This window comes from Nocardiopsis synnemataformans (assembly GCF_965343085.1).
Classification (GTDB): domain Bacteria; phylum Actinomycetota; class Actinomycetes; order Streptosporangiales; family Streptosporangiaceae; genus Nocardiopsis; species Nocardiopsis alborubida.
Genome location: NZ_CBDRFA010000065.1, coordinates 1 through 50451 on the forward strand (window position 1 = coordinate 1; position 50451 = coordinate 50451).

Below are 50451 nucleotides of genomic sequence, written 5' to 3' on the forward strand. Positions count from 1 at the left end.
GAGAGCGCTCCCCTCCCACGCGGACCTCCCGGAGGGGACGCCCGCCCGGCGGGGGAACGGGCGCCGCGCGCACGACCGCCCCGGCCGGATCCGGCCGGGGCGGTCGTCGGTGACGGGGCGGGCTACAGCTTCGAGGCCGCCGCCTCGTCCACCCAGAACACGGTGCGCTCGGAACCGCGCGCACCGGCCACGGGGGCCTCGTCCACGCTGCCCCCGGCCAGGCCCAGCCGCACGGCCTCGGCCTTGCCCTCGCCCGAGGCCAGCACCCACACCTCGCGGGCCGTCCGGATCGACGGCAGCGTCAGGGTGATCCGCTGCGGCGGGGGCTTGGGCGAGTCGTGCACCGCGGCCACCGACGCCTCGTCCTCGCGCACCCCCGGCAGGCCCGGGAAGAGCGAGGCCACGTGCGCGTCCGGGCCCACGCCCAGCAGGCACACGTCGAACACGGGGACCGGCCCCTGGGCCCGCGCGGCCACCGCCAGCTCCCGGCCGTAGCGGGTGGCGGCGTGCTCGACGTGGTCGCCGTCCATCCCGTCGGAGGCGGGCATCGGGTGCACGTTGTGCGCGGGCACCGGGACCGCGTCGATCAGCGCCGCGCACGCCTGGGTCTCGTTGCGCTCGGGGTCCTTGTCCGGCAGGAAGCGCTCGTCGCCCCACCACAGGTGCACGTGCGACCAGTTGATCCCGGCCTCCCGGGCGTGGTCGCGCACCGCCTCCAGGGTGCGGATGCCGATCCCGCCCCCGGTCAGCACCAGGTGGAAGTCGCGCCTGTCCGCCTCGGCCTGGACGATCATGTTCACCAGCTTCAACGCGACGCTGTCGGCCAGCGCCCCCGCGTCGGAGTGGCGGACGATCTCCGGTTCGCTCATCCTCGTGCTCCGCTTCCGGAGAGCAGTGGCTCCAGGTGCCTGGCCGCGCTCTCGTAGATCTCGTCGGGGTCCAGACGGCGCAGTTCCTCGGCCAGGGCCCCGGAGGCGGCGCGCCGCGCCAGGGCCACCGTCTGGTCGGGCTGCCCGAACCGCGACAGCGTGGCCACCCGGCCGTCCACCCGGGAGATCGCGATGTCCCCCTGGTCGGTGGTCAGGCGGACCTCGGTCAGGCCGGGACCGTGCGAGGTCTCGCGGGCCACCGGCACGTCCAGCCGGTCCGACAGCCACGCCGCCAGCAGTTCGGCGCTCGGGTAGTGCGACTCGGCCGTCACGCTGGCCGAGGTCACCCAGCCGCAGGGCTGGTCCATGGCGCTGGCCAGCAGCGAGCGCCACGGCGTCAACCGTGTCCAGGTCAGGTCGGTGTCGCCCGGGCTGTAGTGGGACACTCGCTCCAGCAGGTCGCCCACCGGGTCCGGGGCGCGCAGCGCGTCGGTGATCCGACGCTGGGCCAGGCGGCCGATGGGGTCCGCGGCCGGGTTGGCCGGGCCCACGCCCGGCCACCACACCACCACCGGCGCCTCGGGCACCAGCAGCGGGGTGACCACCGAGTCCGCGTGCCCGCCCAGCGGCCCGTACAACCGCAGCAGCACCGCCTCGCCGGGTCCCGAGGTGCCCGGGCGGCGGATCTCGGCGTCGATGGCCGGTTCGGCGTCGGGGTCGCGCCGCACCAGCGCCACCACGCGCGAGGGGTGCTCGCGGCCCGCCTCGGTGGCGGCGCGCACCGCGTCGTAGTGGTCGGCCTCGTCGGTGACGATGACCAGGGTCAGGACCATGTTCATGGCACCGCCGCCCACGCTGAGCCGCTCGGCCATGAGCGCCTCGGTGATCTGCGAGGTCGTGGTGCGCGGCAGGTAGAGCGTCATCGGTTCCTCCAGGCGGGGTCGTGGCTGGTCACGGGCGCCGCCACTGGCGGCCGTCCCTGGAGAGCAGCTGCTCTGCCGACTCCGGGCCCCAGGTGCCCGAGCCGTACTGCTCGGGCTGGCCCGCCTTGGCCCAGTACTCCTCGACCGGGTCCAGGATCCGCCAGGACAGCTCGACCTCCTCCTGGCGCGGGAACAGCGGCGGGTCGCCGATGAGCACGTCCAGGATGAGCCGCTCGTAGGCCTCGGGGCTGGCCTCGGTGAAGGACTGCCCGTAGGCGAAGTCCATGCTCACGTCGCGGACCTCCATGCTGGCCCCCGGCACCTTGGAGCCGAAGCGCAGCGTCACGCCCTCGTCGGGCTGGATGCGCAGCACCAGGGCGTTCTGTCCCACCTCACTGACGTCGGTGCGAGGGAACAGCTGCTGCGGCGCGGCCTGGAACACCAGCGCCACCTCCGTCACCCTGCGGCCCAGCCGCTTGCCGGTGCGCAGGTAGAAGGGCACGCCCGCCCAGCGCCGGGTGTCCACCGACAGCTTCAGCGCCGCGTAGGTCTCGGTCACCGAGTCGGAGGGGATGCCCTCCTCCTCCAGGTAGCCGCGCACCGCCGCGCCGCCCTGCCAGCCCGCCGCGTACTGGCCGCGCGCGATGCCCGTGGACAGGTCCTCGGGCAGTGACACCGACGCCAGCACCTTCTCCTTCTCCGCGCGCAGCGCGTCCGCGCTGTAGGAGATGGGCTCCTCCATCGCCACCAGGGCCAGCAGTTGGAGGAGGTGGTTCTGGATGACGTCGCGGGCCGCGCCGATCCCGTCGTAGTAGCCCGCCCGGCCGCCCACACCGATGTCCTCGGCCATGGTGATCTGTACGTGGTCCACGTAGCTGCGGTTCCACAGCGGCTCGAAGAGGGTGTTGGCGAAGCGCAGGGCCAGGATGTTCTGGACCGTCTCCTTGCCCAGGTAGTGGTCGATGCGGAACACCGACGAGGGCGGGAACACGTCGTCCACCACCGCGTTGAGGTCCCGGGCGCTCTCCAGGTCGTGGCCGAAGGGCTTCTCGATCACCACCCGCCGCCACGGCCGGACACCGCCCTCCGAGGCCTGGTCCTCCTCGGGCTCGGCCAGCCCGCACCGCTTGAGCTGCTTGACCACGGTGGGGAACAGCTTGGGCGGCAGCGACAGGTAGAACGCGTAGTTGCCGCCGGTGCCGCGCTCGGTGTCCAGGGTGCGCACGCAGTCGGCCAGGCGGTCGAACGCGTCGTCGTCGTGCAGTTCGCCCTGGACGAACCGGACGCCCTCGCTGAGCTGGCGCCACACGTCCTCGCGGAACGGGGTGCGCGCGTGCTCGCGCACCGCCTGGTAGGCCTCGTCGGCGAAGTCCTGGTCCTCCCAGTCCCGGCGGGCGAACCCCACCAGGCCGAAGCCGGGCGGCAGCAGCCCCCGGTTGGCCAGGTCGTAGATGGCCGGCAGGAGTTTCTTGCGTGCCAGGTCGCCCGTGACGCCGAAGAGCACCAGCACGCTGGGTCCGGCGATGCGGGGCAGTCTGCGGTCCAGGGCATTGCGGAGCGGGTTGGGTACCGCTCCCGGCATCACCGGTTCTTTCAAGTTCCCGTCTTTCCTGTCGAGAGTGGCCGGTGGGACGCTGGGCGCCGTCCCCGCCGGGGGCGGGAGGACGGGCGGGAGGGGCGGCCGTCCCGTCGCCGGGACGGCCGCGCGGTTCAGGACAGCTTGTCGAGCTTGGCCGAGAGCGCGTTCAGCAGGCTCTCCCAGGACTTGACGAACTTGTCCACGCCCTCGTCCTCCAGCACGGCGAACACGTCGGTCAGGTTGATCCCGGCGTTCTCCAGCGCGGCGAAGTCGGCGCGGGCCTGCTCGTAGGTGCCCAGCACGGTGTTGCCGGTGATCTCGCCGTGGTCGGCGGTGGCCTCCAGCGTGGCCTCCGGCATCGTGTTGACGGTGTCGCGCGCCACCAGCTGGGAGACGTAGAGGGTGTCCTCGTAGGAGGGGTCCTTCACACCGGTGGACGCCCACAGCGGCCGCTGCGGCGTGGCGCCGTGCTCCTCCAGGGCCTTCCACTCGGGGGAGGCGAAGACCTCCTCGTGGGCCTCGTAGGCCAGGCGGGCGTTGGCCAGCGCGGCGCGGCCCAGCAGGGACAGCGCCTCGTCGGTGCCGATCTCCTTCAGGCGCTTGTCGACCTCGCTGTCCACGCGGCTGACGAAGAACGAGGCCACCGACTGGATGCGGGACAGGTCGTGGCCGTTGGCGCGGGCCAGCTCCACCCCCTCCAGGTAGGCGTCCATCACCTGGCGGTAGCGCTCCAGGGAGAAGATCAGCGTGACGTTGACGCTGATGCCCTGGCCCAGCGCCTGCGTGATCGCGGGCAGGCCCGCGGCCGTCGCCGGGATCTTGACCATCAGGTTGGGCCGGTCCACCATCCACCACAGCGCCTTGGCCTCGGCGACCGTGCGCTCGGTCTCGTTGGCCAGGCGCGGGTCCACCTCCAGGGAGACGCGGCCGTCCACACGGTCGGTGGAGTCGTAGACCGGGCGCAGGGTGTCCGCGGCCCAGCGGATGTCGTAGGTGGTGATCATGCGGACCGCCTCCTCCACCGACACGCCCCGCACGGCCAGCTCGTGCACCTGCTGGTCGTAGGCGTCGCCCTCGGAGAGGGCCTTGTCGAAGATGGTGGGGTTGGAGGTGATGCCGACCAGGTTGCGGGTCGACATCAGCTCGGCCAGGTTGCCGGAGCGCAGCCGCTCCCGGCTCAGGTCGTCCAGCCAGACGGACACGCCCGCCTGGGACAGGTCGCGGAGTGCGTTGCTCATGGGTTCTTCCGCCTTCCTGGGGGGCGGAGTGCCGCCCCCGGTCACACACGTCAAAGGAGGACGGGCCCCGCCGGGATCCTCCGGCGGGGCCCGCCGGGGTCAGCCGCCGGCCCTGGCGATGGTCTTGCGGGCCGCCTCGACGACCGCCTCGGTCGTGAAGCCGAACTTCTCGTACAGGACCTGGTACGGGGCGGAGGCTCCGTAGTGCTCCAGGCTCACCGACTCGCCGGCGTCGCCGACGTACTGGCGCCAGCCCAGGGCGATCCCGGCCTCCACCGACACGCGGGCGCGCACGGAGGAGGGCAGCACCTGCTCGCGGTACTCCTCGCTCTGGCGCTCGAACCACTCCACGCACGTCATGGACACCACGCGGGTGGGCGTGCCCGCCTCCTGGAGCGCCTTGCGGGCGTCCAGGGCGATCTGCACCTCGCTGCCGGTGGCCATGATGATCACCTCGGGGGCGTCCCCGTCGGCCTCGGCCAGCACGTAGCCGCCCTTGACCGCGCCCTCGGCCGAGGCGTACTCCTCGCGGTCCAGGACGGGCAGGTTCTGGCGGGTCAGCGCCAGCGCGGACGGGCGGTCGCCCCGCTCGATGACCGAGCGCCACACCACGGCGGTCTCGTTGGCGTCGGCGGGACGGATCACGTCCAGGCCGTAGATGGCGCGCAGCGCCCACAGGTGCTCGACCGGCTGGTGGGTGGGGCCGTCCTCACCCAGGCCGATGGAGTCGTGCGTCCACACGTAGGTGACCGGCAGCTGCATGATCGCGGCCAGCCGGACCGCGGGGCGCATGTAGTCGCTGAAGACGAGGAACGTGCCGCCGTAGGGCCGGGTGGGACCGTGCACGGCCATGCCGTTGAGGATCGCGCCCATGCCGTGCTCGCGCACGCCGAAGTGCAGTACGCGCCCGTAGGGGTTGCCAGGGAACATGCTGCTGGCGCGGTCGAAGGGCAGGAAGGACGGCTCGCCCTTGGGCGTGGTGTTGTTGGACCCGGCCAGGTCGGCCGAGCCGCCCCACAGCTCGGGCAGCAGCGGAGCGAGGGCCGAGAGCACCTCGCCGCTGGCCTTGCGGGTGGCCACGCCCTTCTCACTGGGCTCGAAGGAGGGGACCGCCTTCTCCCAGCCCTCGGGCAGCCTCTTCTCGACCAGGCGGTCGAACAGCTCCGCGTTCTCCCCGGCGCTCTCGTGCCAGGCCCTGAACTCGACCTCCCAGGCGGCGCGGGCCTCGCGGCCCCGGTCCACGGCGCGGCGGGTGTGCTCGATGACCGCGTCCTCGACGCCGAAGGGCTCGTCGGGCAGTCCGAGGATCGCCTTGGTGGCGGAGATCTCGTCCTGGCCGATGGCCGCGCCGTGGATGGCGCCGGTGTTCTGCTTGTTGGGCGCGGGCCAGCCGATGACGGTGCGCAGGCGGATGAAGGTCGGGCGCTCGGTCTCGGCCTTGCCGCGCACGATCGCCTGGAACAGGGCCTCGACGTCCTCGACGTACTCGCCGGTGGCGCTCCAGTCGACCTCCTCCACGTGCCAGCCGTAGGCGCGGTAGCGCTCGGCCACGTCCTCGGAGTGCGCGATGCGGGTGTCGTCCTCGATGGAGATCCGGTTGTCGTCCCAGATCATGATGAGGTTGCCCAGCTGCTGGGTCCCGGCCAGGGCGCTGGCCTCGTGGCTCACGCCCTCCTGGACGTCGCCGTCGGAGCAGAACGCGTAGATGTGGTGGTCGAAGGGGCTGGCGCCCGGACCGGCCTCGGGGTTGAACAGGCCGCGCTCGCGGCGGGCGGCCATGGCCATGCCGACCGCGTTGCCCACGCCCTGGCCCAGCGGACCGGTGGTGGTCTCCACCCCCGGCGTGTGGCTGAACTCGGGGTGGCCGGGCGTGCGGCTGCCCCACTGGCGCAGGCCCTTGAGGTCGTCCAGCTCCAGCCCGTATCCGGCGAGGTAGAGCTGGATGTACAAGGTGAGGCTGGAGTGGCCGATCGACAGCACGAAGCGGTCACGGCCCGTCCACTCGGGGTCCGAGGGGTCGTGCCGCATGATCTTCTGGAAGAGCAGGTAGGCGGCGGGCGCCAGGCTCATCGCGGTGCCGGGGTGTCCGTTACCCGACTTCTCGACCGCGTCCATCGCCAGCGCCCGGACCGTGTTGACGGCGCGGAGGTCGAGGTCCGACCACTCCAGGGTTTGCGGGGTGTGGGCGTTCACGGACTTTCGTTCTCCTTCTCGGGCACCCCCCGCGCCCGGCGGCCGGAGCACGGGGTGTGTCGGTTGCGTTCGTTCTCGAACCGCCGCCGGGACCCGGTCGGCCCGCCGCGGGGCGGGGCCGAGTACTGCGGGAACGCGCACCCCCGGCTGTTCAGGGCGCGGACGCGGCGTCCCCGGGCGACGGCCGTCGCGGGCTGGAGACCACGACGGATTCGGCCACGATCGAGCCTATCGTCCGCTACCCAGGATGTCGTTGCCCGACACCTCTCATTACCGGCTGGTAGGGGCCTCGGCGCCGCCTGCCGCGCGAACACGGGTGGCGCGGTCACGGGTGCTGCGCCGCGGTGCGGGGGGTCGCGGGCGGTGCGTGGCGGGCTGGAAGCCCGTCGGGGCGTGTGCGACCCTTCAGTGCACCCGGCGGACCCCCGCCCGCATCCCGGCCCGAGGACCAGCGGTTTTCCTTGTGAGGGGGCTGGTCTCAGGCGCGCGCGAGGAAGTACTACAGTATGTCGTTGACGGGGTTTCCGCCGATCCAGACGCTTTGTCGGTCCGCCGGCCCCCGCGTGGCGAGCAGTGTCGAAACCCCTAGAGTTGTCGAGGTATCCGCGTGTCTGAAACCGAGCCGGTGGCCCCCGGGGGGACGCGAGAGAACCGTCCGGCCGTGAGGACCGGATACTGATGGCCCTCACCAACCGCGCTCCGCGGACGAACCCGGACGGCGACCGGCCCCAGGCCCCCCGCAGGGCCTCGCTGGGCGCCCACGTCCGCGCCTACGTCGCCCTTTCCAAGCCCCGCGTCATCGAGCTGCTGCTCATCACCACCATCCCGGTGATGTTCGTCGCGGCCGGGGGAGTGCCACCGCTGTGGACCGCGGTCGCCACCCTGGTCTTCGGCACCATGTCGGCGGCCAGCGCGAACGCGATGAACTGCTACATCGACCGCGACATCGACCGTGAGATGCGTCGCACCCGCCAGCGCCCCGGCGCGATGGACCTGGTCACCCCGCGCGGAGCCCTCGTCTACGGCCTGGTGCTGGCCGTCGGCTCCACCGTCGGGTTCGCCCTCCTGGTGAACGTGCTCTCGGCCGTGCTGTCGGTCTTCGCGATCCTGTTCTACATCTTCGTGTACACGCTGCTGCTCAAGCGGCGCACCGCGCAGAACGTGGTGTGGGGCGGCATCGCCGGGTGCATGCCGGTGCTCATCGGCTGGGCCGCGGTGACCAACAGCCTGGACTGGGCGCCGTTCGTCCTGTTCCTGGTCGTGTTCTTCTGGACGCCGCCGCACACCTGGACGCTGGCCATGCGCTACAAGGAGGACTACGCGCAGGCCAAGGTGCCGATGCTGCCCGTGGTCGCCACCGACCGCCGGGTGCTGCTGGAGTGCGTGCTCTACAGCTGGGCCACCGCGATCGTGTCGGTGCTGTTCTGGCCGGTGGCGGGCACCACCTGGTTCTACGGCGCGGTCGCCGTCGCCCTGGGCGCGCTGCTGGTGGTCCAGGCGCACCGCCTGCTCAACCGCTCCCGCGCGGGTGTGACCGGCGCGCAGCTCAAGACGATGGGCTTCTTCCACCTGTCCAACGGCTACCTGGCGCTGCTGTTCGTGGCGGTCACCGTCGACCCCCTGATCGCCGGCGTCCTGGGCTGAGCCCGCCCCCGTACGTCCGCCTGTGGGCGGCGCCCCCTCGGGGCGTCGCCCACAGGCGTTTCGGCCGTCACCGGCGGCCGTGCCGTCCCGGCCTGACCGCCTGACCGCCTGACCGCCTGGTGGGCCGGGCCGCCCGGACCTCTGTTCCGCCCGGATGGCCGCTCCGCCGTCAGGGCCTGCGCCAGGCCAGCACCGCCGACCACACCGCGACCCCGGTCAGGGCCAGAGCCAGGGGGACGTGCGCCTGGACCAGCCCGTAGCTGCCCAGCGCCGCCTGAGCGAAACCGAGCGCTAGGGCCAGCAGGCTGACCAGCAGGACCAGTCCCGGCGTACCCGCGGCGCGGCCCGAACGCCGCCAGTACCAGAACGCGGCCACCGCCTGGAGTCCCGCCGCCACGTGCGTTCCGAAGGCGCCGTAGTAGTGCAGCGGAAGCGCGTCCGTGTTGAACGTCACCAGCTGCCCGGCCGTCGAGCCCTCCCACAGCAGGGCGGCCAGGTGCAGGAGTACGGCCGCGCGTAAGGCACGCAGCGGGCCAGCGGTGTCGGGGGTCGTGGTCGCCCGGTCCATGCGCGGCTCACCTTCGGTTCGGGGTCGGGGACGGCTTCGGTTCCCCGATCCTCGCGCATGCCGGACACGGAGCACCACCGGAGGCCCGACGTGGGGCCCTTCCCCGGTCCGCCTACCCCCCACAGTCCTCCCCACGACCCGCTGACTCTCCCCCTCCGCCCCTCCCCGCGGTCGGTCGGGGGCGAAAGCCGTGGTCGGACCGGTTCCCGCTACGATCGGTGCCCATGCCCCGTCTCGACAGCAAGGCCATCCTCCAGGGCCGACGCTCGCGCTACTCGATGACCCTCATCCTGGGCACCACCGTCAGCGTGGTCTGCATGATCGGGATGCTGGTCTACCTGTGGCTGCTCGCCCTGGCCGGGGGAGCGGCCGCCGGGATCGACGGAGGGCTCGGCTTCGCCGTCAGCCTCGTCGCCGCGGTCATCCCCGTGTGCATCCTCGTGCCGCTCATCCTCATGCTCGACCGGATCGAGCCCGAGCCCGGCTGGGTCCTGTTCTTCGCCTTCGCCTGGGGCGCGGGCGTGGCCGTGGTGGCCTCCCTGCTGCTCAACAGCTGGGGCCTGGCCCACGTCACGGTGCCGCTGTTCGGCCGGGACCTGGGCGACTTCCTGGGCACGTCGGCGGTGGCGCCGCTGGTGGAGGAGAGCGCCAAGGGCGTGGTGCTGCTGATCCTGCTCTGGCGGCGCCGCCACGAGCTGGACACCTTCACCGACGGGGTGATCTACGCGGGGATGGTCGCCACCGGCTTCGCCTTCACCGAGAACATCCTGTACTTCCTCAGCGCGTTCTTCGACGGCACCCTGGTGGCCACCTTCGCCATCCGCGGGCTGATCGCCCCGTTCGGGCACCCGGTCTACACCGCGATGATCGGCATCGGCGTGGCCTACGCCGCCATGCGTTCCGGAGCCCTGCGCCTGCTGGCCCCCGTCGCCGGGTGGGCCGCGGCGGTGCTGCTGCACGGCATGTGGAACGGGTCCACCTACTTCGGCTGGTCCGGCCTGGCCGTCGCCTACATGGTGCTCTTCGGCGTGCTCATGGCGATCCTGGCGCTGGCCACCCGCGACCGCCACCGCCAGGTCGGCGCGATCGCCCGCCATCTGCCGCCCTACGTCTCCACCGGACTGGTCACCCAGGCCGACATCGCCATGCTCAGCTCCCTACAGGGGCGCCGCCGGGCCCGCGAGTGGGCGGCGCGCAACGCCGGTCGCAGGGGCCGCGAGGCGATGCGTGAGTACCAGCTCGCCGCCACCGAGCTCGCGCTGCTGCACCGCAGGCTGGACGCCGGACTGCCCGCGCCCGACTGGAAGGTGCACCGGGACTCGTTCCTGGCGCTGATGCACGTGGCCCGGGACACCTTCCTGGGACGGATGCCCCAGCCGGTCGCCCCGGGCTGGGCGGAGAACCCCACCGACTCCGGCTTCCTGCGCCGGGCCGACTTCGCCCACGTCATCGCCCAGACGCGGGCCCAACAGGACTACGTTCCCCGTCACGGTCAGCAGGGCCCTCGCTGAGCTCCTGTCCCGGCGGAACCAGACGCGTGGTGGAGAAGTACAGGCGGCAGATCGCGACCCAGGTCAGGGCCGAGCCGAGGACGTGCAGGACCACCAGGGCCTCGGGCAGTTCCAGGGCGTACTGGGTGTAGCCCAGGGCGCCCTGGAGGATGACGGTGACCAGCAGGAACAGGCTGCTCCTGCGGACCGGCCGCCGGGTGCCGCTCCGGAAGGCGATGACGGTGGCCAGCAGGGCCCCGGCCGTGGTGAGCCAGGCCAGTGCGGAGTGCAGGCGCGTGACCGCCGCCAGGTCGAACCCCCAGCGGGGGGCCGCGGCGTCGCCGCCGTGCGGGCCGGTGCCGGTGACGACGGTCCCGGCGACCAGCAGTACGAAGCCGACCACGACCAGCCCGATGCTCAGGGCGTGCAGCATCGGGCCCACGGACACCTGCGGCTTGCCCTCGGGCTCCTGGCAGCGCACGTACAGGGCGACCGTGATGAAGACCATCACCATGGACAGCAGGAAGTGCGCGGCCACGGAGGCGGGGTGCAGGTCGGTCCACACGGTGATGCCGCCGACCACGCCCTGTCCCAGGACGCCGAACGGCACGATGGCGGCCAGTCGGACCAGGTCGCGGCGGCGCGGGCTCATCCGCATGACCGCGACGAAGGTGATGACGGCGACCGCCAGTACGACGAAGGTGAGCGTCCGGTTGCCGAACTCGATGGCGGCGTTGAGCGCGGCGTGCCCGGTGTCGATGGGCACGAAGCTCTCCGGCGTGCACCTGGGCCACTCCGAGCAGCCCAGGCCCGAGGAGGTGACGCGCACGGTGGCGCCGGTGACGGCGATCCCGGCGTTGACGACGATGTTGCCGAGCGCCCAGGCCCGCAGCGACCGCTGGGTGGGCGTCCAGATCGTGCGCGCGAGCAGCACCAGCGCGAGCACTCCGGCGGCCGCGACCGCGATCTGCCAGCCCCACAGGGGGAATCCGAGAAGGGAGATGTCCTCCGCCGCGGGCGGGGGGACCGAGTTCGCGGCCAGCACCGCGGAGGCCGGGGAAACAGACATACGACAGACTGTAGTACATCGCTCCGGGGACTGGTGCCCACCCCCTGCGCAGTCTCCCACCTGCGCCGACGCCGCCGCTCCGGCACAGGGGGAGGGGGCGCCCACACGTGGACGCCCCCTCCGCGAGAGTGGGACCCGTTCTCCCGATCGGCCCGATCCCGGGGCTCGTCGGTTCGGGAGGGCCCGCCCCCGCCGACCGCTCGACGCGGTCCTAGCCGGCGTGGTTGGAGATGCACTGGGTGAGCAGGTCCAGGTCCAGGTTGATCAGACCGAGAAAGCCCTGCTCCTGCACGCACGCCTGGTAGACGTCCGTGTCGTTCTCACCCGCGGAGGCGGTCCCGAACCCCATGCCGAGCAGGCCGGCGGTGAACAGGGCGGTCATCATCATCTTGGCGGTGGTGCGCATGGCTTTCCCTTCGAGTGCGAGTGGTCGAGCCGTTTGGCTGACCCACCAGGACAGATAACCATTTGTGTCTATTCGGAAACGCTGGGTAGCAAAACTCCTGCCCTCGACCTTCCGAACAGGCCGTCCCAACGGCCCCGCTCCGGACACGACGGCTCCGGCCCTCGCCCGCCTACCGCTCCCCGGGACCCTCGCGCGGCGGTCCGGTGGACGCGCCGTCGGCCTTGCGGCCGCCCTCGCCGTCGCGGGCCGAGGTGCGCGTGGAACCCGCGCTGGCCGCGATCACGCAGGCCACCGCGAACCACTGCCACACGGTCAGCAGCTCACCCAGCACCACCAGGCCCACGAGCGCCGCGGCGGCGGGCTGGAGGCTCATCAGCACCCCGAAGACGCGCGGCGGCATCCGGCGCAGCGCGCTCAGCTCCAGCGTGTAGGGCACCACCGAGGACAGCACGCCGACCACCAGGCCGAACAGCAGCAGGCGCCAGTCCAGCAGGGCCGCGCCCCCCTCGTACACGCCGATCGGCGCCATGACGACCACGCCGACCACGCTGGCGATCGCGAGCCCGGACGCGCCGCTGAACCGCTGGCCCGTCGACGCGCTGAGCAGGATGTAGCCCGCCCACGCGACCGCCGCCAGCACGGCGAACAGGATGCCCAGCGGGTCCATCGAGCCCGACTCCAGCCCCAGCGCGACCACGCCCAGCCCGGCCATGCCCGCCCACAGCAGGTCGATCCGGCGCCGCGATCCCAGGATCGCGATGGTCAGCGGCCCCAGGTACTCGATGGTGACCGCGATCCCCAGCGGGATGCGGGCGAAGGCCTGGTAGATGAGGAAGTTCATCATCGCCAGCGCGACGCCGTAGCCGACCACCACCAGCCAGTCGCCGCGCGAGCGCGCCCTGAGCACCGGTCGCGCCACCAGGACCAGGAGCACCGCCGAGGTCAGCAGCCGCAGCCACACGACCGCGGCCGGGGGCAGGACGTCGAAGAGGTTCTTGGCCACCCCGGCGCCGGTCTGCACCGAGACGATGCCGACCATCACCAGCCAGACCGGTGGTACCGCCTCCACCGCGCGGAGCGGGGAGAACGCTGCCTTGGGGCGGGACGGAGTGCTCATGGGCATTCATCCTACGTTTTCGGGGGTCCTCTCCGTCTCCCCGGCCCGCGCCCGGCCCCGGTTCTCCCGCCTCCGGCTCCGGCCCTCCCGGGCCCGCGCCGCCCCCGGAGCCCGGGCCACGACCGCGGCCAGCAGCAGTCCCCAGGCCGCCGTCGCCACCGCGGGCTGCGCCAGGGTCATGACCAGCCCGTGCACCGTCTGGTCCGCCCGGCCGGTCAGGAGCTGCACCCCGATCCACAGGAACGGCAGCGCCGCCGCGAGCAGGTTCACCAGCAGCGCGGCCCACACCAGCCCGGGCCGCGCGGGCCGCCGCCACACCACCAGCGCGCCGCCCGCGACGAGCAGGAACAACGGCGGACCGAGGTAGCGGACCGCGATGAACCAGGGGACTCCGAACGCTTCCATGCCCGGACCCTATCGAGCCCGCGCCAGTGGTGGGCGAACGTGCACCAAACCGGCAAAGTGGTGTGAAATGGTCCGGGCCGCGGATCGACGCGGCCCCCGCCGCAGCCCGCTGGAGTGTCCTCGATGTCCCGACGCCGTGCCCGTTCCCCCCGCGCCCACGAACGGTACGTCCCCCGCTGGCCGCTCCTGGCCGGAGCCCTGGCACTGCTGTTGGTGGCCCTCGTCGGCGGCTACACCGGGGGCCTGCTCGTGTCCGGCGGCGACCAGCCCGAGGAGCCGGAGATGACCACGGCATCGGGCATCCTGGTCCAGCCGCCCGGCGCTCCCGAGGCCGAGGAGCCCACGGAGGAGCCGTCGGAGGAGGAGGTCGTCCACCCCGCGGGTCTGGACCCCGCGCTCGTCTACGCGCTCCAGAACGTCCACGGCGGCCGCGTCATGGACGTCGCGGGCACCTCCACCGCCAACGGCGCGCCCGTCCACCTGTGGGACCGTCACGACCAGACCAACCAGCAGTGGCGCCTCATCCCCGTGGACGGGGGCTTCTACGAGATCGAGGGCGTGGGCAGCGGCAAGCTCCTGGAGATCCCCGCCGACCCGGCCGCCCAGCCCGGCGCCGCGCTGCTCACCCGCACCGGCTCGCCCAACCAGCACTGGTCGCTCATCGAGGTGGGGCCGGGCGTGGTCCGCCTGGTCAACCGGGCCACCGGCCAGGCCCTGGAGGCGCAGGGCGGCGCCCCCGACAACGGCACCAGGGTCGCCCAGGCGCCCGAGGGCGGCCACGCCCACCAGCAGTGGCGCCTGCTGCCCGTGGGCTGACCCCGGCGTCCTGGCCTGTGTGACGCGTGCCCGGCTCCGGGGGCGTGGTTTCCGGGCAGCGCTGCTACTCCCAGCGGAAGAGGCGGCTGGCCAGGACACCGCAGACCAGCGCCCACACGGCCAGCACGGCGAAGGCGCCCAGGCCCGGCAGGGAGCCGTCGGCCAGGACCGTCCGCAGCCCCGAGCTGAGCGCGGTGATCGGCAGCGCCGACGCCGCCTGCTCCAGCGGGCCGGGGAAGCTGCTGGTCGGGAAGAGCACCCCGCCCAGGCCCAGCAGCAGCACGTACACCAGGTTGGCCCCGGCCAGGGTCGCCTCGGCCCGCAGCGTGCCCGCCATCAGCAGGGCCAGCGAACTGAACGCGGCGGTGGCCATCAGCACCAGCGCCACGGCCGCCAGCACGCCCGCCGGGCTCACCGCGGGCGACCAGCCCAGCACCAGTGCCACCGAGCACAACACCACCGCCTGGATCGCCTGCACGCCCAGCACGGCCAGGGTCTTGGCGGCCAGCAGGCCGAAACGCGACAGCGGGGTCGCCCCCAGCCGCTTGAGCACCCCGTAGCGGCGCTCGAAACCGGTGCCGATGGCCAGGCCCGTGAACGACGTGGACATCACCGCCAGCGCCAGCACGCCGGGCGTGAGCGCGTCCACCCGCGCCCCCTCGCCCACGTCCAGCACCGAGGTGAGGCTGAAGCCCACCAACAGCAGCACGGGGATCACCATGGTGAGCAGGAACTGCTCGCCATGGCGCAGCATGACCCGCAGCTCCATCCCGGCCTGCGCGGCGACCATCCGCCACATCGGCGCGGCCCCGGGCGCGGGGGTGAACAGCGAGGCGTCGTCGCCTCCGGACGCGGGCGCGCCAGCGCCCACCCGTGCGGAGGCGGTGGAGGTGTGCTCGTGCATCAGTCGCGCAGTTCCCTGCCGGTGAGTTCGAGGAAGACGTCTTCGAGGGTACGCCGCCGCACGCGCAGGTCCTCGGCCAGAACTCCGGCCGAGGCGCACCAGGCGGTGACCGTGGCCAGGAACTCCGGTCCGGGCGCGCCCGCGCCGCCGGGGACGACCGCGTACTCGCGGCGGCCTTCGGCGGGGCCCTGGGCCTCCACCCGGCTGCCCTCGGGCAGGGCGGCCTCCAGCAGGGCGGTGTCCACCGGGGCCTCGGTGGAGAAGCAGACCTCGCGGCGCTCCCCGGTCAGCTCGGCGGGGGTGCCCTCGGCGACCACGGCGCCGCGGTCGATGATGACCACGTCGTCGGCCAGCCGCTCGGCCTCCTCCATGTGGTGCGTGGTCAGGATCACCGCCACGCCCGCCTCGCGCAGGGCCGTCACCAGGTCCCAGGTGGCCATGCGCGCCTGCGGGTCCAGGCCCGCGGTCGGCTCGTCCAGGAAGACCAGCTCGGGGCGGCCGACCACGGCGCAGGCCAGGGACAGGCGCTGCTGTTGGCCGCCGGACAGGCGGCGGAAGGGCGTGGTGGCCACCGAGGTCAGGCCCAGCCGCTCCAGCAGCAGGCGGGGCTCGATCGGCCGGGCGTGGAAGGAGGCCATCAGCCGCAGCCACTCGGCGGCGCGGGCGCCGGTGGGCACGCCCCCGGACTGGGGCATCACCCCGACGCGGGGCTTGAGGGCGCCGGAGTCGGCCACGGGGTCCAGCCCCAGCACCCGCACCCGCCCGCCGTCGGCGCGGCGGAAGCCCTCGCAGATCTCGATGGTGCTGGTCTTGCCCGCTCCGTTGGGACCGAGCAGCGCCGTCACCGCGCCCCGGCGCGCGCTGAAGGTGAGGCCGGTGACTGCGGTGGTGGCGCCGTAGCGCTTGACCAGGTCGACGACCTCGACCGCGGCTGTGTCCATGGGCCCTGAGTCTACGTGCGGCCCGGCGGAGGGCTTCACCGCCCCGGCCGGGGCGTCGGCGGCCCGGCGGCGCGCCGAACATTCCTGTCCGTATTCCGGTACGGCGGTCTCGACATGCGGTCGTCGGGAAGGATCGCGGGCCCGTCCTTGTTCGTGTCCGGAGGGTTGCCGATGCGTGAACCCCCTGTTAGGCAAGCCTGTCCTTCGTGATCAAGTCCATGGGGTCGGGTTTGCCTCGGCGGACTTATTTACGCCACACTGATGTTGTCAAAACCAGGAGCAGCGTCAGAGAGAGGGAGGGGAAGACTGTGTCCGAGGCGTCCAGTGTGTCCCGCCCCCTGGCCGGACCGGAGCGCGGGGCCGAGACCGGCACCCGCGCACGGGTCGCGCGGCTGATCCTGGAGAAGGGCCCGGTCACCGCCTCCGCACTGGGAGAGCGGCTCGGGCTCACCCCGGCGGCCATCCGCCGCCATCTCGACAACCTGACCAGCGAGGGCATGGTCGAGGCCCGCGACGCCCGGCCCCACGGCGGGCGACGCCGCCGGGGCCGTCCGGCGCGCGTCTTCGCCATCACCGAGGCCGGACGCGACGCCTTCGTCCACGCCTACGACGACCTCGCCACCAGCGCGCTCCGCTTCCTGGCCGACACGGCCGGTCCCGGAGCCGTCGGCGAGTTCGCCCGCAGTCAGGTCGCCGACCTGGAGCGGCGCTACAAGCCCCTGCTGGACGCTGTTCCCGCGAAACAACGCGTCCGGTTGCTGGCCGAGGCCCTCTCCAACGACGGCTACGCCGCCACCGCGGGCCAGGCGCCCGCACCCGGCGGCGGCGACCAGCTGTGCCAGCACCACTGCCCCGTCGCGCACGTGGCCGCCGAGTTCCCGCAACTCTGTGAGGCCGAGATCGAGGCCTTCGCGCGGCTGCTGGGCACCCCGGTGCGCAGGCTGGCCACCATCGCCCACGGCGACGGTGTGTGCACCACCCACGTCACCCCCCGGGGCGACGTGGCGAGCGGGGAGGACGGCACCCCCGCGTCCAAGGCCATCCGCCAGGCGGCGGGCGGCCCAGTTCACCACAAGGACGTCTGAGTCCAGGAGGAGTCCGCGCATGACGTCTATCGCGCATCCCGAGCTCGAGGGGATCGGAACATACGAGTACGGTTGGGCCGACTCCGACGCGGCCGGGTCCTCGGCCCGCCGCGGTCTGAACGAAGAGGTCGTCCTCGACATCTCCGCCAAGAAGGACGAGCCGGAGTGGATGACCAAGCTCCGTCTCAAGTCCCTTCGGCTCTTCGACAAGAAGCCCATGCCCAACTGGGGCGCGGACCTGTCCAAGATCGACTTCGACAACATCAAGTACTTCGTGCGGTCCACGGAGAAGCAGGCCACATCCTGGGAGGAACTGCCCGAGGACATCAAGAACACCTACGACAGGCTGGGCATCCCCGAGGCGGAGAAGCAGCGCCTGGTCGCCGGTGTCGCCGCGCAGTACGAGTCCGAGGTCGTCTACCACCAGATCCGCGAGGACCTGGAGGAGCAGGGTGTCATCTTCCTGGACACCGACACCGCCCTCAAGGAGCACCCGGAGGTCTTCGAGGAGTACTTCGGCTCCGTGATCCCGGCCGGTGACAACAAGTTCGCCGCGCTCAACACCGCCGTGTGGAGCGGCGGGTCGTTCATCTACGTGCCCAAGAACGTGCACGTGGAGATCCCGCTCCAGGCCTACTTCCGGATCAACACCGAGAACATGGGCCAGTTCGAGCGGACCCTGATCATCGTCGACGAGGGCGCCTACGTCCACTACGTCGAGGGCTGCACCGCGCCGATCTACAAGTCGGACTCGCTGCACTCCGCGGTCGTGGAGATCATCGTCAAGAAGAACGCCCGCTGCCGTTACACGACCATCCAGAACTGGTCGAACAACGTCTTCAACCTGGTCACCAAGCGCGCCGTGGCCGAAGAGGGCGCGACCATGGAGTGGATCGACGGCAACATCGGCTCCCAGGTCACCATGAAGTACCCCGCCGTCTATCTGATGGGCGAGCACGCCAAGGGCGAGACCCTGTCCATCGCCTTCGCGGGCGAGGGCCAGCACCAGGACACCGGGTCCAAGATGGTGCACTGCGCGCCCAACACCTCCTCCACCATCATCTCCAAGTCGGTGGCACGCGGCGGGGGCCGCGCCTCCTACCGGGGACTGGTGCAGGTGCAGGAGGGCGCCGACCACGCCAAGTCCTCGGTCAAGTGCGACGCGCTGCTGATCGACACCATCAGCCGTTCCGACACCTATCCCTACAACGACCTGCGCGAGGACGACGCCGAACTCGCGCACGAGGCGACCGTCTCCAAGGTCAGCGAGGACCAGCTCTTCTACCTGATGAGCCGGGGTATGGACGAGGACGAGGCCATGGCCATGATCGTGCGCGGGTTCGTCGAGCCCATCGCGCGCGAGCTGCCCATGGAGTACGCGCTGGAACTGAACCGGCTGATCGAGCTTCAGATGGAAGGAGCGGTTGGTTAAGTTGACCAGCCCCAGCACCGAACCCAAGGCCCACAGCCACGGCCTCGGGGAGATCCCGTTCTCCAAGTTGGCCACCCACGGGTCCTTCGACGTGAACGACTTCCCCGTCCCGGGCGGCCGCGAGGAGGAGTGGCGCTTCACTCCGATCCGCCGCCTCAAGGGCCTGCACGACGGCAGCGCCGTCGCCGACGGCACCGACAAGCTCGACGTGGACGCCCCCGAGGGCGCCACCGTCGAGACGGTCGGCCGCGGCGACGCGCGGCTCGGCACCGCCGGGTTCCCCGCCGACCGCGTCACCGCCCAGGCCTACACCTCCTTCGAGGAGGCCACGGTCATCACGGTCGCGCAGGGCGCGGCCCTGGAACGGCCGGTCGTCGTCAACCGCCAGGCCCAGGGCGGCACGCGCTACGACCAGTTCGTCCTGGACGTCAAGCCGCTGGCCGAGGCGGTCGTGGTCCTCAACCAGACCGGCACGGGCGTGCGCGCGGGCAGCGTGGACATCCACGTCGGCGAGGGCGCGCGCCTGACGCTGATCAGCGTCCAGGACTGGGACGGCGACGCCGTCGACGTCTCGCAGCACAACGCCCAGGTGGCCAAGGACGCCACGTTCAAGTCGATCGTGATCACCCTGGGCGGCGACCTGGTCCGGCTCTCCCCGAAGGTGGCCTACAAGGGGCGCGGCGCCAACGCCGAGCTCCACGGGCTGTACTTCACCGGCGACGGCCAGCACCACGAGCACCGCTCGCTCATCGACCACAACATGTCCCACACCCGCTCACGGGTGGAGTACAAGGGCGCGCTGAGCGGCAAGGACGCCCACGGTGTGTGGATCGGCGACGTGATCATCGGTGAGGGCACCACCGGCACCGACTCCTACGAGCACAACCGCAACCTCCAGCTCACCGACGACACCCGCGTGGACTCGGTGCCCAACCTGGAGATCTTCACCGGTGAGGTGGAGGGCGCCGGGCACGCCGCCGCCAGCGGCCGCCTGGACGACATCCACCTGTTCTACCTGCGCTCCCGGGGCATCCCGGAGGACGAGGCCCGGCGCCTGGTCATCCGCGGCTACTTCCTGGAGCTCATCAACCGGATCCCGGTCGAGGAGCTGCGTGAGGAGATCATGGCCAAGGTCGAGCGCAAGCTGGCCGCCCATGAGTGAGGCCGGACGCTGGGTGAAGGTCGCCGAGCTCGCCGAGATCCCCGAGGAGGGGGTCCTCGGGATCGAGACCGATGACGAGACGCCCATCGCCCTGGTCCGCAGCGAGGGCGAGGTGTACGCCGTGCGGGACGTGTGCTCGCACGCCGAGGTCCGTCTGTCCGAGGGCGAGGTCGAGGACGGCACCATCGAGTGCTGGCTGCACGGCTCCTGCTTCGACCTGCGTTCGGGGGCGCCGATCAACCCGCCCGCGACCCAGGCGGTCCCCACCTACGACGTGAAGATCGACGGCGACGACGTGCTCGTCTCGCTGGATGAGAAGAATTCCTGAGGCTGAAATGACCAAGTTCGAAATCCGCGGCCTGCGCGCCGACGTCCTCATCGGCGAGGGCGAGCGGCAGGAGATCCTCAAGGGCGTTGACCTGACCGTCAACTCCGGTGAGACCCACGCCATCATGGGCCCCAACGGCTCGGGCAAGTCCACCCTCGCCTACGCGATCGCCGGCCACCCGCGCTACGAGATCACCGAGGGCGATGTCCTCGTCGACGGCGAGAACATCCTGGAGATGAGCGTCGACGAGCGCGCCCGCGCCGGCGTGTTCCTGGCCATGCAGTACCCGGTCGAGGTCCCCGGCGTGTCCATGTCCAACTTCCTGCGCAGCTCCGTCACCGCGGTGCGCGGCGAGGCCCCCAAGCTCCGCCAGTTCTCCAAGGAGCTCCAGGGGGCGATGAAGGACCTGTCCATCGACTCGGCCTTCGCCGCCCGCGGCGTCAACGAGGGTTTCTCCGGCGGTGAGAAGAAGCGCCACGAGATCCTCCAGCTGGAGCTGCTCAAGCCCAAGGTCGCCATCCTGGACGAGACCGACTCCGGCCTGGACGTCGACGCGCTCAAGGTCGTCTCCGAGGGCGTCAACCGCGCCAAGGCCGGCGGGGAGATGGGCGTCATGCTCATCACGCACTACACCCGGATCCTCAACTACGTGAAGCCCGACTTCGTGCACGTGTTCGCGGGCGGCCGCGTCGCCGAGTCCGGCGGCCCGGAGCTGGCCGACGTGCTGGAGGCCGAGGGCTACGAGCGTTTCGTGAAGGCGGGCGCGTAACCCATGACCACAGTCCGCGAGTTCGGTCGGGCCGGGGCGGCCCCGCTCGACGTCGCGGCGATCCGGGAGGACTTCCCGATCCTCTCCCGGACCGTCCGCGACGGGCGGCCGCTGGTGTACCTCGACTCCGGGGCCACCTCGCAGAAGCCCCGTCAGGTGCTCGACGCCGAACGTGAGTTCTACGAACGCCACAACGCGGCGGTGCACCGTGGCGCGCACCAGCTCGCGGAGGAGGCGACCGACGCCTACGAGGCGGCCCGGGAGACCATCGCCCGGTTCATCGGGGCCGACGCCGGTGAGGTGGTGTTCACCAAGAACGCCACCGAGGGCGTCAACCTGGTGGCCTACGCGCTGAGCAACTCCGCGACCGCCGACGAGGAGCTGCGCCGCTTCCAGGTCGGGCCCGGCGACGAGGTCGTGGTGACCGAGATGGAGCACCACGCCAACCTGGTGCCCTGGCAGCAGCTGTGCCAGCGCACCGGGGCGACGCTGCGCTGGTTCCCGGTGACCGACGAGGGGCGCCTGGACCTGTCGGGGATCGCCGACCTGGTCAACGAGCGCACCAAGGTGGTGGCGTTCAGCCACCAGTCCAACGTGCTGGGCACTGTGAACCCGGTCGGGGAGATCGTCGCCCGGGCCCGCGAGGTCGGCGCGCTGACCGTGCTGGACGCCTGCCAGTCGGTCCCGCACATGCCGGTCGACGTGACCGCGCTGGGCGTGGACTTCCTGGTCTTCTCCGGGCACAAGATGCTCGGTCCCAACGGGATCGGCGTGCTCTGGGGGCGCCGGGAGCTGCTGGAGGCCATCCCGCCGTTCATCACCGGCGGCTCCATGATCGGCGTGGTCCACATGGAGTACTCCACCTGGGCCGACCCGCCCCAGCGCTTCGAGGCCGGTGTGCCGATGGCCCCGCAGGCCGTCGGCCTGGCCGCGGCCTGCGACTACCTGTCCCGCGTGGGCATGGAGCGGGTCGCCGAGCACGAACACGCGCTCACCGAGTACGCGCTGGAGCGGATCGGCGCCCTGGAGGGCGTGCGCATCGTCGGCCCCACCGAGGCGGTGGACCGCGGCGGCGCCGTGTCCTTCGCCGTGGACGACATCCACCCGCACGACGTGGGCCAGGTCCTCGACGACCTGGGGGTGGAGGTCCGGGTGGGCCACCACTGCGCCTGGCCGCTGCACCGCAGGCTGGGCGTCGTCGCGACCACGCGCGCGTCCTTCTACCTCTACAACACGTCGGAGGACGTGGACGCGCTCGTGGAGGCCATCAGGGCCGCGCAGAAGTTCTTCGGAACCCGGCCCTAGAGCGAGGAACAGCCTGACCATGCAGTTGGACGTGATGTACCAGGAGATCATCCTGGACCACTACCGCAACCCGCACCACAAGGGCCTGCGCGATCCGCACAACGCGGAGGCGCACCACATCAACCCCACCTGCGGGGACGAGGTGACGCTCCGGGTGGCGCTCACCCCCGCCGAGGGCTCCGACGCGCTCGACGGCGAGGCCGTCGTCAGCGACGTCTCCTACGACGGGATGGGCTGCTCGATCAGCCAGGCCAGCACCTCCGTGCTGACCGACCTGCTCATCGGCCGCACCGTCGCCGAGGGCATGACCACCCTGGACGCCTTCACCGAGCTGATGCAGTCCAAGGGCAAGGGCGAGCCCGACGAGGACGTGCTGGAGGACGCCGTGGCGTTCGTCGGCGTGTCCAAGTACCCCGCGCGGATCAAGTGCGCCCTGCTGGGGTGGATGGCCTGGAAGGACGCCGTGTCGCAGTCCCTGGAGAAGGAAGCCGTCTGATGAGCGAGAACGAGACGACAACGACCGAGGCCGCCGAGACCATCGAGGGCGCTCCCCTCTCCCCGGAGGCGGAGGCGCTGGTCGAGGAGATCAGCGAGGCGCTCAAGGACGTGATCGACCCCGAGCTGGGCGTGAACGTCGTCGACCTGGGCCTGCTGTACGGGGTGAACGCCGAGGAGCAGGTGATCACGCTGGACATGACCCTGACCAGCGCGGCGTGCCCCCTGACCGACGTGATCGAGGACCAGGCCGTCTCGGCCCTGGACGAGTTCGGCCGCGAGGTCAAGATCAACTGGGTCTGGATGCCGCCGTGGGGTCCGGACAAGATCACCGACGACGGGCGCGACCAGTTGCGCATGCTGGGCTTCAACGTCTGACCCGCGCTGCCCGCGCGAAACGGGCCGGTACCCCTCGGGGACCGGCCCGTTCGCGTGGGTGGGGTGCCCGGGGCCGTCAGTAGACGAGGGGAGTGAACTGGGGAGCGGCGAAGCTGCCACCGGCGTGGAAGTCGACGCTGCGGCCGGAGGGGATCCGGTACTGGGTGGTGGTCTTGTACTGGGAGTGGGCCCAGGTCCCCCGGATCGTCACGGAGTAGGAGGTGCGGGAGGCGTTGAGACCGGTGCTGGTGCACTGGCCGGGGCTGACCACGAAGGTGGTGAAGCTGCCGAAGTCGGCGTAGGCCGTGTAGTTGGAGGACACGTTGCACAGGCGGAAGGTGCCCGCGGCCGCGGCCGCGGCGGGGGCGGCGGTGCCCACCGTGAGACCGAGGGAGAGCAGTAGGCCCAGGGCCAGGGTGAGGGCGAGCGACTTGCCTCGTGAGAGCGCGGTGGACATGGAACTCCTCAGTGTGGTCGTGAAGCAGGGGTAGGACCGCACCCGGAAAGGGGGCGCTGCGTAGTCAACCACACGCGGAAGGCCGCTTCTAGGTTTTGTGTGTTTTTTGTCCTGCCTTTGCGTGTGTTCATGGGAGCTTCGTGTGGCTTCGGCGTGTTGTAACGCCCCGTTCGCACGGGAAACATGACATCGATGTCGCGCTCCGTAACGACGCAGGGGTGCACGCGGCGGAGGCGGGGCGGGGGGAGCGTACGCGGAGAGGGCCCCGGTACCTTGAAGCCGCCGCCACCGGTGCTCGGGAGGGAGGGGTTCGACGGCCGGGGGTGAACGGGCCGGCCCCCGGATACCGGGCGGGGCCGGGGCCGTGGTGGTCCCGCCCGCCCGGAGGAGCGTGCCTAGTGCGCGGCGAACATGCCCGCGCGCAGCTCCGCGGCGATGTCGTTGTCGCCGCGCAGGGACAGCAGGTCGACCAGCGACTGGGGGTCGGCGAACGCCTCGTCGTCGCTGTCGGTGATCCGGCGGGAGAGGATCTTCAGGGCGTCCTCGGTGGAGGCCGGCGCGGTGTAGCCGCTCAGGTGCAGCGCCCGTGCCGTGGGGGAGTAGCCGCTCAGGTCGGTGGCGGGCAGCTTGCGTGCGTCCAGGCGGTCGCCTGCCACGGTGATGAAGACGCGGTCGCCGGGCTGGGCGGCCTGGCGGCGCAGCAGGGGGCGCAGGGAGTCGAACGCCGGCTGGTCGCGCCAGACGAGTACCAGCAGGTCCGCGCCCGGGGCGGTCAGGCACAGCAGCCGTCCGGGCTGGAGCCCCAGGTGGGTGGCGTACCCGGTGGGGACGGCCACGGGCGCGCCGTTGAGGTGGTCGGCGGTGATGTCGATGCGGTGCCACCAGCGCCCGTCGGGGGCGCGGAAGCAGCGGGCCGCCATGGCCGGGTCGCTCGCACCGGGCCGCGAGGGAGAAGCGGGCGGCGTGGGCGGCAGGCCGTGGGCCTGTCCGGGCGCCGGGCCCAGCGGCACGACGCGGTGCGGGTCCAGGGCGGCGGTACCGAAGGCCGCGGGAGCCTGCTCGGGCCCGGGTCTGTGCTGGTGGGCGGGGGCGGGCTCGTCCGGGGCCGCGGACGGCTGTGCGTCCATGCGCCGCCGGATGGGCAGCCCGTTCTCGGTGGTGGCCCCCGAGTCCTCCGGGGCGGTGTGGCCAGGGTGGTTGGTCGGCATCTCCACGGGCACCGACGGGTCCGTGAACACGTGCCCGTCCCGCAGGCTCACCCCGGGGGTGCTCAACAGCCAGGCGCGCAGCTCCTGCTGGCGGATGCCGATCCGGCTGAGCCGGATCCCGGCCTCGGTCATGCTGGGGGCGTCGTCCAGCAGCTCGCGGGTCTGCCAGCGCAGCCGGTTGGGGTCGTCGGCGATCAGCCAGCCGTTGTGCATGCGCCGGTCGGTGAACAGGGTGATGATCACCCGCCACAGCGGCGTGTTGAGGGTGGGCACGTCCACCGGGTGGTCGGGGTGGGCGTTGATCAGGCGGTCGATGGTGGTCGCCGCGCCCAGCTGCTCGGACAGCTCGCGCAGGTGCTTGGTGACCGCGGCACCCTCGGGGGCGTTGAGCCAGCGCAGCAGGCGCTCCTCCACCTTGCGCTGGGCGGAGCGGATCTCGGTGACGTCCACCGCGATCTGCTCCGAGAGCACGCGGATGCTGATGGGGTCGGTGGCGAACAGGCGCTCGGCGGCCACCGTGCGCTCCAGCTCCGGCCAGGAGCGGAACATCTCCTCGACCAGGTCCACCAGGGGGTGCTGACCCAGCGCCGGGGCGGGGGGACGCTCCTCGGCGTGGTCGGGACGCATGGCCTTGGGCGGACCGAAGCTGGGGCGGCGCAGGGTGCGCCCGGGGCCCAGCAGGGAGCTGCGGAACTGGGAGCGAAGGTCGCCCGCGCCCTCGCTGTGCGCGCCGTCGCCGCCCACGGCCTCGGTGTGCAGGGCGGAGCCGGGGATCATCGCGGCCGAGCTGACCATGGCCGTGGCCGCCTGCTCCCGGAGCGGGGCGCCGGAGGACTCGGCCCCCTCGCCGCGCTGGGCGCGCAGAGCCCGCAGGGTGCGGATCGCGCGGGTCGCCGGGGTCTGCGGCGGCGCCGCGTGCCCGGAGCCCTCGGCCCCCGTCCCGGAGCCCGTGGCGGCGGTGAGGTACTCCAACGCGCTGTGCACGTGCTCGGGGGCGGAGTCGGGCAGCCAGTGGGCGATGGTGCGCACGGCCTCCATCATCAGGGCGGGGGAGGGAGTGGGGCCTCCGGGAAGCTCACAGCAGGGCTGTAGCGCCCGCCAGGCCACCGTGCTCAGGATGTCCATGGGGTCGCAGTCGGCGAGCGGCCACGCGCCGATCTCCTGCGGACTCGTGGAGATGAGGCGCTCCCAGTCCCCGGCGGTGGCCACGACCGCGCCGCGCACGGGCTCGGAGAGGTCGGAGCAGTCCACCAGCTGGGTGCGCAGACTCGGCAGGAACTCGGCCAGCGGCAGGTGTGACCACTGCTCCAGCGCCAGGCGGGCGATGCCGTGCGCGAGCCAGGGCGGTCCCGCGATGTCCAGGACGCGTGCGACGGGTAGCGAGTGCCACCAGCCGTCGATCAGGCGGTCGTGGTGGAGCAGGGGTGCCACGTCCGGCGACCTCGACCACCGCAGTGCGGGCGCGAGGTCGACGAGGCAGATCGGAGAGACGGCGTTCATCCGCTGGGGACCTCGACCTCCTGGTGTCTGCACGTGAATTGGGGAGGAACCGCACGGGCCTTCGGTTCGATGCACCACAGTACGCGCCCCTCACCCGAGTGGAGGCCGGACGGGAGGCCGGTCCGTGTGCCACGGGCGGGCACGGCGGGCCGGGGGACAGGGGTGCCGTGAGCACTCCTCCGAGATCGTACGGCCCCTGAGGCCACATGGGTACCCCCGGGCGTGCCAGGTCCGCCGCGACCGGTCCGTGACTGCGCTGTGTGATGACCGTGACGAGGGCGTTCCGGCGTTCGTACCTGCGTGGACGTGTGAGTTACCTCATATCGGACCTTGGGTTCTTCCCGGGCCAACCGGTCGTTGGTATTCACGGCGCCTTCACATGGGCGTCCTCCGCGCGCAACGGGCGCGCGCGACCCGTCCGGGAAGGATGGAGCGTGGCGGGGTGTGCCGACACACTCCGTCCCAGGCGCCCTGTCGTCGGCCGCGGGTATGCTGGACGGGCACTGTCCCCCGCCCGGGCGACCTTCCGGCCGGACGGCCGCGCCCGGTGGCCGACAGGGGGCGACGGTGTTCGGACACGGGTGGTGGCCAGACCGCGGCCCGACACCGCGAATGCCGTACCCGCGCACCCTCGGCGCGCGCAGGCGTGGGACGGTCGAGCCGGATGATTGGTTGACGTGACAGACCTTGAGACGAATCCCCCAGCGGCCGTTCGGCCCCACAGACCGGACCCCATCCGGTCCTACGTGGCGATCGGCGACAGCATCACCGAGGGGATGGAAGACGACAGCGGCCCGGACGGAGAGTACCGGGGCTTCGCCGACCGACTGGCGGAGCACCTGGCCACGGTGACCCCCGACTTCCGCTACGCCAACCTGGGCGTGCGCGGACGCCGGATGCGCCACATCTTCGGTGAGCAGCTCGACCAGACGCTGGCCTGGAAACCCGACCTGGTCACCGTCCTGGCCGGGGGCAACGACGTCCTGCGCCCCGGAGGCGACCTCGACCGGCTGGCCGAGCACTTCGAGTGGGGCATCCGCCAGCTGCGCGACGCCGGAATCCGCGTGGTGATCCTGGCCGGCCACGACACCGGGTGGATCCCGGTCCTGCGCTACTACCGCGGCCGCATCGCCGTGTTCAGCATGCACATGCGCGCCGTCGCCGAGCGCACCGGCACCGAGATCGTCGACCTGTGGGCGCTCAACGCCCTGAACGATCCCCGCGCCTGGAGCGAGGACCGCCTGCACCCCAACGGCGCGGGCCACCAGATCGTCGCCGCGCGCGTGGCCGACCTGCTCGGCTTCCCCATGGGGCCGCCCGAGTCCTGGACCGACCCGTGGACCACCCCGCCCCGGCAGCTGCCCCGCATCCTGCGCCGCAGGGAGAACCGCCGCTGGGCCCGCCAGCACCTGGGGCCGTGGCTGCGCCGCCGCGCCATGGGCCGCTCCTCCGGGGACGGCCGCCTGCCCAAGCGCCCCGAGCTGGACTACCTGCACGACGAGGACACCCGGTCCCGGATCGCCAGGAGCATCGAGGAGGGCAAGGCCCGGGAGGGCGCCTACAACGGCTTCGACCCCACCGAGAGCGAGCCCACCCGCAGTCCCTCGGGCGCCAAGGGCCCCGACCCGGTGGACTGACCCGCCCGCCCGCCGCCGTGCGGCGGTTCCCGCACCGGACCCGGTGCGGGAACCGCATGCGTCGTGGCGCTCAGCTGCGCGACAGGGACTGGATGAGGTCGCTGATGTGCACCACGCCCAGGCACTGGCCGTAGGAGTTGGTGGCGATCAGGTCGTCGTAGATCCGCTCGGTGTCCTGGCCCGCCACCCGCAGCGCCGCCAGCGCCGACATCCACGCCGGGACCGTGCGTGGGGGCTCGGCCAGCCGCAGCGCCGGACGCTTGGCGTGCAGGGCGTGCCCGTAGCGGCCCGTCACCGACAACAGGAAGCGCGTGCGGTCGACGACCCCGACCGGGCGGTCCCGGTGGTCGATGAGGATGACGCTGTTCAGCGCCGGGTCCCCGGTGAAGGACTCCAGCACCTGCTCCGCGGTCGCGTCGGAGTCCAGCCCCACGGGCGGCACCATGAACTCGGTGACCCGGGGCCCGGAGTCCTCCTCCCCGTCCTGTCCGGTGCTCGGCTCGGGCACCGGGGTCACCCGCTCGCCGGGCCGCCACGCGCGGTCGGCGAAGAACGGCCCCGTGCCCACGCGTATCCCGCAGCGGCGCAGCCGCACCACGTCCTCGGCGGTGCCCACGCCCGAGGCCAGCGCGTACACGCCGCTGCCCCGGCCGATCCGCGCCAGGCCCTCCACCACGGTGGCGTGCCGCTGGTCCCCGGCCACGCCGGACACGATCGCCGGGTCGATCCGCATCAGGAACGGCGCGGCCTCCACCACCAGGTCCGGGCGCACCATCGCCGTCCCGAACCCGCACCGGAAACCCGCCGCGCGCAGCCGGGAGACCCCCGCCACCACGGTCCTGCGCGCCAGCTCGGCCATGTCCGGACTGAGCATGAAGGTGATGTCGCGCGGCCGACGGCCCGCACGGCGCAACAGGCTCTCCACCAGGGGGGCGAACCCCTCCCCGGCCAGGATCCGCGCGGGCAGCGGCAGGACCATCGGCAGCAGGCTCTCGGACACGGCGGTCTCCCGGACCAGGGCCAGAAGCCACTCGGCCACGGCCGACTCCTCCTGGGGGGACACCTCCGCGTAGGAGCCCCGCGCGGTGGGCGGCGGGGAGGCGGTGACCTCCACGGCCACCACGGTCCCCGAGTCCAGGTCGACGACGGGCTGGTAGCCGGGGGCGCCCGGAGCACGGCGGGCCACCGCACCCGGCCCGTCCGGATGCGCCGTGGGAGTGTGTTGGGGATGCAGCGCAGTCACAGTCCTCATGGTGACCCCGAATCGGTCCCACCTGAAGACTTGTCCTCGGCTGTTCCCCTCACCTTCACCGGGGTGTAGGGAGGGCGGCTCGGCGGCGTTCACATCTGGAGGCAACCGCGTACCGACGGTGAGGGGCGCTTTCCCGGACGTGCGCGGACCCGTCCCGGGGCCGTCCAGGCTGTCCCGGGACGGGATCCGCACGCGGCGTCGCCCGGTACGCACACGACACCGCCCGCCGGGACAGGCCCGGCGGGCGGTGCGGGGTTCGCCGACGCGGAGGCCGCGTCCGGCGAGGGGTCAGGCGCGGCGGAAGACCACCGCGATGTTGTGGCCGCCGAACCCGAAGGACTCGTTGATGGCCGCCACGTCGCCCGCGGGCATGTCCCGGGGCTTGTCACGGACGATGTCCACGGCCACGCCCGGGTCGAGCTCCTCGATGTTGATGGTCGGCGGGATGCGCCCGTCGTGCAGCGCCAGGATGGTCGCGATCGACTCCACGGCGCCCGCGCCGCCCAGCAGGTGGCCGGTCATGGACTTGGTGGAGGTCACCGCGACGCGGTCGGCGACGGAGTCGCCCAGCGCGGTGCGGATCGCGCGGGTCTCGCCCACGTCCCCGGCCGGGGTGGAGGTGGCGTGCGCGTTGACGTGCACGACGTCCTCGGGGGTGAGTTCGGCGTCGGCCAGGGCCTGGGTGATGGCGCGGGCCTGGCCGGTGCCCTCCGGCTCGGGCTGGACGATGTCGTAGGCGTCGTTGGTGTAGCCCACGCCCGAGGCGTGCGCGTACACGCGGGCGCCCCGGCGGGCGGCGTGCTCGGCCGACTCCAGGATGAGGATGCCCGCGCCCTCGCCCATGACGAAGCCGTCGCGGTCCTTGTCCCAGGGGCGGGAGGCGTGCTGCGGGTCGTCGTTGCGCGTGGACAGCGCGCGCATGGACGCGAACGAGGCGATGTTGAGCGGGTGGATCGCGGCCTCGGTGCCGCCCGCGATCACCACGTCGGCGCGGCCGGAGCGGATCATGTCCACGCCGTTGGCGATGGCCTCGGCGCTGGAGGCGCAGGCGCTCACCGGCACGTGCGAACCGGCCCGGGCGGTGTACTCCAGGCTGATCGCGGCGGCGGGGCTGTTGGGCATGAGCATGGGCACGGTGAAGGGGGAGACCCGCTTCCAGCCCTTCTCACGGAAGGTGTCGTACTGCTCCAGGATGGTGAGGATGCCGCCGATCCCGCTGGAGACCACCACGCCCAGGCGGATCGGGTCCACCTCGGGGGAGCCGGCGTCCTGCCAGGCCTCCTGCGCGGCGATCAGCGCGAACTGCTGCGTGCGGTCCAGGCGGCGCAGGCGCGGCCTGGGAAGCTTCTCGGAGGGTTCCTGCGCGATCTGGCCGGCGAAGTGCACCGGGAGCTTCTCGTGCCACTCCTCCGGCAGCATGCTGATGCCGGAGCGGCCGTCGAGGAGCGCGGACCATGTGGTCGCGACGTCACCCCCGAGGGGGGTGGTGGCGCCGAGGCCGGTGACGACGACATCGGTCTTGGACATGATCCGATCGCCCTTCTCGTGGGTCGTTCCCGGCTGCGGGCCGGGGCGTTGGCGAATGTGAGGGGAAGCCGGTCGTGACGGTGGGTCGGGCGGCGGGACGGGGTGTGCCCCGCCGCCCCGAACGGTTCTACTTCTGGATGAAGTTGATGACGTCCTGGACCGTCTTGAGGTCCTTGAGCTGGTCGTCCGGGATCTCCACGCCGAACTTGTCCTGGGCGGCGACGGCGATCTCCACCATGGACAGCGAGTCGATGTCCAGGTCGTCGACGAAGCTCTTGTCCGGGGTGACCTCGGAGGGCTCGGTCCCGACGATCTCCTCGATGATCTCGCCGAGGCCCTTCAGGATCTCCTGCTCGCTGTGCTGGGCCATGTCGTCTTTCTCCTTGCTCGGTGATTCGTGTCGGCTCAGGGACACCACGTGAGCCGCGGACTCGCGGACCCGACTGGCGTGGTGTGACCGCGGGTTCGGGCGGGTGATCAGGGAATGCGGATCACCTGGGCGGCGTAGACCAGCCCCGCTCCGAAGCCCAGGGTGAGTACGGTGCTCCCCGACGGCAGCTCCCCGCGTCCGATCATCCGCGAGAGCGCGAGGGGGATGGACGCGGAGGAGGTGTTGCCAGCGGTGACGATATCGCGGGCCACGAGTGCCTGGGGCGCGCCCAGCTTCTTGGCGATGGCTTCCACGATACGCAGGTTGGCCTGGTGGGGGACGAAGGCGGTCAGCTCCGAGGGCTCCACACCCGCCCTCTCCATGGCCTCCAGGGCGACCTTGTACAGCTCGGTGGTGGTCCAGCGGAAGACCGCCTGGCCCTCCTGCCACAGGTACTTGCCCTCGCGCAGGTGGATCTTGTCGGCCCGCTCGCCGGAGGAACCCCACACCACGGGGCCGACGCCCTGCTCCTCGGACGCGGAGACGATCGCGGCCCCGGCGCCGTCGGCGAAGATCACACAGGTGCCGCGGTCGTCCCAGTCCACCCAGTCGCTGAGCTTCTCCGAGCCGATCACCAGCACGTTGCGGGAGCTGCCGCCGCGGACCATGTCCGAGGCCACGCCCAGGGCGTAGCAGAAGCCCGCGCAGGCGGCGTTGAGGTCGAAGGCGCCCGGGGCGGTGATGCCCAACCTGGCGGCGACGGTGGCGGCCGTGTTGGGGATCTGGTCCTGCACGGTGCAGGTGGCCACGATCACCAGGTCGACGTCCTCGGGGGACAGGCCGCCGGCGGCCAGGGCCTTGCCGCCCGCCGCCACGGCCATGCTGGTCACGGTGTCCTCGGGGCCCGCGATGCGCCGCTCCCGGATGCCCACGCGGCTCTGGATCCACTCGTCGCTGGTGTCGACGCGCTCTTCGAGGTCGGCGTTGGTCATGACCCGGGAGGGCTGGTACTCGCCGAAGGCGGTGATCATCGCGCCTCCGGGAGCTCTCGGGGAGCTGAACATGGTTAGCCTTCCTGGTCGGTGGCCGCGGGGTTCCCGGCGTGCTCCTTGACGAGGGCGCCGGCGCGGTCGAGGTCGTCGGGGGTCTTGACCGCGAGGAGCTCGACCCCGCGCAGCGCGCGCTTGGCCAGGCCGGTGAGCGTGCCCGCCGGGGTGAGCTCGATCATCGCGGTCACGCCCAGGCCGGCCAGGGTCTGCGTGCACGCGTCCCAGCGGACCGGGGAGGAGACCTGGGTGATGAGGCGCTCCAGGTACTCGGGTCCGCTCTCGACCACGGCGCCGTCGGCGTTGGAGAGCAGACGCACCGTGGGGTCGGAGGGGGACAGGAGGGCCGCGGCCTCCCGCACCCGCTCCACGGCCGGGGCCATGTGCTCGGTGTGGAAGGCGCCCGCGACCGGCAGGGAGCGCAGTCGCGCCCGCTCGGGCGGGTTCTCGGCGAAGGCCGCGAGCTGCGCGGTGGTACCGGCGGCCACGATCTGGCCGGAGCCGTTGTCGTTGGCCGCGGTCAGTCCGGCGGCGGCGATCGCCGCCAGCACCTGCTCGCGGTCGCCGCCGAGCACGGCGGTCATTCCGGTCTCGGTCCGCCCCGCGGCGTCGGCCATGCCCCGGCCGCGCTCGGCGACCAATCCCAGGGCGTCCTTGGGGGACAGGACCCCGGCGATCACGGCGGCCGTGAACTCACCGACGCTGTGACCCGCGACGGCGTCCAGCAGCGCGCCCTCGGCGGGCAGCGCGGGGGAGGGTGCCGACAGGGGGCCGAGCACGGCGGAGGCCGCGATGAGGCCGGCCCCGACCAGCAGGGGTTGGGCGACCGCTGTGTCGCGGATCTCGTCCGCGTCCGCGGTGGTGCCGTAGCGCACCAGGTCCAGCTCGGCCACCTCGGACCACGCCTCGACCTGCGCGGAGACACCGGGCAGTTCGAGCCACGGGGAGAGGAAGCCGGGAACCTGGGCGCCTTGGCCGGGAGCAACGATTACAAGCACGACATCAACCTTGCCCTGTAGGAGATCACCGGTCAGAGGGGGAGGAGCACGAACTTACTCGACACCGTTTGTTGGGACTCCACAAAACGGTGCCGAACGTGCGTCCACGGGCCCGGAACCGGTGGGAGAGGTCACCCTTCGACGGTACGCTGCGCGTGCGCCCGGTGACGCCAGCGGTCCTCGTCCGCCGCGGACGCGGGGCGGCCCGTCGGGCGGGTGTCGCGGGATGCGAACCTGGAGAGGTGAACACCGAACCCCACCAGACCCCGGACGACCAGGGCACCACGGCAGCCCCGGAGGGCGCGGACATGTCCGTCCCCACGGAGCAGGAACGCGTCCGCGCCGAGACCGTGCGCCGCCTGGAGCGCTCCATGGGCGCGCTCGGCACGGCCGCCGTGGCGCGCATGGAACAGCGCCTCGGCTGGTTCCGCCGGATGTCGGCCGAGGACCGCTCGTGGATCGGCCTGGTCGCCCAGTCCGGGGTGGCCGCCTTCGTCGACTGGTTCCGCAACCCGGTGCGCGGCCGCCCGGCCATCACCGTCGAGGTCTTCGGCACCGCGCCGCGCGAGCTCACGCGCTCGGTCTCCCTCCAGCAGACCGTCGACATGATCCGCGTGGTCATCGACGTGGTCGAGGGCCAGGTGGAGGAGCTGGCCGCGCCCGGTGGCGCCCAGCAGCTGCGTGAGGCCGTGCTGCGCTACACGCGCGAGGTGGCCTTCAGCTCCGCGAAGGTCTACGCGCGCGCCGCCGAGGCGCGTGGCGCGTGGGACGCGCGTCTGGAGGCCCTGATCGTTGACGCCCTGCTGCACGGCGACCAGGAGGACGGCCTCCAGACCTGGGGTTCGGCGCTGAGCTGGTCGCACACCCCGGTCGTCGCGGTGGTCGGGGAGGTCGGCGACGACGACGGCGGCAAGGTCCTGGACGACCTGCGCTCGGCCGCGCGCCGCCTCGGCCACGACGTGCTGGCCGGGATGCAGGGCCGCCGCGTGGTCGTGGTGATCGGGGTGGGGGACCGCTACCCGGCGGAGGACCTGCCCGCGGCCGCGGCCGAACCGCTGGCCGGGCTCTTCGGCTCGGGCCCGGTGGTGGTGGGGCCGGCCGTTCCCGACCTGCGGGCCGCGGGGGCCTCGCTGCGCGCCGCGGTCAACGGGCTGCGGGCCGCCGTGGCCTGGCCGGACGCGCCGCGCCCGGTGCTCGCCGACGACCTGCTGCCCGAACGCGCGCTCCAGGGCGAGGCCGAGGCCCGCAGGCAGCTGGTCGAGGAGGTGTACGTGCCCCTGCTGGGCGCGGGGTCGCCGCTGCTGGACACGCTGTCGGTGTACCTGGAGCACGCCTCGTCGCTGGAGGCCACCGCGCGGATGCTGTTCGTGCACCCCAACACGGTCCGCTACCGGCTCAGTCGCATCGCCGAGCTCACCGGGCGCACGCCCTCCGACGGGCGCGGCTCCTTCGTCCTGCGCGTGGCGGTCGCCCTCGGGCGGCTCGCGCGGACCCACGACGCCTGACTGTGAGGATGTAGTGGCTTTTCCGAGGGGTCTGACCCCCCGCGGGCGGGGACGGCCGGTTCCGGTCGCGGCACGGCGGCGGGAACCCGTCGCGTACCCCGATCGTTGCCTGCCATGTCCGTCCCCTTATGGAAGTTTCACCAGAGCCGGGTATGTCGGTAACTGGTTGTGTACGCCCGGGGACCACATGAAAAGGGATAGCTTTGTGGTGGGCGGGTTGCCGACGGGACCGTTGAGGCTGCGTCATCCTCGGGCGGAGGTCCCCGCACCGCCCCGTCACGACGTTCTTGGGGGGTCAACGCTGTGGTCGAGCGACCGAGGATAGGGTCCCGGCTCTTCCGTCCGATGATCGATTACGTTCTCGCGCCCACTCAGGAGGGTGAGCTGCGCAGACGGGCGCTGTTCTGGCTCCCCGCGCCGCTGCCCGTGCTGGGCGTGGTCCACCTGCTGGTCGGCGGCGAACTGGCCGCCTCGGGGTGGACGATACTGCTGGCCGCCAGCGTGGGCGTGGGGACGATGCTGCTCGCGCTGGTCGTGCAGCCCACACCCCTTCCCGAGGGGTTGGTGCCGCAGGTCTCCGCGCGCCGCTCGCTGCACCGCTTCCGCCAGTTCACCGGGCTGCGCATCACGCTGGCCCTGGTCCCGGTGGTGATCGGCGCGGCCGCGGCGGTGATCGGCGGGGGCATGTACCCGCTGTTCGCCGCGTTGGCGCTGGCCTGGCCGCAGCTGCTGCTGGCCCTGCCCACCTTCTTCACCATCACCAAGGCGCGCCGGGCCATGGAGGCGTGGGGCACCACCGCCTACCTGTGGCACGCGCTGTCGCGCCCGGCGAAGGTGACCTGGCCGGTCATCACCCCCGCGGTGCGCAACTGGCGCTCCTGGCGGGCCGAGAACGCACGGCAGGACCGGCGCAAGTCGGAGGAGGAGCGGGCCTGGAAGGAGGCCGTGCGCGAGGAGAACGAGCAGGTGCGCGACACCGCCGCCGATCCGGCCGCCACGGAGCGCACCCGGCCCATCCGGCCGGTGGACCAGGAGGCCACCGACGTGCTCCCGCACCTGGAGTCCGGGCGCCCGAAGGCGTCCCCGGGCACCGACGAGGAGAAGCCGACCGAGGTCCTGCCGCACCTGGGCGCCCCGTCGGGGGACGGGGAGTGCGGCAGGGAGGTCCGGCCGACCCGGGCGATGTTCCACCTGGACGGGGACGCCAAGACCGAGGGCGACGGGGAGGACGACGCCAGGGCGGAGGGCGCCCCCGCCCGCACGCCCCGCGGCACGGTGAACCGGGCCCGCCACATCCTGGAGCAGGGCAGCGGAGCCCTCGGGCTCTCGGTGCGCAAGCCCCGGCGCGGCGCCCAGCCCAGCCGGCGCCCGACGCCCAACAAGCCCTGACCTGTCCCGACAAGCCCTGACCCGTCCGGGGGCGCCGCCGGTCAGCCCTGACCCGCGGCGCCCCCGGCGGCGTTCCGCGCCCGCTCCGGACGAGGGGCCGGACACGGGGCCAGGGGCTCAGAGGTCCGCGGTCATGCGCACGTCGGGCAGCGCATCGCCCCCGCCCCGGGCGCAGTGGTACCAGGAGGCCCGCGCCCCGCGCCCGTCGAAGTCGACCTCGCCCAGGGTGTTGCCGAAGTAGGGGGCCGACCCCAGGTCCCAGCTCAGATCGGGCTCGGGGACCCGCGCCAGCCGCGTCAGCAGCCACCCGATCGCGCGCAGCGGGCGGCTCACCGACAGCCGGACCATGCGGCGCATGCTCGTCGGGGCCTGGTTGCACAGCGGGGAGGAGACCAGCTGGGTCACCCGGCTCGTGCCGCCCCCGCGGTGACGGGCGCGCGCCAGGTAGGAGAAGTGCACGTCCCCGCCCAGGAACAGCACGGTGGCCGGTTCCGGGCCCCGTTCGCCCCGCGCCAGCTCTCCCACGGCGTCGGACAGGCGGCGGAAGGAGTACTGGAAGGCGGCCCAGTGCTCCAGGTCGATGTCCTGGCGCAGCCGCTCGGCGGGCCCGCTCAGCCACCGCCCCCAGGCGCCCGCGCACACCGCCTCGTTCCAGGCCTCCAGCCGGTGCACGGCCGGGGGCAGCAGCACCGGGACGGTCGAGGCGACCACGACGTGGTCCGGTCCGCCGGTCAGGTGCCCGTCCAGCCAGTCGTGGCCCTGGGGCCCCAGGATCGACCTGGACCCGTCGGAGGTGTCGCCCTCGCCCAGGGCGCGGGAGCAGCGGGTGTCGACCATTATCAGCCGGACCCCGCCGAAGTCGTGGTGGTGCCCCCACTGGTAGCTCGACGGCTCGTTGTGGGCCCGCCAGGCGAAGGCGTCGACCAGGTCCCCGGCGTCGCCGTCGGCGTCGCGCACCCGCTTCCACAGCCGGTTCTCGTCCCTCTCCTGCTCGGAGAGGTTGCCCAGGTGCTGGTACACCCAGTAGGAGCCCAGGCCGCTGGTGATGCGCCTGCGCCACCAGGGGCGCCGGTCCATGGCGCGCCGCCAGGCGGCCGAGGTGTTCCAGTCGTCGCGGACGTCGTGGTCGTCGAAGACCATCAGGGTCGGCACGGTGGACAGCAGCCACCGCACCTGCGGGTCATTCCAGGCCTGCCGGTACAGCTCGGCGTACTCGTCGTAGTAGACGACCTCGTCGTCGGGGTCGTCGTCGGCGCCCCCGCGTGCGCGCCGCTCGCGCAGGAACGCGAGCATCGACTCCTGCACCTCGTCGGCGTAGACCTGGTCGCCGATGAGCAGCAGCGCCAGGTTGCCCCCGACCGGTTCGCGGGCCAGCCGCCGGGCCGTGGCGCGCAGCATGTCGGGGCCGTAGCGGACCACGCCCTCGGGGGAGTCGTGGGTGGGCGTGTGGCAGGACCCGTACAGCAGCCGCGTGGGCGCCTCCGGATCCACGGTGCGCACGGTGCTGGGCGGGAAGGGGCTGTCCGGCTCCGGCCAGACCCGGTCCTCGTCCAGGAACACCTCGTAGGGCAGGCGCGCACCCCGGGCCAGCCCCCCGACCGTGCAGACGGCGTAGTGGTGGCCGTGCACGGTGAAGGTCCGCGCGGTCGCCTCGGCGGCGCCGTCGACCACGACACGCACAGCACAGGGGGCGTCCGTCTCCACCCACACCGTGGCGCTGGTCTCCCCCGGGTGCCTGAGCAGGGGCCCCAGGAGTAAAGAAGCAGTCACCGTTTCGCCTCCCTTCGACCAGGTTCGCACATGTGGGGGACGAGTATGGACCCTCGCGGGGCCGAGCGCCATCCACAGCCGGGACCGGGATGGTTGCACGAGCGCCGCGCCTGCGCGAAGGTGGCGCTATGAGGACACAGATCCTGGAGCTGCACACCGGTGGATCGGAGAGCGTCACCGACATCACCCGCCAGTGCGGCGACTTCGTGGCCGAGACCGGAGGGGACGGACTGCTCAACGTCTTCGTCCCGCACGCCACGGCGGGTGTGGCGATCATCGAACTCGGGGCGGGGTCCGACGACGACCTCCTCGCCTCACTGGCCGACCTGCTGCCCGCCGACGACCGGTGGCGGCACAGGCACGGCTCGCGGGGTCACGGCAGGTCGCACGTGATGCCCGCCTTCGTCGCACCCCAGACCACCGTCCCGGTCGTCGGCGGAAGACTCGAGCTGGGCACGTGGCAGTCCATCGCCGTGGTGGACCTCAACGTGGACAACCCCGACCGGAGAGTGCGCCTGTCCTACCTCTCGTCCTGACGGCGAAGGTTTGGCAGCGCGTTGACGGAACATGCCGCTAGCGTGTGAACTAGGCCATCAGCGATGGTCAGCGGACCCACGTGACGGGCGCGCAAACAGCCCGGCATCGTTGTGACAACTGCTTCGTGCAGGCAAGATTGAGAAAAACCATCTGTGGAGGAGAACTTTCGTGAGCGCGACCGCGGGCCAGGCACAGAGCGAACGCGGCTTGGCTGACCGACTCGGATTCAAGCCGGGTCAGGTGGTGCAGGAATTCGGCTTCGACGACGACGTCGACGAGAACCTGCGCGCATCCATCACCGAACTCACCGGTGAGGAGCTGGTCGACGAGGACTACGACGGCGACGTCGACGCGGCACTGCTGTGGTGGCGGTCCGACGAGGAGGAGGACCTCACCGACGCGCTGATGGACACGGTGACCACCATCGCCGACGGCGGGACCATCCTGGTGCTCACGCCCAAGGCGGGGCGTGAGCTGCACGTGTCCCCCAACGAGGTCGCCGAGGCCGCGTCGACGTCGGGCCTCTCCCAGACCAGCGCAGTCAGCATCGGCGCCGACTGGTCGGGTACGCGCCTGGTCGTTCCCAAGCGGTGACGGACATCACCCGCGAAGGGTGAGGCATCCGGTGCCGCGCGTCCCAGAGGCGGGCGCGCGGCGCTGAGGAGTGCCCGCCGACGAAAGGGAACCATGACCGCCCCCGTGGGCGCTCCCGCGCCCGACTTCACCCTCCAGGACCAGTACGGCCAGGACACCTCCCCGGTGCGGGGCCGCCCCGTCCTGCTGGTCTTCTACCCGCTGGCCTTCTCGGGCGTGTGCTCGGGAGAGCTCGCCGAGCTGAGCGCGCGCCACCCCGAGTTCGCCGGGCTCGGCGCCGAGGTCCTGGCGGTGTCGGTGGACTCCGTCTTCGCCCTGCGCACCTGGTCCGACCGGGAGGGCTTCCCGTTCCCCCTGCTGTCGGACTTCTGGCCGCACGGCGGCGTGGCCCGGGCCTACGGGGTGTTCGACCCCAAGCGGGGCACCGCGCGGCGGGGGACCTTCCTGATCGACGCGGGGGGTGTCGTGCGCTGGTCCACCCTCACGGGGTTCTCCGAGCCCCGTGACGTGGACGAGTACCTGCGGCAGCTGCGCGAGCTGGTCTGAGAACCCAGGCGCGGCGATTCCGGCGAAGCGGTATGATCTCGTCCGACGCACGGGCGCGTAGCTCAGTTGGTTAGAGCAATTGCCTTACAAGCAATAGGTCAGGGGTTCGAGTCCCTTCGCGCCCACGTGACGCGGGCTGCTGCTCGGGGGGTTCGAGGCCGCCTCGCCGCAGCCCGCGACGCCTTCGGGGGGAGACCCCCCGGACCCCCCGAGGTACCCCCCTGTGATCGGGGCCGCGGTGATCGACCGGGTGGATGAGGGGCTCTCTTTCCTCGTGGGGCTTCGCCCCGGGGGTTGTAGTTGGTTCGCCCAGGGTCCACTCGACTTCGAGACGACCCTGCTCGGGGGGGTTCGAGGCCGCATCACCGGGTCGTTCCGTCGTTTCCTCTGGGGGACGACCCCCGCGCCCCTCAGGCCAACGCACCCCGACGCACTCAGGGCCGGTTCGCGAGTCGGCTCGTAGGCGGTCCACGAGATCCCGTCCGATCTTCCCGATCGAGCGGGATCTCGTCGTTTCCGGGCTCGTCGGGATGGTTCGGATGTCAGCCCGAGAACATCCTCCCGCCCGTCGTGTCGTCGGCGAGGCGCCCCAACCGGTTGCACGTTAAGAGGTACCCGGTTCCGATTTCGCCGTTGGATGACAGTGAATTCGCAGTTCACATGGTCTGTTAGGTAGTTGAGGCGTTCAGCCTTCATGCAAACGGTTGCACTAACCCCCCTTGACATGGAAAGCGCTTTCTCTACTCTCGAGGAAAGCGCGTCAACGCTTGTGCTCTACTACGAAGGGTGAGCAGTGAGACGATCAACCACGCGTCGACTCCTGTCGACGCTGGCCGCCGCGACCGTGGTGGCGGCCGGTCTGGCCCTGCCGATGGCCTCGGCCTCGGCGCAGACCGGTAGCGCCACGGGTTACGCGACCCAGAACGGCGGGACCACCGGCGGCGCGGGCGGACAGACGGTACGGGCCACGAGCGGAACCCAGATCCACGAGGCCCTGTGCAACCGGTCCAGCGCCAGCACCCCGATCATCATCGAGGTCGAGGGAACCATCAACCACGGCAACACCTCCAAGGTGTCGGGCGACAGCTGTGACACCGCCGACGACGTGATCGAGCTCAAGAACATCAGCAACGTCACGATCGTCGGCACCGGCAGCGGAGCCGTGTTCGACCAGCTGGGCATCCATATCCGGGATTCCAGCAACATCATCATCCAGAACGTGACCGTCCGGAACGTCAAGAAGTCCGGCTCGCCCACGTCCAACGGCGGCGACGCCATCGGGATGGAGAGCGGAGTCCGCAACGTCTGGGTCGACCACGTCACCCTGGAGGCGTCGGGCGGGGAGTCGGAGGGCTACGACGGCCTCTTCGACATGAAGAACAACACCCAGTACGTCACCCTCTCCTACAGCATCCTGCGCAACTCCGGCCGCGGCGGTCTGGTCGGGTCCAGCGAGAGCGACCGCTCGAACGGCTACGTCACGTACCACCACAACCGGTTCGAGAACCTCGACTCGCGCGCGCCCCTGCTGCGCGGCGGCATAGGCCACATGTACAACAACCACTACGCGGAGCTCCACGAGTCCGGGATCAACTCCCGGGCCGGGGCCAGAGCGAAGGTGGAGAACAACTACTTCGAGGACTCCAAGGACGTCCTGGGCACCTTCTACACCGACGAGAGGGGTACCTGGGAGGTCGGGGGCAACATCTTCGACAACGTGACCTGGTCCAGCGAGGGCGACGAGAACTACCCCGCCGGGCCCAACCCCCAGTCCACCACGTCGGTGAGCATCCCCTACTCCTACGAGCTCGACGACGCCGGGTGCGTGCCGGAGATGCTGGGCCAGATCGCGGGCGCGAACACGGGCAACCAGGTCTCGGACGGCAACTGCGAGGCGGAGAACCCGCCGGACCCCGACCCCACCGACCCGCCGGACCCGGACCCGACTGACCCGCCGGACCCGGACCCGACCGACCCGCCGGACCCGGACCCGACTGACCCGCCCGAGGGGACCAACCTCAGCAGCGGGGCCGGCGCCGACGGTTCCGGCAAGGCCAGCGGGACCAGCTACGGGAACGTCGTCGACGGTGACATGGGCACCTACTGGTCGCCGAGCGGCTCGACCGGTCGCATCTCGGTCAAGTGGGACTCCAACACCACGGTGTCCACGATCAACATCCGTGAGGCGGCCGGAGCCGAGGGCAACATCGGCTCCTGGCGGGTCGTCGACCACGACACCGGTGACGTCCTGGCCACCGGAAGCGGAGCGGGTGTCATCGACGTCGACCCGACGACGCTGCGGAAGATCAACTTCGAGATCACCAGCTCGAACGGCACGCCGCGCGTCGCCGAGTTCGAGACCTACGCCGGCTAGCCGCCGACCGTAACCGGTTCGGCTGAGAGTGCCGGAGCCGACCGGACAGCGGCCGGTCCGTCCGAAGGAATCGGGCGGACCGGCCGCTCCCGGCGTTGACGCCGGGGCCGGGCCGCGGGTGCCACCTCGGCGGCACTACCTGCCCAGGTTCCGGAACTGCCGCACCGCCAGCGGGACGAAGACCAGCATGATCACGACCGGCCAGACGAGTGCGCCGCCGATCGCGTGTCCGTCGATCCAGTAACTCGTCTCCCCGGCGCCCGCGCCGGGGGTCGCGAAGAGCTCGCGGATCGCGTTCGCCGTCGAGGACACCGGGTTCCACGCCGCGACGGCCCCGAGCCAGCCCGGCATCATCTCCGGGGGCGCGAAGACCGAGGAGATGAAACCGAGCGGGAAGGCGACGGCGAAGAGGGAGCCCGCCACCTCGGTGTTCCTGATCATCAGGCCCAGGTAGATGCCCACGAAGATCAGGGCGAGCCGCAGCCACAGCAGCAGTGCGAAGGCGGACAGCGTCTCGACCGGGCTTCCGCCCGCACGCCAGCCGATGATCAGCGCCAGTCCCGCGATGACCGCGAGGTCGATCGCCGCCTGGATGATGTCGGCGACCCCGCGGCCGGTCACCACGGCCGACGGGGACATGGGCATGGACCGGAAACGGTCCATGAACCCCTTCTCCTTGTTCAGGGTCACGGAGAACGCCGTGTTCATGAACCCGAAAGCCATGATCATCGCGAACATGCCGGGCATGGCGTAGTCGATGTACCCCTCGCCCGCGCCCTGCCCGGTGACGTCCATGGCCGAGCCGAAGACGTAGACGAACATGAGCACCATCACCACCGGCATACCGAGCTGCCAGGCGAAGGTGGAGGGCTGACGTGCCAGGTGGGTGAACTCCTGCACGACGATCGTCCAGCAGTCCCTGACGGCCCAGACGAGACGGGAGACGGGGTCCGACGGGGGGATCCGGGAGGCCGGGAAGGGCGGGGACGTCGGGTCGGTGGCGTTCATCGGGCGGTCTCCTTGGCGAGCCGTGCGGTCAGGTGGAGGAAGGCCTCGTCGAGGGTGGGCCGGCGTAGCCCGATGTCCACGATCTCCAGGCCCCGCTGGCGGACCTCGGCGGCGACCTCGGTCAGCGCGCGGACGCCGTCGGCGACGGGGACGCTGATGCTTCCCCCGGCGAGGGCCACGTCGACGCCGGCCACCCGGCCGACGATCTCGGCGACCTGGGGCAGCGCGTCGGGATCCGCGACGGCGACCTCGAGCCGTTCGTCACCGATCCGCCGCTTCAGCCCGGCCGGGGTGTCGTCGACGAAGTTCCTGCCCTCGTCGATGACGCTGATCCGGTCGCAGAGCTGGTCGGCCTCGTCGAGGTAGTGGGTGGTCAGCAGCACGGTGGTGCCCTGCGCGGCGAGCTCGCGCACCGCCTGCCAGACCTCGCGCCGCCCCGCGGGGTCCAGGCCGGTGGTCGGTTCGTCCAGGAAGAGCACATCCGGGGCGAGGATCATGCTGGCTGCAAGGTCCAGCCTGCGACGCATCCCGCCGGAGAAGGTCCTGGGCGAGCTCTTCGCGGTGTCCGCCAGCCCGAAGAGCTCCAGCAGTTCGTCGGCACGACGGCGGGCCGCTGCCTTGTCCAGCCGGAAGAGCCGTCCGAAGGTGGTGAGGTTCTGCCGGGCGCTGAGGAGGTCGTCGACGGCGGTCTGCTGCCCGACCAGGCCGATGCTCGCACGGACCTCTCGCGGCTGGGCGCGCACGTCGTAACCGGCGACCGACGCCTTCCCGGCGTCGCCTCTGGTGAGCGTGGCGAGGATGCGCACCGTCGTCGTCTTCCCCGCACCGTTGGGACCGAGCAGTCCGTGGACCGAACCGCGTGGCACCGCGAGGTCCACCCCGTCGAGGGCGAGCTTCTCCCCGTACCGCTTGGTCAGACCACTGGTCAGGACCGCTGGTTCCGATGACCCCACGGGAGCCTCCTGGTTTCTGGGTACGTTGTACGCAGCACGGTAGCGTACGCTGTCCGCAGTACGCAACCGCCTCCGCGTCGATGGAGAGGGCATGACCGAGGAAAACCCGCTCGCCCGGAGCCAACAGCTGCTCTGGGAGGGCCTTCCCGAGTCCCGGAAGGGCCCCAAACCCGCCCTGTCCCTGGAGCGGATCGTGAACACCGGCATCGCCATCGCCGAGGCCGAGGGCATCGAGGCCCTGTCCATGCGCAAGCTGGCCGCGGCGCTCGGGATGGGCACGATGTCCCTGTACCGCTACGTCCCGAGCAAGTCCGAGCTGCTCAACCTCATGCTCGACCACGTCAGCGGCACTCAGCTCGGCCGCCTCGACCCGGACGGCGGCTGGCGGGACACGCTCGCCACCGCCGCATGGCGGGGCCGGGAGCTGTACCTGCGGCACCGGTGGCTGCTCCAGGTCAACTGGAGTCGGCCGGTGCTGGGTCCCAACAGCGTCGCGGAGATGGAGGAGACCATGTCCGGCCTGGCGGACCTGCCCTTCAGCGACCAGGAGAAGTTCATGGTGATCTCCTTGCTGGACTCCTATGTCACCGGTTCGGTACGCCAGAGGATCCTGCACGAGAACGCCACGGTCGAGAGCGGCATGACGGACGAGGAGTTCTGGGGCAACCAGCTCTCGGTACTGGTCAAGGCCATGGAGTCCGGTGACTTCCCGACCATGGCGGCCATGGACGATGACGCCTTCGACGCCGACTGGGAGGAGACCTTCGCCCTGGGGCTGAGGTTCGTGCTGGACGGAATCGACCGGGAGGTGGCGCGCCGGGCCGCCCGTTGAGCGGGCGTCGGTACGGGGAGAAGGGTCGTCGGGGCTCCTGGCAGCCGCCTCCACGTGCTGTCAGGCGGCGACACGACACATCACACTGGTCCTCACCGACTGGCGCGTTCCCATGCCAGTGAGTGTGTCGCCGCCGAGCGGAAGCGGGAAACCGGCTGACGCGGGGCCCGCGCGTGTGCGACCGTGGCCGACGGGCCGGACTCCACGCGGCGCGGGCGCACCCGCCCGTCCGGCAGCCCGGGGAGGAGCGCACATGCGCGTGTACTACGACACCGAGTTCGTCGAGCGGGGGCCGGAGCACCCCCTGGTCCTGGTCAGCATCGGCATGGTGGCCGAGGACGGCCGCGAGCTGTACGCGGTCAGCTCCGAGTTCGACCAGGACCTCGTGCGCTCGCACCCGTGGCTGTCCGAGCACGTCTGGCCGCAGCTGCCGCTGCGCGGCGGACCGGAGGGCGCCGTCCTGGACACCGGCCACCCGCACGTGCGCACCCGTGGGGAGATCGCGCGCATGGTGCACGAGTTCCTCCGCGCCACCCCCGAACCGCAACTGTGGGCGTGGTACGGCTCGTACGACCACGTACTGCTGTGCCAGCTGTGGGGGACGCCCCGGGAGATGCCGCGCGAGGTGCCCTTCCTCACCCACGACCTCAAACAGGAGGCGGTCCGGCTCGGGGACCCGAGGCTTCCGCCCCAGAAGTCGGGGCTGCACCACGCCCTCGCCGACGCCCGGCACCTGATGCGGCGCGCACGGTGGCTGGAGGAGCACTTCTGACCTGGGCCTCCCCTGTCAGGGGCCTTCCCGGAGCTCCCGGCCAGCGGCGGCCGGTCCCCGGTGGCGGCCCGACCTCCGAGGCGGCCTCCGTCCGTGTCCGAATACCCGGGGCATCGGGATTTTCCAAGTATCCGGGTGCCCTGGGCATCCCACCGTAGGATGGGTGGACGCCGAAGCGAGGGGAAGCACGATGGTCCGGCTCACCAGGGCGCAGCGCCAGGCCCGCAACCGGGCGCGCGTGCTGTCCGCGGCCGGGGACGAGTTCGCCGAGCACGGCTTCCGCGACGCCAAGGTCGACCGTATCGCCGAACGGGTCGACCTCACCCGGGGCGCGGTCTACTCCAACTTCCCCGGCAAGCGCGCCCTGTACCTGTCGGTGCTGGCCGACGCCGCCGAGCGCTCCGCCGAGGCCGCCCGCCCCGAACCCGGGTACACCGCCCGCACGGCACTGGGCGCGCTCGCCCGCGCCTGGGCCTCCCGGCTCCCCACCACCGGCGAGTCCCCCCTGACCGGGACGGCGCTTCCGCCCGAGGTCCTCTCCGACGAACCGGTCCGGACCGCCTTCGCCCAGCTCATGCGGCTGAACGCGCTCCTGCTCGGTCTGTCCCTGGAGGCGTTGGAACCCCCGTCCGACCCCGGTGGGCGCCGGGTGCGCGTGGCCGGGACCGTGCTCACCACCCTGTACGGGACCGGCCAGCTGGCCGGGGTCGCGCCCGGCTTCGCGGACCCCTTCGCGGTGGTGCGCGCCTGCGAGCGCCTGGCCGACCTGGACCTGGAGGACGCCTGGCCGCCGCCCCACCTGGCGCACGTGCGCCAGGCCCTGCCCGCCGACGAGGAGTGGTCGCCGCCGGGGGCCTTCGACGCGGTCCGCAGGCGCCCCGTGTCCCTGGCCGAGGACGGGATCGTGGCGGTCCTGGGCACGCAACGCCTCGAAGCGGCGGAGGAGGCGCTGCGCTCCGCGCCCGCGGGGTCCTCGGTGACCGCCGTGGTGGTCACCGAGGACCCGGACGAGCTGACCCCGCTCGCGCGGCTGGCCGTGGCCGACCTGTGCGGCTGCCTGCGCCAGGCCTTCCCCGAGCGGGCCTGGCCGCGCCTGCGCGTGGTGTTCGACGCCTCCGGTGAGATCGCCGCCGCGGCGGGCGTGCCCGTGGTCGGCGACGCCACCGAGGCCGCCGTCCGCGTCGCCGACGGTCGGATCACCGCCCGTTCCGACGCCCGCGGAGCAGGTCACGCCGTCGCCGCGGGCCTCGGCGCGAAGGCGGGCTGCCGGTAGACGACCCCCGGACAGGAGGCCCCGTCACCGGTCGGGATCCTCCTCCGGTGCCGGGGGCCGACCGCCCAGGGCGCGCAGCACCCGCGCTCCCTCCGGGTCCGCGCCCGCGGCGCGGGCACGCGCCGCCTCGGCCGAGCCGAACCCCGCCACCGCCCAGGCCGCGACCTCCCCGCGGGGCACGCCCTCGTCCCACCACTCGCACATGAGCGCCAACGCGTCGCGGCCGTCCCCGGCCAGCGCCGCGCCCTCCCGGGGGGAGAACCCGATCGCCCGGTACACCCGGGCCTGCGCGGGGTCCACCCCCGCGCGGGCCCACGGCACGGCGTCGGTCCCGTCCCAACCCGTGTCCAGATAGGCGCGCGCGGTCGCCGCGGGCACCCCCGCCGACAGCAGGGCGTCCATGGTCTGGGCCTGTCCCTCGCTCAGGTCCAGGCCGGGGGCCCGCCGCACCGGCAACAGGGCCCCCAGCAGCCGTCGGGGCCGGGGGCGCTCGCCCGCCAGGTGCCGTTCGGCCGCCTCGGCGGGGGAGTAGCCCAGCTCGTGCCAGCGCACGGCGTCCTTCGGGGTCATCCCCGCGCGGAGCATGGGCCGGACTGTGTAGGGGGTCATCCCGGCCGTGCGCCACTCCAGGGCGGGGCCGGGCCGGTACACGCCGCTGCCGCGCCAGCGCTCGGCGGCGTCCAGCACGAACCCGGCGTCGATCCAGCGGCGGGCGTCCGCCACGGTGAAACCGCGCGCGGTCCACAGGTGCAGGTCCTCGGGTTCGGGCTCGTGGTCGTCGAACGCGACGTTCATGGTCTCCTCCGTCCGTCAGGGCCCTCACCGGGGCCCGGGTCCGTGGGCGGCGCCGTGCCGTGGGCACCGGCAACCGTTCGTTCGTGTCGTGGGTCGGCGGGCAGGGGCACCACGTGGGCCCAGTCCGGCGGTGGCGGCGGCTCGACGGGACCGCCGACCAACCCGACCACGACCGGTACCGGCGGGCGCCCGCCCGGCCAGGGGGTGTGCCCGTCGGTGAGCACCAGCAGCAGGTCCGGCCGGGGGCGCGTCGCCACCGCCGCCGCGATCCCCTCGCGCAGGTCGGTGCCCCCGCCCCCGACCAGCCGGATCTCCCGCGCCCGGCGCACCGTCTGCACGGGGTGGGCGCGCAGGTCGCAGCAGACCACCCGCAACCGTCGGCCGGGGCCGCAGACCCGGGCGAGCACGGCGGCTGTCTCGGCCAGGAACACCTCCAGCACCGGGTCCGGGACACTGCCGGAGGTGTCCACCACCACGGCCACCTCCGGAGCCGGGGCGACCATCGACGGCAGCACCGCCGTCCCGCCGGGCAGCCGGGGGCCGGGGCGGCGCGAGGGGCGCCGGTAGGAGAAGTCCGTCCGGCCCGCCGCCCGGTGCGCGCCCCGCCGCACGACCGCGCCCAGCCGGGCCCGCCAGTCCACCGACGGGCGCAGCCGCTCCCGCGCCCACCGCAGCCACCCGCCCGGAACCCCGGTCCGCGCGGCGGCCCGGGCGGTGACCTCCCTGGCCAGCGTCAGCTCCAGCAGGTCCCGTTCCAGGGGGTCCAGACCGCCGGAGGCCCCCGCCGACGCCAGCCGTCCCCGCGTCCCGTGGACGGCGCCGCCGCAGTCCACCGGGTCGGCGACGCCCCGCCCGCCCCGGGAGTGGGCCTCCTCCAGCACCTCGATCAGCGACACGTACTCCTCGGCCAACCGCCCCTCCGGCAGACCCAGCGCGCGCGGCGAGAGCACCCCGTCCGGGACGGGCAGCCCGTCGGCCTCCAGGTCGTCGTTGACCTCGGCGTCCGCGGCCCGGTTCCACAGGCGCGCGTCCCGCTCGGGGTCCCCGTCCCCACCGGCGGCCGGACCGGGGCCCCGCCCCGACGCGGACCCCGGTGCGGACCCCTCGGCGGCGGGGGACCGCTCCGCGTGGCGGCGGACCAGGTGTCCGATCCCGTGCAGCAGCCACCAGCCCAGCTCCTCCACCGGGGTCGCGGCCACCGTGCCGGGGTCCAGGTGGACGTTCCACCGGATGTCGGCGGGCAGCGCCCGAAAGTCCGGGTCGGCCACCGGCTCACCGGTCTCCTCGTCCAGGCGCGGCTCCATGACGACCGGGGTGAGCGCGAACAGCGCGTGCGCCAGGTACGGGGCGCGGGCGGCCGCCCACAGCCGCGCCGACGCGAACCGGTCCAGGGTCGGGGCCCGCGGGTCGCGCGCGCTCACGGCAGCATCCCCGCCGAACGCAGGACCGGGGCCAGGTCGAGCAGTGCCCGGGGCGTGGCCGCGCCCTCCGGCCGCCCGGCGGCCAGGGTGCGCGCCGCGGTCGCCGCCACGTCCGGGACGGTCCGCGCCACCCGGGCCACGACCTCCCAGGACCGCTCCCAGACCTCGGCTCCCCCGTCGGCGATCACGTGCGCGGCCAGCGCGCCGAGCAGGGCGTACAGCCGGTCCGCGCGGTCGGGCAGCGCGGCGGCGGGGTCGGCGAGCAGTTCCTCGGGGGAGGGCAGGTCCAGGGTGCGCAGCCACGAGAGCGCCTCGAAACCCGCGGCCTCGCCCACCGCCCCGACCACCAGGGCGGCCACGGCCTGCTCCGTGCCGGGGTTGGCCCGGCCCGCCGCGAGGGCCACCGCCGCCATCTCCCAACTGCGCGGACTCGGCCAGCCGCGCCCGGAGCGCTCGGGGGAGTCGGGGACCGAGAGCACGAGTTCGGGGCGCACCCGCAGGAACGCGCCCACGGTCGCCCGGGCGGCGGCCACGCGCGCGGGGCCCGGGGGCTCGGGGCGGTGCGGCCCGGAGGCGAAGCCGCGGACGAACCCCTCGGCCACGTCGGCGGCGCCGACCTCCCAGTCCAGGTGGACGAGCCGGTTGGCCAGGGGAGCGGACAGCTCCCAGCCGTCGGCGGCCAGCCCGGGCGGGTTGGCCGCGGCGACCACGCGCACCCCCTCGGGCAGGTCGAGGTCTCCCACGGCGCGTTCGAGCACCACGCGCAGCATGGCCGCCTGGACCGCCGGGGGCGCGGTGGTCAGTTCGTCGAGGAAGAGCAGGCCCGAGCCCCGTGCGGCCAGGCGCTCGGCCCAGCGCGGGGGAGCGAACCAGGTGCCGCCGTCGCGGACGACGGGCAGCCCGGAGAAGTCGCTGGGTTCGCGGACGGAACCCACCACCACCTCCACGGGCAGCTCCAGCGCGCGGCCCAGTGCCGCCACCGCGGAGGTCTTGCCGGTCCCCGGCGCGCCCCACAACAGGACGGGCAGGTCGGCGCGGACGGCGAGCGCGAGTGCCGTGCGGACGGCGGAATGGGACGTCATCTGGTCCTCCGGAGGGTGCGCGGGCAGGGCGGAGCGACGCGTGGCACGTGCGTCCCCGCTGGTGACGGAGGTGTTGTGCCTCCATGAGTCAACGTAGGTTGACTCATGGGAAAAGTCAATCGACGTTGACGATGGGGTGGTGTGGCGGGGGAAGGGTCGCGGCCCGCCTCCGGGTGCGGGTGCGACGCGGTCCTGCTTTGCGGCCCGTCCCGGCAGGGGCTACCGTGAGAATTCGGATGTTGAGATCATCTGGCCTCGGGGGGCGACCCCGCCGAACCACCCGGGCGCTGCCCGCGTGAGGAGAACGTTTCTAGTGACACGCACCGGTGCCAGTGGGCCCCTGCTCAAGTGCTCGTTCTGCGGCAAGGACCAGAGCCAGGTCCGCCGCCTCATCGCCGGGCCCGGTCACATCTGTATCTGTGACGAGTGCGTCGGCCTGTGCAACGAGATCATGGAAGAGGAGGAGGGCGTCCTCCCCTCGGAGACCGA

47 protein-coding genes and 1 tRNA gene are annotated in these 50451 nt (G+C 72.5%); 23 read left to right on the forward strand and 25 right to left on the reverse strand.

Annotated features, from left to right (window positions below; genetic code table 11):
* Positions 1–122: 122 nt before the first annotated feature.
* The 5 genes from pgl to tkt all read right to left on the reverse strand — a co-directional run bounded on the left by pgl (position 123) and on the right by tkt (position 6802).
* The gene (gene pgl / locus ACSIH6_RS29080) at positions 123–869 is read right to left on the reverse strand and encodes a 6-phosphogluconolactonase (RefSeq protein WP_435111521.1); all 747 of its coding nucleotides are present in this window, start codon (positions 867–869) and stop codon (positions 123–125) included.
* Positions 866–1792, reverse strand: coding sequence for a glucose-6-phosphate dehydrogenase assembly protein OpcA (locus ACSIH6_RS29085; protein WP_435111522.1), 927 nt, complete (start codon positions 1790–1792; stop codon positions 866–868). Before ACSIH6_RS29085 ends, pgl begins: the two co-directional genes overlap by 4 nt.
* Positions 1793–1820: 28 nt before the next feature.
* Positions 1821–3374 carry a glucose-6-phosphate dehydrogenase gene (gene zwf, locus ACSIH6_RS29090; RefSeq protein WP_435111560.1) on the reverse strand — a complete coding sequence of 518 codons (1554 nt, stop codon included), beginning with the start codon at positions 3372–3374 and terminating at the stop codon, positions 1821–1823.
* A gap of 128 nt (positions 3375–3502) precedes the next feature.
* Complete coding sequence (gene tal / locus ACSIH6_RS29095) at positions 3503–4609, reverse strand: transaldolase (protein WP_435111523.1); 1107 nt, start codon at positions 4607–4609, stop codon at positions 3503–3505.
* A gap of 99 nt (positions 4610–4708) precedes the next feature.
* Complete coding sequence (gene tkt, locus ACSIH6_RS29100; protein WP_435111524.1) at positions 4709–6802, reverse strand: transketolase; 2094 nt, start codon at positions 6800–6802, stop codon at positions 4709–4711.
* 678 nt (positions 6803–7480) lie between these two features.
* Here tkt and ACSIH6_RS29105 point away from each other — a divergent pair.
* Entirely contained in the window at positions 7481–8446 is a 966-nt protein-coding gene (locus tag ACSIH6_RS29105) for a heme o synthase (RefSeq protein ID WP_017567602.1), read from the forward strand.
* A gap of 169 nt (positions 8447–8615) precedes the next feature.
* Here the strand turns inward: ACSIH6_RS29105 and ACSIH6_RS29110 are convergent, their stop codons facing one another.
* Complete coding sequence (locus ACSIH6_RS29110; RefSeq protein WP_435111525.1) at positions 8616–9014, reverse strand: hypothetical protein; 399 nt, start codon at positions 9012–9014, stop codon at positions 8616–8618.
* Positions 9015–9238: 224 nt separating this feature from the next.
* Between ACSIH6_RS29110 and ACSIH6_RS29115 the strand changes: the two genes are divergently transcribed.
* The gene (locus tag ACSIH6_RS29115; protein WP_435111526.1) at positions 9239–10525 is read left to right on the forward strand and encodes a PrsW family intramembrane metalloprotease; all 1287 of its coding nucleotides are present in this window, start codon (positions 9239–9241) and stop codon (positions 10523–10525) included.
* Here ACSIH6_RS29115 and ACSIH6_RS29120 read toward each other — a convergent pair.
* From ACSIH6_RS29120 to ACSIH6_RS29135, 4 genes are all read right to left on the reverse strand, one after another.
* Positions 10461–11573: a COX15/CtaA family protein gene (locus ACSIH6_RS29120; protein ID WP_435111527.1), complete on the reverse strand. Its 1113-nt coding sequence runs from the start codon at positions 11571–11573 to the stop codon at positions 10461–10463. The genes ACSIH6_RS29115 and ACSIH6_RS29120 overlap by 65 nt on opposite strands.
* 211 nt (positions 11574–11784) lie before the next feature.
* Positions 11785–11979, reverse strand: a complete 195-nt coding sequence (locus ACSIH6_RS29125) for a hypothetical protein (RefSeq protein ID WP_435111528.1) — start codon at positions 11977–11979, stop codon at positions 11785–11787.
* A 169-nt stretch (positions 11980–12148) separates the two neighbouring features.
* The gene (locus ACSIH6_RS29130; protein ID WP_435111529.1) at positions 12149–13096 is read right to left on the reverse strand and encodes an EamA family transporter; all 948 of its coding nucleotides are present in this window, start codon (positions 13094–13096) and stop codon (positions 12149–12151) included.
* 6 nt (positions 13097–13102) lie between these two features.
* Positions 13103–13501, reverse strand: coding sequence for a hypothetical protein (locus tag ACSIH6_RS29135; protein ID WP_435111530.1), 399 nt, complete (start codon positions 13499–13501; stop codon positions 13103–13105).
* Between the two features lie 123 nt (positions 13502–13624).
* Here ACSIH6_RS29135 and ACSIH6_RS29140 point away from each other — a divergent pair, with 123 nt between their 5' ends.
* On the forward strand, positions 13625–14317 hold the full coding sequence (locus tag ACSIH6_RS29140; protein ID WP_435111531.1) for an RICIN domain-containing protein: 693 nt from the start codon (positions 13625–13627) through the stop codon (positions 14315–14317).
* A gap of 64 nt (positions 14318–14381) precedes the next feature.
* On the opposite strand, the gene ACSIH6_RS29145 is transcribed toward ACSIH6_RS29140, so the two are convergent.
* Both ACSIH6_RS29145 and ACSIH6_RS29150 read right to left on the reverse strand, forming a co-directional pair.
* Positions 14382–15221 (reverse strand): ABC transporter permease, encoded by an 840-nt coding sequence (locus tag ACSIH6_RS29145; RefSeq protein ID WP_435111532.1) that lies wholly within the window; start codon positions 15219–15221, stop codon positions 14382–14384.
* On the reverse strand, positions 15221–16162 hold the full coding sequence (locus ACSIH6_RS29150) for an ABC transporter ATP-binding protein (protein WP_435111533.1): 942 nt from the start codon (positions 16160–16162) through the stop codon (positions 15221–15223). The genes ACSIH6_RS29145 and ACSIH6_RS29150 overlap by 1 nt, the downstream gene beginning before the upstream one ends.
* 308 nt (positions 16163–16470) lie before the next feature.
* Between ACSIH6_RS29150 and ACSIH6_RS29155 the strand changes: the two genes are divergently transcribed.
* From ACSIH6_RS29155 to ACSIH6_RS29190, 8 genes are read left to right on the forward strand one after another with little or no spacing between them, the layout of a single operon-like run.
* Positions 16471–17247 carry a helix-turn-helix transcriptional regulator gene (locus tag ACSIH6_RS29155; protein ID WP_435111534.1) on the forward strand — a complete coding sequence of 259 codons (777 nt, stop codon included), beginning with the start codon at positions 16471–16473 and terminating at the stop codon, positions 17245–17247.
* 19 nt (positions 17248–17266) lie between these two features.
* Entirely contained in the window at positions 17267–18679 is a 1413-nt protein-coding gene (gene sufB / locus ACSIH6_RS29160; RefSeq protein WP_435111535.1) for a Fe-S cluster assembly protein SufB, read from the forward strand.
* A gap of 1 nt (position 18680) precedes the next feature.
* A complete protein-coding gene (gene sufD, locus ACSIH6_RS29165; RefSeq protein ID WP_435111536.1) occupies positions 18681–19841 on the forward strand; it encodes a Fe-S cluster assembly protein SufD in 1161 nt (386 codons plus the stop codon).
* Positions 19834–20169, forward strand: a complete 336-nt coding sequence (locus tag ACSIH6_RS29170) for a non-heme iron oxygenase ferredoxin subunit (RefSeq protein ID WP_061081256.1) — start codon at positions 19834–19836, stop codon at positions 20167–20169. The genes sufD and ACSIH6_RS29170 overlap by 8 nt, the downstream gene beginning before the upstream one ends.
* Positions 20170–20176: 7 nt before the next feature.
* Positions 20177–20938, forward strand: a complete 762-nt coding sequence (gene sufC, locus ACSIH6_RS29175; RefSeq protein ID WP_435111537.1) for a Fe-S cluster assembly ATPase SufC — start codon at positions 20177–20179, stop codon at positions 20936–20938.
* A 3-nt stretch (positions 20939–20941) separates the two neighbouring features.
* Positions 20942–22243: a cysteine desulfurase gene (locus ACSIH6_RS29180; protein WP_435111538.1), complete on the forward strand. Its 1302-nt coding sequence runs from the start codon at positions 20942–20944 to the stop codon at positions 22241–22243.
* Positions 22244–22262: 19 nt separating this feature from the next.
* Positions 22263–22739, forward strand: coding sequence for a Fe-S cluster assembly sulfur transfer protein SufU (sufU, locus tag ACSIH6_RS29185; RefSeq protein WP_435111539.1), 477 nt, complete (start codon positions 22263–22265; stop codon positions 22737–22739).
* Positions 22739–23116, forward strand: coding sequence for a metal-sulfur cluster assembly factor (locus ACSIH6_RS29190; RefSeq protein WP_435111540.1), 378 nt, complete (start codon positions 22739–22741; stop codon positions 23114–23116). The genes sufU and ACSIH6_RS29190 overlap by 1 nt, the downstream gene beginning before the upstream one ends.
* A 76-nt stretch (positions 23117–23192) precedes the next feature.
* Here ACSIH6_RS29190 and ACSIH6_RS29195 read toward each other — a convergent pair whose 3' ends face one another.
* Both ACSIH6_RS29195 and ACSIH6_RS29200 read right to left on the reverse strand, forming a co-directional pair.
* The gene (locus tag ACSIH6_RS29195; RefSeq protein WP_435111541.1) at positions 23193–23573 is read right to left on the reverse strand and encodes a hypothetical protein; all 381 of its coding nucleotides are present in this window, start codon (positions 23571–23573) and stop codon (positions 23193–23195) included.
* A 395-nt stretch (positions 23574–23968) separates the two neighbouring features.
* Positions 23969–26281: a hypothetical protein gene (locus ACSIH6_RS29200; protein ID WP_435111542.1), complete on the reverse strand. Its 2313-nt coding sequence runs from the start codon at positions 26279–26281 to the stop codon at positions 23969–23971.
* 746 nt (positions 26282–27027) lie between these two features.
* Here ACSIH6_RS29200 and ACSIH6_RS29205 point away from each other — a divergent pair.
* Positions 27028–27918 (forward strand): SGNH/GDSL hydrolase family protein, encoded by an 891-nt coding sequence (locus ACSIH6_RS29205; protein WP_435111543.1) that lies wholly within the window; start codon positions 27028–27030, stop codon positions 27916–27918.
* Between the two features lie 70 nt (positions 27919–27988).
* On the opposite strand, the gene ACSIH6_RS29210 is transcribed toward ACSIH6_RS29205, so the two are convergent.
* The 5 genes from ACSIH6_RS29210 to ACSIH6_RS29230 form a co-directional block, all read right to left on the reverse strand.
* Entirely contained in the window at positions 27989–29170 is a 1182-nt protein-coding gene (locus ACSIH6_RS29210) for an EAL domain-containing protein (RefSeq protein WP_435111544.1), read from the reverse strand.
* Positions 29171–29458: 288 nt separating this feature from the next.
* A complete protein-coding gene (gene fabF, locus ACSIH6_RS29215) occupies positions 29459–30697 on the reverse strand; it encodes a beta-ketoacyl-ACP synthase II (protein WP_435111545.1) in 1239 nt (412 codons plus the stop codon).
* A 127-nt stretch (positions 30698–30824) separates the two neighbouring features.
* On the reverse strand, positions 30825–31067 hold the full coding sequence (locus ACSIH6_RS29220) for an acyl carrier protein (RefSeq protein WP_017567578.1): 243 nt from the start codon (positions 31065–31067) through the stop codon (positions 30825–30827).
* A gap of 107 nt (positions 31068–31174) precedes the next feature.
* Positions 31175–32131, reverse strand: a complete 957-nt coding sequence (locus tag ACSIH6_RS29225; protein WP_435111546.1) for a beta-ketoacyl-ACP synthase III — start codon at positions 32129–32131, stop codon at positions 31175–31177.
* A gap of 2 nt (positions 32132–32133) precedes the next feature.
* Positions 32134–33111: an ACP S-malonyltransferase gene (locus tag ACSIH6_RS29230; RefSeq protein WP_435111547.1), complete on the reverse strand. Its 978-nt coding sequence runs from the start codon at positions 33109–33111 to the stop codon at positions 32134–32136.
* Between the two features lie 242 nt (positions 33112–33353).
* Between ACSIH6_RS29230 and ACSIH6_RS29235 the strand changes: the two genes are divergently transcribed.
* Both ACSIH6_RS29235 and ACSIH6_RS29240 read left to right on the forward strand, forming a co-directional pair.
* Complete coding sequence (locus ACSIH6_RS29235; protein WP_435111548.1) at positions 33354–34616, forward strand: PucR family transcriptional regulator; 1263 nt, start codon at positions 33354–33356, stop codon at positions 34614–34616.
* Between the two features lie 345 nt (positions 34617–34961).
* Positions 34962–36005, forward strand: coding sequence for a hypothetical protein (locus ACSIH6_RS29240; RefSeq protein ID WP_435111549.1), 1044 nt, complete (start codon positions 34962–34964; stop codon positions 36003–36005).
* A gap of 117 nt (positions 36006–36122) precedes the next feature.
* Here the strand turns inward: ACSIH6_RS29240 and ACSIH6_RS29245 are convergent, their stop codons facing one another.
* A complete protein-coding gene (locus ACSIH6_RS29245; RefSeq protein ID WP_435111550.1) occupies positions 36123–37775 on the reverse strand; it encodes an alkaline phosphatase D family protein in 1653 nt (550 codons plus the stop codon).
* Between the two features lie 128 nt (positions 37776–37903).
* Here ACSIH6_RS29245 and ACSIH6_RS29250 point away from each other — a divergent pair, with 128 nt between their 5' ends.
* From ACSIH6_RS29250 to ACSIH6_RS29270, 5 genes are all read left to right on the forward strand, one after another.
* Entirely contained in the window at positions 37904–38311 is a 408-nt protein-coding gene (locus ACSIH6_RS29250; protein ID WP_061080050.1) for a secondary thiamine-phosphate synthase enzyme YjbQ, read from the forward strand.
* A 169-nt stretch (positions 38312–38480) separates the two neighbouring features.
* Positions 38481–38906 (forward strand): DUF3052 domain-containing protein, encoded by a 426-nt coding sequence (locus ACSIH6_RS29255; protein ID WP_097634290.1) that lies wholly within the window; start codon positions 38481–38483, stop codon positions 38904–38906.
* Between the two features lie 93 nt (positions 38907–38999).
* Positions 39000–39452: a peroxiredoxin gene (locus tag ACSIH6_RS29260; RefSeq protein WP_435111551.1), complete on the forward strand. Its 453-nt coding sequence runs from the start codon at positions 39000–39002 to the stop codon at positions 39450–39452.
* A gap of 51 nt (positions 39453–39503) precedes the next feature.
* Positions 39504–39577 (forward strand) — tRNA-Val (locus ACSIH6_RS29265).
* A gap of 668 nt (positions 39578–40245) precedes the next feature.
* Positions 40246–41826, forward strand: a complete 1581-nt coding sequence (locus ACSIH6_RS29270; protein WP_435111552.1) for a pectate lyase family protein — start codon at positions 40246–40248, stop codon at positions 41824–41826.
* Positions 41827–41961: 135 nt separating this feature from the next.
* Here ACSIH6_RS29270 and ACSIH6_RS29275 read toward each other — a convergent pair whose 3' ends face one another.
* Positions 41962–42834, reverse strand: coding sequence for an ABC transporter permease (locus ACSIH6_RS29275; RefSeq protein ID WP_435111553.1), 873 nt, complete (start codon positions 42832–42834; stop codon positions 41962–41964).
* Positions 42831–43787 carry an ATP-binding cassette domain-containing protein gene (locus ACSIH6_RS29280; protein ID WP_435111554.1) on the reverse strand — a complete coding sequence of 319 codons (957 nt, stop codon included), beginning with the start codon at positions 43785–43787 and terminating at the stop codon, positions 42831–42833. The genes ACSIH6_RS29275 and ACSIH6_RS29280 overlap by 4 nt, the downstream gene beginning before the upstream one ends.
* A 91-nt stretch (positions 43788–43878) precedes the next feature.
* On the opposite strand from ACSIH6_RS29280, the gene ACSIH6_RS29285 reads away from it, so the two are divergent.
* The 3 genes from ACSIH6_RS29285 (at position 43879) to ACSIH6_RS29295 (ending at position 46664) form a co-directional block, all read left to right on the forward strand.
* Positions 43879–44619, forward strand: a complete 741-nt coding sequence (locus ACSIH6_RS29285; protein ID WP_435111555.1) for a TetR/AcrR family transcriptional regulator — start codon at positions 43879–43881, stop codon at positions 44617–44619.
* Positions 44620–44872: 253 nt separating this feature from the next.
* Positions 44873–45391, forward strand: coding sequence for a hypothetical protein (locus tag ACSIH6_RS29290; RefSeq protein WP_435111556.1), 519 nt, complete (start codon positions 44873–44875; stop codon positions 45389–45391).
* A gap of 190 nt (positions 45392–45581) precedes the next feature.
* A complete protein-coding gene (locus ACSIH6_RS29295; RefSeq protein WP_435111561.1) occupies positions 45582–46664 on the forward strand; it encodes a TetR/AcrR family transcriptional regulator in 1083 nt (360 codons plus the stop codon).
* Between the two features lie 24 nt (positions 46665–46688).
* Here the strand turns inward: ACSIH6_RS29295 and ACSIH6_RS29300 are convergent, their stop codons facing one another.
* Genes ACSIH6_RS29300 through ACSIH6_RS29310 form a run of 3 tightly spaced genes read right to left on the reverse strand, consistent with a single transcriptional unit; the run spans position 46689 to position 49962 of the window.
* Positions 46689–47459 (reverse strand): serine/threonine-protein kinase, encoded by a 771-nt coding sequence (locus tag ACSIH6_RS29300; RefSeq protein WP_435111557.1) that lies wholly within the window; start codon positions 47457–47459, stop codon positions 46689–46691.
* Positions 47456–48880 (reverse strand): vWA domain-containing protein, encoded by a 1425-nt coding sequence (locus ACSIH6_RS29305; RefSeq protein ID WP_435111558.1) that lies wholly within the window; start codon positions 48878–48880, stop codon positions 47456–47458. Before ACSIH6_RS29305 ends, ACSIH6_RS29300 begins: the two co-directional genes overlap by 4 nt.
* Complete coding sequence (locus tag ACSIH6_RS29310; RefSeq protein WP_435111559.1) at positions 48877–49962, reverse strand: AAA family ATPase; 1086 nt, start codon at positions 49960–49962, stop codon at positions 48877–48879. Before ACSIH6_RS29310 ends, ACSIH6_RS29305 begins: the two co-directional genes overlap by 4 nt.
* A 313-nt stretch (positions 49963–50275) precedes the next feature.
* Here ACSIH6_RS29310 and ACSIH6_RS29315 point away from each other — a divergent pair.
* On the forward strand, positions 50276–50451 hold a 176-nt coding region (locus ACSIH6_RS29315), incomplete at its 3' end, for a ClpX C4-type zinc finger protein (RefSeq protein WP_435111562.1).

Coding starts and splice junctions, on each gene's coding strand:
- pgl (WP_435111521.1), bottom strand. CDS start 869: ATGAGCGAACCGGAGATCGTCCGCCACTCCGACGCGGGGGCGCTGGCC.
- ACSIH6_RS29085 (WP_435111522.1), bottom strand. CDS start 1,792: ATGACGCTCTACCTGCCGCGCACCACGACCTCGCAGATCACCGAGGCG.
- zwf (WP_435111560.1), bottom strand. CDS start 3,374: ATGCCGGGAGCGGTACCCAACCCGCTCCGCAATGCCCTGGACCGCAGA.
- tal (WP_435111523.1), bottom strand. CDS start 4,609: ATGAGCAACGCACTCCGCGACCTGTCCCAGGCGGGCGTGTCCGTCTGG.
- ACSIH6_RS29105 (WP_017567602.1), top strand. CDS start 7,481: ATGGCCCTCACCAACCGCGCTCCGCGGACGAACCCGGACGGCGACCGG.
- ACSIH6_RS29110 (WP_435111525.1), bottom strand. CDS start 9,014: ATGGACCGGGCGACCACGACCCCCGACACCGCTGGCCCGCTGCGTGCC.
- ACSIH6_RS29115 (WP_435111526.1), top strand. CDS start 9,239: ATGCCCCGTCTCGACAGCAAGGCCATCCTCCAGGGCCGACGCTCGCGC.
- ACSIH6_RS29120 (WP_435111527.1), bottom strand. CDS start 11,573: ATGTCTGTTTCCCCGGCCTCCGCGGTGCTGGCCGCGAACTCGGTCCCC.
- ACSIH6_RS29125 (WP_435111528.1), bottom strand. CDS start 11,979: ATGCGCACCACCGCCAAGATGATGATGACCGCCCTGTTCACCGCCGGC.
- ACSIH6_RS29130 (WP_435111529.1), bottom strand. CDS start 13,096: ATGAGCACTCCGTCCCGCCCCAAGGCAGCGTTCTCCCCGCTCCGCGCG.
- ACSIH6_RS29135 (WP_435111530.1), bottom strand. CDS start 13,501: ATGGAAGCGTTCGGAGTCCCCTGGTTCATCGCGGTCCGCTACCTCGGT.
- ACSIH6_RS29140 (WP_435111531.1), top strand. CDS start 13,625: ATGTCCCGACGCCGTGCCCGTTCCCCCCGCGCCCACGAACGGTACGTC.
- ACSIH6_RS29145 (WP_435111532.1), bottom strand. CDS start 15,221: ATGCACGAGCACACCTCCACCGCCTCCGCACGGGTGGGCGCTGGCGCG.
- ACSIH6_RS29150 (WP_435111533.1), bottom strand. CDS start 16,162: ATGGACACAGCCGCGGTCGAGGTCGTCGACCTGGTCAAGCGCTACGGC.
- sufB (WP_435111535.1), top strand. CDS start 17,267: ATGACGTCTATCGCGCATCCCGAGCTCGAGGGGATCGGAACATACGAG.
- ACSIH6_RS29170 (WP_061081256.1), top strand. CDS start 19,834: ATGAGTGAGGCCGGACGCTGGGTGAAGGTCGCCGAGCTCGCCGAGATC.
- sufC (WP_435111537.1), top strand. CDS start 20,177: ATGACCAAGTTCGAAATCCGCGGCCTGCGCGCCGACGTCCTCATCGGC.
- ACSIH6_RS29180 (WP_435111538.1), top strand. CDS start 20,942: ATGACCACAGTCCGCGAGTTCGGTCGGGCCGGGGCGGCCCCGCTCGAC.
- sufU (WP_435111539.1), top strand. CDS start 22,263: ATGCAGTTGGACGTGATGTACCAGGAGATCATCCTGGACCACTACCGC.
- ACSIH6_RS29190 (WP_435111540.1), top strand. CDS start 22,739: ATGAGCGAGAACGAGACGACAACGACCGAGGCCGCCGAGACCATCGAG.
- ACSIH6_RS29195 (WP_435111541.1), bottom strand. CDS start 23,573: ATGTCCACCGCGCTCTCACGAGGCAAGTCGCTCGCCCTCACCCTGGCC.
- ACSIH6_RS29200 (WP_435111542.1), bottom strand. CDS start 26,281: ATGAACGCCGTCTCTCCGATCTGCCTCGTCGACCTCGCGCCCGCACTG.
- ACSIH6_RS29210 (WP_435111544.1), bottom strand. CDS start 29,170: ATGAGGACTGTGACTGCGCTGCATCCCCAACACACTCCCACGGCGCAT.
- fabF (WP_435111545.1), bottom strand. CDS start 30,697: ATGTCCAAGACCGATGTCGTCGTCACCGGCCTCGGCGCCACCACCCCC.
- ACSIH6_RS29220 (WP_017567578.1), bottom strand. CDS start 31,067: ATGGCCCAGCACAGCGAGCAGGAGATCCTGAAGGGCCTCGGCGAGATC.
- ACSIH6_RS29225 (WP_435111546.1), bottom strand. CDS start 32,131: ATGTTCAGCTCCCCGAGAGCTCCCGGAGGCGCGATGATCACCGCCTTC.
- ACSIH6_RS29240 (WP_435111549.1), top strand. CDS start 34,962: ATGATCGATTACGTTCTCGCGCCCACTCAGGAGGGTGAGCTGCGCAGA.
- ACSIH6_RS29250 (WP_061080050.1), top strand. CDS start 37,904: ATGAGGACACAGATCCTGGAGCTGCACACCGGTGGATCGGAGAGCGTC.
- ACSIH6_RS29260 (WP_435111551.1), top strand. CDS start 39,000: ATGACCGCCCCCGTGGGCGCTCCCGCGCCCGACTTCACCCTCCAGGAC.
- ACSIH6_RS29275 (WP_435111553.1), bottom strand. CDS start 42,834: ATGAACGCCACCGACCCGACGTCCCCGCCCTTCCCGGCCTCCCGGATC.
- ACSIH6_RS29285 (WP_435111555.1), top strand. CDS start 43,879: ATGACCGAGGAAAACCCGCTCGCCCGGAGCCAACAGCTGCTCTGGGAG.
- ACSIH6_RS29290 (WP_435111556.1), top strand. CDS start 44,873: ATGCGCGTGTACTACGACACCGAGTTCGTCGAGCGGGGGCCGGAGCAC.
- ACSIH6_RS29295 (WP_435111561.1), top strand. CDS start 45,582: ATGGTCCGGCTCACCAGGGCGCAGCGCCAGGCCCGCAACCGGGCGCGC.
- ACSIH6_RS29300 (WP_435111557.1), bottom strand. CDS start 47,459: ATGAACGTCGCGTTCGACGACCACGAGCCCGAACCCGAGGACCTGCAC.
- ACSIH6_RS29310 (WP_435111559.1), bottom strand. CDS start 49,962: ATGACGTCCCATTCCGCCGTCCGCACGGCACTCGCGCTCGCCGTCCGC.